The following is a 57,525-nucleotide window of genomic DNA, read 5'->3' as shown; positions in this document are numbered from 1 at the left end:
TGACGCAATCTACTGCGTTTCCGTCAACGATGCGTTCGTCATGAATGCGTGGGGCAAGGCGCTGGGGCTGCAGAAAGTCCAGCTCATTCCAGACGGCTCGGGCGAGTTCACCCGCAAGATGGGCATGCTGGTTGCGAAGGACAATCTCGGCTTCGGCATGCGCTCCTGGCGCTACGCTGCCGTGATCAACAATGGCGTAGTGGAGCAGTGCTTCGAGGAGAACGGTTTCTGCGACAACTGCGAGGCCGACCCCTATGGCGTATCGTCGCCGCAGAACGTCCTTGAAACGCTGAGAGCCGCCAAAGCCGTGACGGCTGCATGATCTAGACGAGTCAACGTCTCGAAAATCCCCTTGCACAAGGCGAAGGGTCGCTCGGTAGGAGTTTCACGCTAACCATGGAGTCCTCAGCAAGCCTGCTTCAGCGTCAGAAGCAATCGTTGGTTTTGACGCCGCAAATGATGGAATCCATTCGCCTGTTGCAACTGGCGCATCCCGAACTGCATCAGTTCGTCGAGCAGGAAATCGAGAAGAACCCCTTTCTGGAACGGGCATCAAACCGGGCGCCGAAGGACATTCCGTCGATTTCGGCCGGGAACCCGCGCATCGGGCCGACCACGGGCGGAATATCGGATCGGGCCTCGCAGTGGAAATCAATCCGCGGCAAAAACAATGTCCAACCGGGGGGAAACCATGCGTTCGAAGATACCTGGACGTCCATCGAAACATTGCACGACCATGTCGCTCGTCAGATCGCTCTCAGCGCATTCGCGCCGCTGGAGCGGCGAATAGCTGGCGAGCTTGCCGGTCATCTGGAAGACACCGGATACCTTCCGGTGAACCTTTCGGAATTGGCCCGCAGCTTGAATGTCCGGGAGGCTGTTGTGGAACGGGTTCTCGGAACCTTGCAGCAGTTCGATCCACCGGGTATTTTTGCGCGAACTCTCAGCGAATGCCTTGAGATACAATTGCGGCAGCTAGACAGGTTCGACCCGGCAATGGCAGCGCTGGTCGCCAATCTTGAAGCGCTGGCGCGACGCGATTTTCAAACATTGAAGCGCCATTGCGGTGTCGATGAAGACGACCTTCTCGACATGTTGCACGAAATCCGCGCGCTCGATCCCAAGCCTGGAAACCGATTCCAATCCGGAGGGCCTGAATCGATCATTCCCGACGTCTTGGTCCAGCCCTCTCCCGGAGGTGGGTGGCAAATCGAACTCAATCCAGACACGCTGCCCAGGCTGCTGATGAACCAAAACTATTTTGCCCAGGTCTCCCGCCTAAGCGCCCAAAATTCGAAAGACCAGTCATTTCTCAACGAATGCCTCCAAAACGCGAACTGGCTAATCCGCAGCCTTGATCAGCGCGCCAAGACGATCCTCAAGGTAGCGGCTGAAATCATCCGCCAGCAGGACGCCTTTTTTGAACATGGGGTCGCCCACCTGCGGCCTCTCAATCTCAGGACTGTCGCGGATGCGATCAACGTGCACCAGTCGACGGTAAGCCGGGTGACGTCGAACAAGTATATGCTGACCCCGCGCGGCGTGTTCGAACTGAAGTATTTTTTCACTGTCGCGATCGGCTCCTCGGAAGGCGGCGACGCGTACTCCGCCGAAGCTGTGCGCCATCAAATCAAGGCGATGGTTGCCGTGGAATCGCCCGACGAAGTGCTTTCCGACGACGACATCGCCACCCGGCTCAAGGAAACCGGGATCGACATTGCTCGCCGCACCGTTGCGAAATATCGTGAGGCGCTGAACATCCCGTCCTCCGCGCGACGTCGCCGGGAAAAGCGCGTGCGTCTTCGATGCCAATCAAGCCCGGGCGGCGGCGGCGACGAAAGCGGCTCTTAAGCGAGCCCGTTCTTGATCCGTGCCAAGTGGCTTTCGCCTTCCTCCGGGCCAAAACAGCTTTCGAAATCGCCGCATTCCTGACAACTGGGCGCGGTGCATAGCGAAAAGCCTTCAGCCTCGCAGAGCTTACGATAGAAATACTTCTTCCATTTCATGTTTTTGGTGTTGCCGGCCGCCAGCGCCGGGAAATGCCTGGCCATCAAGCGGCTGAGTTCGGCCCGATTGAAAAGGCCAAGGTCCTGCCACAGATGGTCATTGCGCAAACTGCGCCTGGCGATGATCTTGGCGAAGAGGGTGCTCGCCGGATCGCCTGGCCTGGCATGCCCAATAAGCAAGCCGCGCAGAAGCCCTTCCTCCATATCCGGCTCGGGATCGGTCAGTTTTTCCAGCGCGAAGGCGTTGACGGGAACAGCCGGGAAATAGCGTGTCATGACACCTCGCAGGTCGGCACGCGAAAGGCCGGTTGCTTCGGTCGCGGTCGCCTTGCCGGCCTCGACCTCCTCGAACGCGAGGTAGAAAACACAGGCAAGCACATGCCGGTCGAACGCCGCCGCCTGGTCTGTCGGCGGCCATTGGCTGGTGAGAAAACAGCCACGGTGATGGGCGAATGTGGCGCCGTTCTGCTGGTCTTGTCCCCAGCTCATGCAGCAAGCTTGTCGGCCGCAAGGTGGGTCTGGCAGTTCTTCGGGCAGACGCGGCCGCAGGCGCCGCAGCCGATGCAGCGGCCGGCATGGTCGACGATCATGACCATGCGGTTGAGCTCGCCGTCGAAGTCGTCGTCCTCGCCCGCGCAGATGCCGAGGATTTCGCCTGCGTCATCGACGCCATGAAGGTGCATGACCTCGCGCGAGCAGACCTTGAAGCAGCGGCCGCAGCCGATGCAGGTCGCGCCATCGATCGCCGTCAGATAGTGCGGCGTCCAGGGAGCGCCGTCGCGGGTGACGAAAGCGCCCGTCATTGTGAATTCTCCAACGCTGCGAGTTCTTGCTTTGCCGCATCCAACTCGGAAAAAACCTCGAAGGCTTTCCAGGCGACCGCCTTGATCTCGGTCCAGTTGACCGGAAGGTCCTCGGCAAGGTCGTGCAATTCCATCTTGGCGGCTCCCGCGCGCGACTGCAGCTTGCGGACCTTCTTCTGCAATAGCGCAAGGTCTGACATGATCCCCTTCCTCGCAAGCCGGTCGTTACGCCCGCGCCATGTCGGGACGCGCTTCGATGGCCACGACCGCATCGCCGGCGTGCCGGCCTCGGCGGGTTTCCGGAACGTCTCGAAGCCGAACCGGTCATGCCGATGGTAGGCGAGACGCTGCGGCCAGCTTATGCAATCCCGCGCGGCGAGACGCAGGTCCGTATCCTTCGAGCTCGGCATAAGAGCGGTTGAGCGCAGACGACAATCAGGATCTTGTTCCCGACGTCGACGCGGGCGGTGAGCGCATATTGTGAGGGTGTCGATTTTGGCGACGCCCCTATGCCAGAGAATGCGGATCTCGCGTCGATCCGGCGCGTTGCTTTCCTTGGCTCCATTGATCGCATCAACCAGGATCTAAATGATCGCGCGGCGGCTGCCGCCTCAGGAGGAAGCCTCAAGCGCCGTGCCGGGAACGCAGGACGCAGCTCATAAAAAATTGTCTTCATCGCATTGATGGGTTTGCTCAAGAGCGCGGCAGGAAGACAGGCCGGCACCAGGCGTGTCGTGGATTGGACAAGCCCGACGACAGGTTGCGGCCGCCTTTTCAGGAACGGCCCGACAGGATTGCTGGGGAGGCAAGCTGAATTCACGCCGCGTTCAACCGCGTTGCACATTGGTCTCATCCCACCCCCCCTTTGTCAGTTCCAAGGCCTGCCGCTCGAACAGGCGGCGGTAGATGCCGTCGCGACGGATCAGCGCGGCATGGTCGCCCTGCTCGGTGATGCAACCACGGTCGAAGACAAGCAGCCGGTCGAGTGCCCGCACCGTCGAGAGCCGGTGCGCAATGACGAGCGTGGTGCGCCCGACCATGAGCCGCTCCATCGCCTTCTGGATCAGCACCTCCGATTCCGAGTCGAGGCTTGATGTCGCCTCGTCCAGAATCAGGATCGGGGCATCGGCGAGGAAGGCGCGCGCTATCGCCACACGCTGGCGCTCGCCGCCTGAAAGCTTCACGCCGCGCTCGCCGACCAGCGTACCGTAGCCGTTCGGCAGGCGCGCAATAAAGTCATGCGCGCTGGCGAGCCGCGCCGCCTGCTCGACGTCGGACCGAGAAGCACCCGGCCGCCCATAGGCTATGTTCTCGGCCAGCGAGCGGTGGAACAGGAGGGGTTCCTGCTGTACGATCGCGATCTGGGAGCGCAGCGAGGCCTGCGTCACCCGCGAGATGTCCTGCCCATCGATCAAGATTCGTCCAGCATCCAGGTCGTAAAGCCGCTGGATGAGCTTGACGAAGGTGGTCTTGCCGGAGCCAGAGGGGCCGACCAGACCGACCCGTGCGCCGGCCTCAATCGAAATCGACAAGTCGCTGTAGAAGGGCGACCAATGATTGCCGTAGTGGAAATGGACGCTCTCAAAATCGATGTGACCCTTCGTGATCCGGATCGGCTTGGCGCCCGGAACATCGGCCACGTCGGGCGGCTGGCTGTAGGTTTGGACCAGTTCCTCCATCTCATTTACAGAGCGCTGGATGTTGCGCACGTGTATGGAAACATCACGCAAGTAGCCATACAGGACGGTGAAAGACCCGAGCACCAAGGCGATGTCACCTGGGGTAGTCTGGCCGCGCGACCACAAAAATAAGGCATAGCCGATCAAAGCCGCTCTCAGCGCAAGAAGCATGATCCCCTGGAATGCAGCACTGACCGTCCCGCGCACCCAGGTCCGGAGGGTCCGGTGCCGCCACTTGGAGATAACTTTCGCCAGGCGATGATCTTCCCGCACCTCGGCGCCGAAGCCTTTGACCACAGCGTTACAGCTGATCGCGTCCGCAAGCGAGCCGCCAAGCCTCGTATCCCAGTTGTTGGCGAGGTTTGCGGCTGGCGCCACATAGCCGAGCGACAGGACAATGATCAGCGCCACATAGCCAACCGAGCCGCAAGCGATGATCAGCCCCATCATCGGCCAATACCAGCCGAGCAGAACGCTCGACCCCACGAGCATGATGAGCGACGGGAACAAGGCAAGAAGGATCGTGTCGTTAAGGAGGCAGAACGCCCACATGCCGCGCGTGATCTTGCGCACCGTAGAGCCGGCGAAGGTTTTCGCATGCCAATCGGTCGAAAAGCGCTGGACGCGATGGAACGCGTCGCTGGCGATGTCCGACATCATCTTTAGAATGAAGTCATTGACGGCAATGAAGGCGATGTTGCGCATGACGACGGCGCCCAGTGCGAGCGCAATCAACATTGAAAAGGCCGCAAGAGCCGCATCCCACACGACGGCGTCGGCTGCCGCTCCTTGGGCGACCGCGTTTACGAGCCGTCCGGAATAGAGCGGCGTCAGAACGTCAAGGAGCGTTGCGACAAGCACCGCGAGCATGATGATCGGGAGCCGGACCGGTTGCCTGCTCCAGTGGCGCATGGTGAAGGCGAAAACGTCGCGAAAGGCGGCGCCGCGTAGATCGACGGGAAAACGCCGCGTGGCTTTGTACGAGCGCAGCAGGCCGCTCGGTCTCAAGAAACCCGAAATGGAAGGTCTGCGTGAGGACGAAAACATCGCACGGAATGCGGGTGGCTGATCTGGACCTGACATGTTGCTTTCTTTCCTTCGTTCCATCGATCGCGATGTCACCCGCGAGATGAATATCGGCCGCGGCCACGCGCTGCCCTACGAGGAGAGAACCGCAAAAGCCGCGCCAAAGGCTCAGAAAGAAGCTCAGAAGAATTTTCTGCATATTCTACAATGACAAACGAGATCTCAGCAGGGCAACGGGGGCGTAACAGTGCCGTGTCGCGCACTCGACAAACCCGACAGGACGCATCGGTCGCGCGGGCATCCTTGGCGAACGGCCCGACAGGATTGCTCCTCACGCGAAGCGGAATCTACGCCCGATTCAACGGCGTTCCGCGTTGAACAATTCCCGCCGGTGTCGGAAATGCGACGGAGCAGTGTTAGAGCCATCATGTTGTTTTGAAATGATTCCCTTCTTTGGCACGGTCCATGCGTAGCTGTTCACGAACGCGTCCGGCCTGAAGGAGAGACAGTCCATGATCCAGCGCACCGAAAACGCCCTGGCCTAAAGACCGCGCTTGCCGGGGGCCGAGCCGGCGCAACGCTGGCGCACCAAGGTCGAGGCGAGTTGCCGCGCCGGCGCCAAGAAGCGCGCAGGCCGAATGTGGCCGCGGCAACTCCTTCGGCTAACCATCATCATCATCATGACAGACCGGGCGTGCGCCTTGCGTGATTGCGCTCAGGAGAAGGATCACATCCATGAGACCTGTTTATCTGGACAACAACGCAACGACACGGGTCGATCCTGAAGTCGTTCAAGCAATGCTGCCGTTTTTTACCGACCAATTCGGCAACCCTTCGTCGAGCCACGATTTTGGCGCTTCCGCCCGGGCGGCGGTGAGAAAGACGCGCCTGCAGGTGCAAACGCTGATCGGAGCGGAGTTCGACGACGAGATCACCTTCACCTCGGGCGGGACGGAAGGCGACAACGCCGCGATCCTTTCGGCGCTCGAGGTGATGCCTGAGCGCACAGAGATCGTGACTTCCGCAGTCGAGCATTCGGCCGTGCTGACGCTTTGCGCCCACCTTGAGAAGACGCGCGGCATCAAGGTGCATAGGATCCCGGTGGATCGCCACGGCCGGCTCGACCTCGACACCTATAAGGCCGCCCTCACCCCGCGCGTGGCGATCGTCTCGATCATGTCGGCGAACAACGAGACCGGAACGATCTTCCCGGTGGCCGAGCTTGCTGAGTTGGCCAAGGAAGTCGGCGCCCTTTTCCATTCCGACGCGGTGCAAGCGGTCGGCAAGCTTGCGATCGACTTGAAATCGACGGCAATCGATATGCTGTCTCTCTCCGGTCACAAATTACACGGGCCTAAAGGGGTCGGCGCACTTTACGTAAAGCGCGGCGTGCGCTTCTGTCCGCTGATCAAGGGGGGAGGCCAGGAGGGCAACCGCCGCGCCGGCACGGAGAATACGCCAGGCATCGTCGGTCTCGGCTTGGCCGCCGATCTTGCCTTGAAATTCATGGACGACGCGAACACACGGGTCAAGGCGTTGCGCGACCGCCTGGAGAAGGAACTTCTCCAAAGCATCCCAGACGCCTTCGTGGTCGGCGCTTTACCAGCGCGGTTGCCGAACACCGCAAACATCGCCTTTGGAGATATCGAAGGTGAGGCCATACTGCATTTCCTTAATCGCGAGGGCATCGCCTGCTCCTCCGGCTCTGCTTGCGCCTGCGGCTCGCTGGAGCCGAGCCACGTCTTGGTGGCGATGAATATCCCCAATAGCGCGGCACACGGCGCAATCCGTTTCTCCTTTTCGCGCAACAACGGCGAGGAGGACGTCGACCGGGTGCTCGAGGTCATGCCCGGGATCGTTAAGAAGCTGCGTGAGCTTTCCCCATCTGCCAGCCAGGCGAGAGGACTTCAATCAGCTCCAGGCCTGGGCGACGACCCAAACCCGACCACCGTTTCCGGCCCAGGAGAATGCAATGCGCAGTTGTTTCGCTGAAAGCCGTGCCATCGATGTCACCGACATCCTCGCCCGGCTGAAGAGACTGTCGGCTGCGGAGGAGTTCTTCGCAGTCCTTGGCATCTCTTATGATCCGAAGGTACTCAATGTCTCACGGCTGCATATCCTGAAGCGCATGGGCCAATATCTCGCTGAAGAGGATTTCGCCGGTCTTCCCGATGGGGTGATCGCCGCGCGGGCGCGTGCGACGTTGGAACGCGCCTATGAGGATTTCGCGACATCCTCGCCACTCACCCACCGGGTCTTCAAGGTGCTCAAAGAGCACGATCCCGACAAACCGGCCACTCGGGACCACACCTTTGTACCGTTCGAGTCGATCCTGAGGCGGTTCGGGACAGAATAACGCGACACTAATGCGACGCGACAAGGTCGAAAAGCCGACAAACCCGGTCATCACGACGGCACCTTCGGAACAAACCAACCCCATGTCAAAGGGAACAGAGCAACGCAAAACGGTTGGCACGAATGATGCTGCGAAGGAGACGAACGCCAGGGCCGCTTGCGGATTGGAGCCAAGAAAGACGCAATGCACATTGTAATCTGTATCAAGCAAGTGCCGGACTCCGCGCAGATACGTGTCCACCCGGTGACGAACACGATCATGCGCCAGGGCGTGCCGACCATCATCAACCCTTACGACCTGTTCGCCCTCGAAGAGGCACTGAGATTGCGCGACGCCCATGGCGGCGAGGTCACCGTGCTTACGATGGGTCCGCCGATGGCAGAAGATGCGCTGCGCAAGGCGCTCACCTATGGCGCCGACCGCGCGGTACTCTTGACCGACCGCTGTTTTGCCGGCTCCGACACGCTGGCGACGTCCTTCGCGCTTTCTCGGGCAATCGTGAGAATTGGCGAGACCTTCGGCGCGCCGGACATCGTCTTCGCCGGCAAGCAGACGATTGATGGCGATACCGCCCAGGTCGGGCCCGGCATCGCCAAGCGCCTCGGCCTCCTGCAGTTCACCTATGTGGCGAAGATCGACTCTATCGATGTCGATGCGCGCGAGATCACCGTCAAGCGCCGTTCGGAAGGCGGTACGCAGATGCTGAAAAGCAGACTGCCTTGCCTCGTCACAATGCTGGAAGGCACCAACGAAATCCGCAGGGGCTCGCTCGACGACGCCATGCGCGCCGCGCGCAGCCAGATCGTGAAATGGAGCGCGGCCGAAGCTGGCATTGACGACCTCAACAAATGCGGCCTGCGCGGCTCGCCGACGGTCGTCAAGCGCGTTTTCGCCCCAACCACGCGGGCGGAAAAGGCGACGCAGATCGACATGACCGACAAGACGCAGCACCACCTCGCTGACGAACTGATCGCCGCAATCTTTACCCGCCAGCCAGCGCTGGAACACGAACTCGCCTTCGACGGCGGCCAGTGACGGGACGGCAAGGAGAGATGATGTCGAACGCGAACCGCGAAGCCCCTCCTTCCGCCGGCCGTGCCGGCATCAAGAGGGAATTGCCTGAGCACTTTAGGGACTATCGGCACGTCTGGGTTTTCATCGAACTGGAACGCGGCGAGGTCCATCCCGTGTCCTTCGAACTGCTTGGCGAAGGCCGCAAGCTCGCCGACAAGCTAGGCATCCAGCTTGCGGGGATCGTGCTCGGACCGCCGGGTGAGGCCACGCAGCATGCCATTGCCGAGGCCTTTGCTTACGGCGCCGACCTTGTCTATCTCGTCGAGGCACCGTTGCTTGCCGACTATCGCAACGAGCCTTTCACCAAGGCGATGACGGATCTGGTCAATACCCACAAACCGGAGATCCTGCTTCTTGGTGCCACCACGCTCGGAAGGGATCTCGCTGGCTCAGTAGCGACGACCTTGCTGACAGGGCTCACTGCCGACTGTACCGAACTCGATGTGGTCGACGGTTCGCTCGCTGCGACCCGTCCGACTTTCGGCGGTTCCTTGCTATGCACGATCTATACGCTCAACTACCGGCCGCAGATGGCCACCGTACGACCGAGGGTTATGGCCATGCCACCGCGGACGGATAAGCCGGTCGGGCGTGTCATCCGGCACAAGCTGTCAATGACCGAGGAAGAGATCATCACCAAAGTCCTTGGCTTCAACCTCGATCGCCAATCGGCAAAGGCAAATCTCGCCTACGCCGACATCGTGGTTGCCGGAGGCCTCGGTCTGGGCTCAGCGGAGAATTTGCAGCTTGTGAAGAATCTAGCGCGGGCAATCGGCGCCGAATATGGCTGTTCGCGCCCGCTGGTCCAGAAGGGCTGGATGCCGGCCGATCGGCAGGTTGGCCAAACGGGCAAGACCATCCGGCCAAAGCTCTACATAGCGGCCGGGATTTCCGGCGCAATTCAGCATCGGGTTGGCGTGGAGGGGGCTGATTTGATCGTAGCCATCAACACCGACCCGAACGCCCCGATCTTCGACTTTGCCCACCTCGGCGTCGTCACCGATGCAATCCGTTTCCTGCCGGCATTGACGGAAGCTTTCACCCGGCGGCTGTCGCCGCACAGCCACGACAAGCTTGCGAGCTAAGGGAGAGGGCCATGATCGAGGAAGAATTCGACGCCATCGTCGTCGGGGCCGGTATGTCCGGAAACGCGGCCGCCTACACCATGGCAAGCCAGGGCCTGACGGTGCTGCAGTTGGAGCGCGGCGAGTATCCGGGCTCCAAGAATGTCCAGGGCGCCATCATGTACGCCGACATGTTGGAGCAAATCATTCCGGATTTCCGGGATGATGCGCCTCTCGAGCGGCATCTGGTCGAGCAGCGATTCTGGGTGATGGACGACACCTCCCACACCGGGATGCAGTATCGATCGGACGATTTCAACGAGGCGAAGCCCAATCGCTACACGATCATCCGCGCCCAATTCGACAAGTGGTTTTCGCGCAAGGTGCGCCAGGCCGGCGCGACGGTGCTGTGCGAGACGACGGTGACCGAACTTGTCCGCAATGCCAGCGGCAAGGTGATCGGCGTGCGCACCGACCGGGCTGGCGGGCCGATCTACGCGGACGTCGTCGTGCTCGCAGAAGGTGTCAACGGACTGCTCGGTACACGGGCCGGCCTGCGCAAGATGCCGAAGCCAGAAAGCGTGGCGCTCGCTGTCAAGGAAATGCATTTCCTACCCGATGAGGTCATTGAGCAGCGGTTCGGCCTCCAGGGCGACGAAGGCTGCGTGATCGAAGCGGCGGGCACGATTTCCCGCAGCATGGCCGGACTGGCCTTCCTCTACACCAACAAGGAGTCGATCTCTCTCGGCATCGGCTGCCTCGTCTCCGATTTCGCCCAGACAATGGAGAGCCCTTACGTCCTCCTCGACAACTTCAAAAACCATGCTTCGATCCGGCCGCTGATCGCGGGCTCGGAAGTCAAGGAGTATTCCGCGCATCTCATTCCCGAAGGTGGCTACAAGGCAATTCCGCAGCTGTTCGGCGACGGTTGGGTGGCGGTCGGTGATGCCGCCCAACTGAACAACGCTATCCACCGCGAGGGTTCGAACCTCGCCATGACTTCCGGCCGCATCGCGGGCGAGGCAATCATTGAGATCAAGGGCCGCAATCAGCCGATGATCAGGAGGAACCTCGCCCTCTACAAGACCATGCTGGACAAGTCCTTCGTAGTCAAAGACCTGATGAAATATAAGGACATGCCGGCCCTGATACACACCAATTCCCGCAATTTCTTCATGACTTACCCGCAGTTGATGTCGCAGGCCGCGCAGAACTTCATGCGGGTCGACGGCACCCCGAAAATCGAGAAGGAAAAGGCGACCACTGCTGCCTTCATCAAGGCGCGTTCGCGCTGGGGGCTGATCAGCGATGTGGTCCGCCTGGCACTCGCGTGGCGCTGAAGGAGAAACAGGATGACGATGGCCGTGACGAAGTTACGTGTCGAGGAGAAGCTTTATCAGAACCGCTATCTGGTCGATCCGGGCCGCCCGCATATCAAAGTGCGACCGCACGAGAGGCCGAGCGCGAACCTGCTCGCGCTGACACACATCTGCCCGGCCAAGTGCTATGAGTTGAACGACAAGGGACAGGTGGAGACGACTTCCGACGGCTGCATGGAATGCGGCACCTGTCGCGTGCTGTGCGAGACCAGCGGTGAGATCGTATGGAATTACCCGCGCGGCGGCTTTGGCGTTCTCTTCAAGTTTGGATAACTGCCGCAAAGAGCGAGAAACGAGAGGCTCGCAATTGCGGACAAGACCGCCAATATTGTTCACAATTGCCCGAAAAGCTGAAAATACTATGTTTCTGGAACTCGAAATACAAAAAAGGGCTTGGGAGGAGCACCTTGGACAACCCTTGAGGTGTTTGCATGGCTCACATGCTTCCAGATCAGGTCGGTGAAATTGTATCTCGGAACACCCCGCCTGAACCTGCGGTCGAAGCGGCGCGCAATGCGGACAGCTTGCTCAGGGGAATCTACGAGATATCGAAGATTCTGACTGCCCCGACCCGGCTGAAGATCACGCTTGCCAATGTCGCGAATATCCTCTCCTCGTTTGTGCAAATGCGTCATGGCGCAATCGTCGTCCTGGACGCTGAAGGAGAGCCGCAGATTAGCGCAACTACCGGCGGCGCTGTACCTCAGTCAGCCATCGGCAGTGTCATACCCCAGGCCGTAATTGACAAAATCGTCGCTACTGGAGTGCCGATCGTCATACAAGACACAAGCACGTCGGAGCTGTTTCAGGCTGATCCTCAATCGACCAGCGGCACGATCGCAACTGCGTTTATCGGTGTCCCGCTAAAGGCTGAGGAAAAGATCTTCGGGACGCTGTCGATCGACCGGGTCAGGAACGGTACCACCGAGTTCCGTTACGAGGAGGACTTACGTTTCCTGGCCATGGTCGCCAATCTGGTCGGCCGGACCATTCGCCTGCATCGCACTTTGAGCACAGCTGGTCAGCGACTTATCGAGAAGCAATCGAGACCAGAGCAGTCGCTCGACGAGGACAGGACCCATCCGGCCCGACATCCGCATGTCAAGGTCGACGGAATCATCGGAGAAAGTCCCGCACTCAAGCAAGTGCTGGAGATCGTCTCGGTCGTGGCCAGGACCAATTCCACCGTGCTTCTGCGAGGCGAAAGCGGTACCGGCAAGGAGTTCTTTGCACAGGCCATCCATAGGCTTTCACATCGGAGGGAGAAATCCTTCGTCAAATTGAACTGCGCCGCACTGCCCGAAAGCGTCTTGGAATCGGAGCTCTTTGGCCACGAGAAGGGCGCCTTCACCGGAGCTATCCTGCAGCGCGCCGGCCGGTTCGAATTGGCGAATGGCGGAACCCTGCTGCTTGATGAAATCGGCGAGATTTCGCCTGCCTTTCAAGCCAAGCTATTGCGCGTCTTGCAGGAAGGAGAACTGGAGCGAGTGGGCGGCACCAGGACCCTAAAAGTTGACGTGCGGCTCATATGCGCCACCAACAAGGACCTCGAGACGGCTGTCCGGAATGGAGAGTTCAGGGCCGACCTTTATTACCGCATCAATGTGGTGCCAATAGTCCTGCCTCCCCTCAGAGAGCGGCCGGGCGATATTCCACGCCTTGCCAAAGCTCTCCTCGATAGATTCAACAAGGAGAACCATCGCGATCTTGCCTTCACGCCGTCGGCGCTTGACCTGATCTCGCAATGCTATTTCCCTGGCAACGTGCGTGAGTTGGAGAATTGTGTGCGACGGACGGCCACACTTGCGCGTTCAATGACAATAACTGCGTCGGATTTCGCCTGCCAGAACAGCCAGTGCCTGTCTTCGCTTCTGTGGAAAGGAGTCGGCCGTTCGCACGGCGCCTATGCCGTCGACGAGTTCGCACGTGGCAATATGATGCCGGTTGGATCGCCGCTGCCTGCCATGCGAGTCGGCCCCTCCCAGAATGAGGCATCGCCCGGCGAGACCTGCGACCCCAACCATCCAGCTTGCCCAGCAATGAACCAGCGTCTGACGGAACGCGACCGACTGATCGATGCGATGGAGAAAGCCGGCTGGGTTCAGGCCAAGGCGGCTCGTTTCCTCGGTCTCACGCCGCGGCAGGTCGGCTATGCTTTGCGCCGGCATCATATCGAAGTGAAGAAGTTCTAACGCCATTGATGACACCACATTTAGGAGCGCGGTTGCTCCCCGCACTGGGCGTAACTGAGACAAGACGGTACCTTTCGCGTTGGTTTTGACCGTTGTCGGCGACCTGACAAAACCGTGTCGCAGGAAACGGACACAATTAGACACAAAAGGCCGACGTAAAGCCAGCATGACGGATAAAGACCGCTTTTCGAGTTGGCATATCTCTTGCGCTCTGAAGTGCGATGTTCACACCACGCACGGAGCCGTTCGATGTCCGCACCGATGATTTCGCTACAGAGCCTTTCCGGCACGACAGTCTTCGATCAGTTGCCGGCGAGAGCGAAATCCGGTGCCTGCGCATCTTCATCCTGCGGCTCCTCCGCAAAGCCGCACGAGATGGACTCGGCTGTCTGGGAGAAGATCAAGGATCATCCCTGCTTTTCAGAGGAAGCACACCACTATTTCGCGCGCATGCATGTGGCGGTCGCCCCGGCCTGCAATATTCAATGCAACTACTGCAATCGCAAATATGACTGCGCCAACGAAAGCCGGCCTGGGGTCGTCTCGGAAAGGCTGACGCCCGACCAGGCGCTGCGCAAGGTGATCGGGGTTGCCAACGAAGTGCCGCAGCTTTCCGTGCTTGGCATCGCCGGACCGGGCGATGCCTGTTACGACTGGAAGAACACAAAGGCGACATTCCAACGGGTCGCCAAGGAAATCGCCGACATCAAGCTGTGCATCTCAACCAACGGGCTCGCGCTGCCAGACCGCGTCGCCGAGCTTGCCGAAATGAATGTCGATCACGTGACGATCACCATCAACATGGTCGACCCGCGGATCGGTGCCAAGATCTATCCGTGGATCTTCTACGACAACCGCCGTTATACCGGCGTTGAGGCAGCCACGATCCTGCACGAACGACAGATGTCGGGGCTGGAGATGCTGACGGCGCGCGGCATCCTCACCAAGATCAATTCGGTGATGATCCCCGGCGTAAACGATGAGCACCTGATCGAGGTGAATAAATGGGTCAAGGAGCGCGGCGCGTTCCTGCACAATGTCATGCCGCTGATTTCCGACCCGGGGCACGGTACGCATTACGGCCTGAGCGGGCAGCGCGGCCCCAAGGCAATGGAGCTGAAGGCCCTTCAGGATCGTCTCGAAGGCGGCGCCAAGCTCATGCGCCACTGCCGGCAGTGCCGGGCCGATGCTGTCGGCCTGCTCGGCGAGGATCGTGGCCAGGAATTCACGCTCGACCGGCTTCCCGACATGGTCACGTACGACGCCAGCAAGCGCGAGACATATCGGGCAGTGGTCGCGCGCGAGCGTGGCGACCGCATGGCGGCCAAGAGCGAGGCGCTCGGGATGGTCAAGACCGCGGGCTCCGGCAAATCGCTTCTGGTCGCGGTGGCGACCAAGGGTGGCGGCCGCATCAACGAACATTTCGGCCATGCGAAGGAATTCCAGGTTTATGAGGCCTCGCCGAAAGGGATCAGCTTCGTCGGTCATCGCAAGGTCGAGCAGTATTGCCTCGGCGGCCGGGCCGAGGACAAGAGCCTCGACGGCGTCATCTCTACGCTCGAAGGCGTAGACATCGTGCTGTGCGCGAGAATTGGAAATTGCCCCGAGGATCGTCTCAAGGAAGGTGGGATCCGAGCAACGGATGCTTACGGGTATGACTACATCGAGACCGCGATCGGCGCGCTTTACGCCGCCGAGTTTGGGAGTGAGCCACTGGCTGCGACGGCCTGAGCCGCCTCATTCTAACCGAACCGGAGTTGAAAATGGCCTTTAAGATCATCGCTTCCCAATGCACCCAGTGCGGTGCCTGTGAGTTTGAATGCCCTTCGGGCGCGATCAAGTTCAAGGGCGAGACCTACGTGATCGATCCGATAAAGTGCACCGAATGCGAGGGGACCTTCGAAACGCAGCAATGCGCCTCGGTATGTCCGGTGTCGAAGACTTGCGTCCCCGCCTGACCTCCATTTCGGCTACCGACACGGTCGAGGCGCCTCCGCAGGACCATTGACCTCCTGTTGGAAAGCTGCAGCCGAGAGAAAGGAAAGGCCATGAGCCTCGGACGCGAACAGGACATCGAAATCCGTACACCGCCGCGATTCATGCCGGGTGAGCGGGTCCGCGCCACACGCCACATAAAAAATGACGGCACCTATCCGGGCAAGGAGATCGGTGAAAATCTGGTGCGCAAAGGCGACGAGGGCTATGTGCGCGACATCGGCACCTTTCTCCAGCAGTTCTACATCTATGCGGTCGAATGGGTCGATCGCGGCACCGTCGTCGGCATGCGTGCGCGTGAACTCATGAGCCTTGAGACGGCTGGGATTCGTTCCAGTGCCGAAATCGGTGCTGGGTTTGACGAAGGAACGGCCCGATGAGGGTAATGATCCGCAGGACCGGTGCTGGCTTGTCGGCCTATATTCCCAAAAAGGATCTCGAAGAGCCGATCATCAAGGTCGACAACGAACACTTATGGGGTGGGGCCGTGACGCTGAAGAACGGCTGGCGGTTAGTCCTGCCCGACCTTCCGCGGGATACGCCTTTGCCGATTACCGTCGAAGCAAGGAAGATTTCCGACGAGGACTGACCTTCGGGTTTACACAAAGAGAGCGGCAAAGGGATACGAGCATGAACACAATGACCTCGGGTCATCTCGTCGTCATTCGGGACAGTTTTGCCGAAAGGCAGCTTGACCTTTTGAAGAAAGGGCTCGCGGCCGATCAGGTCATTCCCTATCTCGGCCCGGGTCTGCTTGAGATCCGCTCCGCGGGACCGCCCGTACCGCATACCCCCGAAGCCGTTGCCGCAGCGCTCAACAAGCGCGCGCCAGCCCCTTCGAAGATTCGCACCAACATGTGGTCGGTAGCGCAGTATATCGAACAGCGCCGGCACCGCCGGACGCTTCAAGTTTGGATGGCCGAAATATTCGCGGCCCCGGTGGTGCCGACCATCTTACATGCCTGGCTTGCAACTCTGCCGCTCTCCGTGATCGTCGACAGCTGGTACGACGGTGCCATGCGCGCGGCCCTAATACAGACCCGCCGAACGGACGTCGTCGAAATACAGGGCGTAACACGGGCGCACGAGATCGGTGACATTTGGACAAAAGCCTACGATTTGTCCGGGACGTTACTCGAATCCGCACCAGCGGCGAAGACGGTTCTCTACGCCCCTCACGGCGGTGCCAGGCCGGCCGCAAACTTCCTCGTCGCAGATTCCGACTACGTTGAAGTGCTGAGCGAAATCGACATCCAGACGCCGATCCCTGACCTGGTGAAGGAACGGCGAGCCAGCCGTGGTCTTTTCTTCCTCGGCTGCCGCTTCAATGATCAGATGCTGCGCACCTATGCCCGACAGATCATGAAGCGCTCCCATGGCCCACATTTTGCGGCAATCGATACAGCACAGCTGACCAAGAACGAGCGTCGCTTCCTTGCAGAAAGGGCAATCACGGTCATTGACATGCCGACGGGTCAAGCCGCGGCCCGTCTCGTCGGACTGGGCGAGACATTGCATTCCAAACGGGGAATCGTTTGAGCCATTCCCAGACGCCTCCACATTGCCGAAAAGGTAAAACGGGCAATTGACTTCCGGGTTTTTCAACAACTCCGAGAGGCGCTCTGAAAAGCTACGACGGTTATTGCATTCGAGGCTGCAGCGGATATGGCATTCGATGCTGCGGATGAACACAGCGGCGACGGGCTCGAACCAGCCGAGCAGACCATAGTCTGGCGCCATGGTTGTCGCGGCGACCGGTCGCAGCTGATCGGCTTCACTTGGCCGTAAAGCAGTGGCACGGCATGATGATCAGGGCCGGTTGGGGTCGATGCCAATCGAGCTAAGGCCAAGCGTGCTCACCGCATAGGCGGTCACCTGCCACTGCCATCCCAGAGCGTCAGGATGATCGCGTTGCGCGACAGCTTGGCGCGCTGCACACGCGAGCGATTGGTTCAGGGCAGCCCGCTTCGCCATCAACGAGACCCGCTGCTGCATGAGTTGTAAACGCCCGCACCACGGGCGCCGCGAATCCGCGCTTGTGGCGCCATGACCTTGAGGCGAGTGAGTCCGGCGCTAACAACGCAGACTGAACCAATCCGATCAGCCCGGCCCATGCCGGAGAGCACGGCGACCAATGCCGCCAGCTACACCACGCAGCGGGACAACGGCTAAGCGCTAGTTGAAAAGCATACGTCGACGTCCGCCATTTCCGCATGCACCGCCTTGGATAAGGCCTGCCCCGAGGCATGATGCGGGCCTGGTTGGCTTTCGTGTCGATGCCGGCTTCGTAGGCAGCGGCTCCCGCGAGGTCGAGCAGTTCCAACTGGCGGCTTGAGGACGGCGCTCACGCACAGCCGTTCCAGGTGCGGCCGGTTATGCGGCCTTCCCCCTTCCCATTGGCTTGGGCAAGCTTCTGGGTGATCCTCTGCGTCGCCGGTCGCAGAGAGGTCGGGTCTGCAACGTTAGCACAGGCCAATATTGCGGCCGCCTCGGTATGTATGCGTCCCTCTCTTCTGTTTGGCCTGACTGAACAAGCTTGCACCCGGTCGGACATGCAGTCCAACCAGGATGCGCCCATATCAAGCCCCATGAATGCGAAGAAAATCCTCATACGTCGCTTGCAACCCGGCACCAAGAGACGTTTTGGCTTTCCAGCCAAGGTTACGCAAGCGCGTTACGTCCAGTAACTTGCGCGGAGTACCGTCTGGCTTCGTCGTGTCGAATACCAATTTGCCCTCCCAGCAGACCGCCGCCTTGACGAGTTCCGCCACCTCGCGAATTGTGACGTCCTCGCCAACGCCAACATTAATCAGGGGCGCAGTGTCGGGGGCTGTCAAGGCGTCAAAATCCGAATCTGGCAGGCCAAGCAGGAACGCAATGGCATCGCCTAGATCCGACGAATACATAAACTCTCGTCGAGGCTTTCCGGATCCCCAAATCTCCACCGAGGTGTCGCCGTTTATTTTAGCTTGATGAAAACGGCGTATCAGGGCAGGCAGAACGTGGGAATTTTCGGGGTGATAATTATCGCCGGGACCATATAAGTTGGTCGGCATCAATGCGAGATAGCGTGTCTGGTACTGCCGGTTGAAAGACCAGCATGATTCGACTCCTGCGATTTTTGCCAAAGCGTAGGGACGATTCGTCGCTTCAAGCGGACCGGTTAGAAGGTATTCCTCCCGTATCGGCTGCGGACAGTCGCGTGGATAGATACACGAGGAGCCAAGAAAAATCATCCGTTCGACGCCGGACGCGTAAGCGGCATCAAAAACACTGAGTTGAATCGCTAAGTTGTTATGAAGGAAATCGACAGGGGAGCTAGCGTTCGCCAGTATACCACCAACCTTTGCGGCGCACATAACGACGTAATCAGGCCGCCGCGACATGAAGAACTTGCGCGTCTCGCTCCGGTCAAATAGATCCAGTTCGTCGTGAGTACGTGTTATTATCTCATAGGATCCTAATGCCTCGAGGGCTCTCATTGTGGCGGATCCGACAAGGCCGCGATGGCCTGCTACATAGACTTTCTTCATCTTTTTGTTTTCCATTGATAACGCTCCGGGCGCTCCTTAAGAAGGCCACCATAGCACTGACAATAAGCCAGCATGGCACCGCGGTTGTCAGCATAACTCTCGTGGACTGTGTGAATAATAACCCTGCTTCATCAGCACTGCGTCACGCTCTGCCATGCGCAAATCTTCCCGAACCATCTCCCTAACCAATTCGATGAAGGAGATTTTGGGCTCCCACCCAAGTTTTTCTTTCGCCTTGCGGGCATCGCCGAGAAGTGTCTCGACTTCTGCAGGACGAAAATAACGGGGATCTACTTTTACGATCAGAGCTCCCGTCTTTGCATCGTACCCCTCTTCGTCGACCCCTTCCCCCATCCAACGAACATCGATGCCGAGTTCAGCGGCCGCGACGGTGACGAATTCGCGCACCGAATGTTGCTCACCGCTAGCGATCACAAAGTCTTCAGGTTGCTCCTGCTGCAGCATCAACCACTGCATCTGGACGTAGTCTCGAGCGTGCCCCCAATCGCGACGCGCATTAAGATTTCCCAAGAATAGAGTGGGCTGCATTCCAAGCTTAATCCGAGTCAAGGCGCGCGTGATTTTGCGCGTTACAAATGTTTCTCCGCGCGCAGGTGACTCATGATTAAATAAAATGCCGTTACATGCATAAAAATTGTAAGATTCTCGATAGTTTACGGTGATCCAGTGAGCATACAATTTGGCAACAGCGTAGGGTGATCGGGGGTAGAACGGTGTCGTCTCGGTCTGTGGCGTTTCCCGCACCAGCCCGTAGAGCTCAGACGTCGAGGCTTGGTAGTAGCGCGTATGCTTGACGAGCCCCAGGATCCGAATTGCCTCGAGAATACGCAGCGCACCCAAGGCATCGGAGTTTGCGGTGTATTCTGGTTCTTCAAAGGAGACTGCAACGTGGCTCTGAGCTGCCAAATTGTAAATTTCGTCTGGCTGAACCAGTTGGATGACGCGCGTAAGGCTGGACGAGTCTGTCAAGTCCCCGTGGTGAAGTGTCAGATCAACGCCACCTTCATGAGGGTCATGATAGAGATGGTCTATACGGCCCGTATTAAAAAGAGACGATCGTCTCTTTATCCCATGCACAGAATAGCCCTTTTCTAAAAGCAATTCTGCGAGGTAGGAACCGTCTTGCCCGGTGACTCCGGTGATTAAAGCGACTTTTCTCTTTGACAAGCTTGAATCCTTTTGATTTTGACGCGCCCATGAAAATGCTCGCCTGCGGCGGGATTGCGTGGCGAGAAAGGGGCGCATTGAGCAGGGCGAACGGGGGCCTCTGCGCGAAGGCAAGGGAGAGTTCGAGCGGGATGCCAGCCTTTCATGGAGCCGGGGAACGTTCGAAAGAGTTGTCGATCAAGATCAAACGACGCGGGTCATTCAAATCGAATTCGACAATTCGTGGCACGAAGAGGCGGGCATAGCGGGTGAAGGCGCTAGTCGGAGGAAAGCGAATAACAGTGTCGCATCGACCGAGGAGATACATCTCAACGAGAGCGGAAAAACCCCCGTCGGTGCCCAGTGCTGCACTGTGCAAGGGGCCGGCCTGATCCGCCTGGAAGCGTTTTGGGACGGTGAAAAGTTCGGGAAATACGCCCGACAGGTGATCAACAACCTTGGCGCTGTCTGTACACAAGAACACTCTTACAGGTCTTGAATGCGGTTGCGCCTTGGCCATGCGAATGGCAGTGCATACCTGCTCTAAGGCAACCTTCGGATCAGCCCAGTAAGGTGCGTGATCCATAATATCTTCGCCGTTGCCGTGGCGGACATGGACTCCAATTATGCTGTGTCCGTCAAAATGTTCCTGGTAGAGCGCTTCAATGCGATCCTCAATTTCGACCCTCGGTGTGATGCTCCTAAATATGGTTCGCTCGGCCTTTTCATCGCAGCGCCACATCAAGCAAGCATCACACACTATCGTGTTGGCTTCACAATCATCTTGGGCCTGGAAAAGATCGTTAAGCTCGTCACGTTCTTGGAAAATCTGTTCATCCGGACGGTACACGCAGTCGATGGATGGCTTGTTCCACCACGACGGGAAGAAGGGACCAGGGAATGAGACGTGGTTGATCTGGTCATCGCAAATGACCCGTACACCACCGATATCCTCAATTGGCTTGAAGAAAGCTGGAAAGGCATTCGCAAACGGGTTGTCAAGGTAACAAGAGCCGCGCCAATCTATTGCTAAAGCTCGTCCCGTCCGATGTGCGTAGTCCCAAGCCGACGCGAGAGACCACAGGCAATCACCGAGACCCGTGCGCCGTCGAGAAACAACGAACCGATCGTTCCTTGAGCGATCAACAAGCATCTAAATTGCCTCTCTCCAGAACACCACAAGCCTCAGCTTTGCTGCTGCGTTTGAGGCAAGCGCCTGCGCAATTCGGGGAAGATTGTCGTGCTGTGCCAATGCGATGTAGCTTGCGTCTGTCGCGGAAGTGCCTGGCCGCGATGGACGCGCGCCTGGGCTGGTCTTCCGCGCAGACCAGAAAATGCTCTTCGGAGCCAACGCAAACATCAACCACTTTCCTTAAGGCTGCTACATTCTTGAATTCTTTCTATGCATCGTGCCGTAACATCGGTAAAATCGTCTGTTTCGATGAAACGCATCCACGCCATGGATGGCTAGTGACATGGGTTCCAGAGCGTTGGCTGTGAACCCTCTCGCTGTGCTCGACGCACCGCTAACCCCAGCGGAACGAGCCGGCCATGAGCGCGGGCCGCGGCCACGAAGTTTCGACTGGGCCAGGTTCTGCATGGGAGCGCCACAAAGAAAGAGGCGATGCGTCGAGCTGTAAGCGAGCCTGAGCTCGCTTTCGAAGCGCTATGCCATCAACCCCAAGACGGTCGCGAAGTGGAGGAGCGGAGTTCGACCGCCGATCTGCCCACCGGCCCCAGGGAGCCGAGATCGAAGGTTCTGTCTGCCGTAGAAGAGGACCGTTGTTGTGGCCTTCCGCCGCAACACACTGCTGCCGCTGGACGATTGCCTCTACGGCCTTGCAGCCGACGATCCCGCATCTGACGCGCTCTTCATTGCACCTATGTCTGCAGCGCAAGCATCGGCTTCTTCCACATTGATATTGCGGAGATCCCAACCGAACAGGGCAAGCTAAACATCAAGGCCTTTGTACCGGGGCACCGCCTGTCGCGAACCTTCGCGCCCCTCTGTCCCGCCGGCACCAAAGGAGACCGTCGCGGCGCCGTTGTTGCTAGATCACATTCAATTCCCTAAACGCCCTCCCTTCGGCGACACGGATGTACCCAAACGCGGAGCAATCGACCGTGCGGTAGCCGCCATGCACGAGAAGCTCGGCCAGCGCCTTGCCGACCGCCGGGGCCTGCTGCAGACCGTGGCCTGAAAATCCGTTGGCGAAGAGGAAATTTTTCACCTTGGGGTGCGGCCCGATCACCGCGTTCTGGTCGAGCGTGTTGTAATCGTAGTGCCCGGCCCAGGCGCGGGTAGGCTTGATGGCCTCGAAGGCCGGAATGCGGGTCGCCAGCACCGGCCAAATCACCTCTTCGAACAGCGGCCAGTCGACCTCGAAATCGGTGGGGTCGGCCGGGCCGTCGCCTTCTTCCGTTTCGGCGCCGCCGGTGAGATAGACCGAGCCTTCCGGCCGGACATAGATGCCGGAGGGATCGACCAGCAGCGGCATATCAGAATATTTGTCGCGCGCCTCGAAGACGAAGACGTTGCGCTTGCGCGGCTCCACAGGCAGCGCCAGCCCGGCCATGGCAGCGACCTTGCCGGCATTCGGCCCGGCGGCATTGATGACGGTGCCGGCTTCGATCGTCTCGCCATTGTCGAGCCTGACGCTGGTGACACGGTGGCCCTGTCGCTCGATGCCGATGACCGAGGCGGTCATAAAGTCCACGTTCTTGCTGCGCAACGCCTTGCGGAACAGCGTCAGCATGGCATGCGCGTCGAACCAGCCTTCGCCGCTGCGGCCATAGGCGCCGGCGGATATATCTTCGGTCGACAGCCAAGGGAAGCGGCGGGTAAGCTGGTCGGCGTCCTCCAGCACGATGTCAGCGCTCTCGGCCTTCTGCGCCTCGTGATTGGCTTTGAGGATCGGCAGACCGTTCTCGCTGGCGAGAATGAGAAAGCCGGCCTCGCGGAAACCGATATCGGCGTCAGCTCCAAAGGTTTCCTTCAGCCGTCGGAACAGTTTCAGCGTGAACTGCGACAGGCGGATGTTCTGCGGGATCGAGAATTGCTGGCGAATGGAGGCGCAGGACAACGTCGTTGCCGCGTGCGCGAACTGCGGATCGCGCTCGATCAGCGCGATCGAGCCGGAAAACCCTTCTTCACGCAGATAGTAGGCGATCGAAGAGCCGACGATGGCTCCTCCGATGATAACGATCTCGTAACGCACTTTTTTGTCGCCTTTCCGGTAACCGCCCGTGTCGATCACACAGCCGTCAGCATGATGTCGAAGCGCGTGCCGCGGCCGGGCCCGGGCCTAGCGAGTTGAAATGGGTTGCCGCATGCGCTTGATCCATCAGCCCTCACGCGGCTGCCGGTCCTGCTTCACGCAGCAAGTCGTCGGCTTTGTCCGTCTTCTCCCAGGTGAGCTCAGGCTCTTCACGGCCGAAGTGTCCGTATGTCCCCGTCTTGCGGTATATCGGGCGTAAGAGATCAAGCATCTTGATGATGCCTTTCGGTCGGAGATCGAAAACATGCGAATCCAAACATGAGGCCCTGATCCCGCCCTTGCTCGAGATCCTGCCATCGTCCTTCATCAACGCCCTGGCTTATGTCGGGCGACTGCCCAGTGAGAGCCTGAACGACGGCGCAACTTCGGTCATCAAAGCCGATGGCATCGTCGTCGTAGCCAATATCCGCAGGCGACTTGGGTGTAATCGATGTGCGCATGGCTGGTGCCTCCTCCTGCTGACTTTGTCATTTCGCGCTCTTCGTAAATGCTGTTTGGCGGCGGAACATAAAACGACACCAGATTTCTGCCGCCACTGATCTCGAAAGTTGTGATGAGCGTACCATTGACAGCGATTTGCGCTCGCAACGATTCCATGAATTTCTTTGAAGGATCTGTTGCAATGCAAAACAAGAACGCAACGAGATTGGCGGGGCCTGGTAAGGCAAGCTGGAACTGGTTGGCCAAGAGGGAGGCGATCGGCGCACCTTTCCCCAGGCGACGTGCTAACTTGCATCGTGCACCTCATCCGCCATTTGCTAAATGTTTAGTCCCGGCATTTGCTGGAGCGGATTGAAAGTGAACGCTCGGGCTGGGAAGCCCATGCCTTCCAGATGAACTCGCAGGGCGTGAGGCCCTTGAGGGTCTTCAGCTTGCGGCCGAAATTGTAGGCCGCGACGAAGTCGGCAAGATGCCGACGCAGTTGGTCGCGATCGTCGTAGTGGAAGCGCTTGACGGTTGCGTCTTGATGGTCCGGTTCATTCTCTCGACTCTTCTCGCCGGCCTGTCGCCGTCGACATCTGGCAATCGGCCGATGCTTGCCTGCAGCCAGCGGTGCAATGAAGAGCGCGTCAGATGCGGGACGTCGGCTGCAACTCGTAGAGGCAATCGTCGAGCGGCAGCAGCCTGTTGGGGCGGAAGGCCACAACAACGGTCCTCTTCCTCGGCAGACAGAACTGTCGACTCCCTGGGGCCGCTGACAGATCGGGTCGAATTCCGCTTCTCCACTTCGCGACCGTCTTGGGGTTGATGCCATAGCGCTTCGAAAGCGACCTCAGGCTCGCTTCACTATGTTGTATCGCTCGACGGATCGCCTCTGTCGTTGTGGCGCTCCATGCAGAACCTGGCCCATAGTGCATCCTTTGAGTCGGACGAGAATGGCGAAATTTCTTTTCCGCGACATGCGAGCAAGAAGGCTTCAGCCAATGGCGGTTTTTCGATAATCGGCCGCGTCTATCCCATGTCGTTTCAGCTTGTCGTAGAAGGTCTTGCGGGGAACTCCCAGGACTTCGATCGTGCGCCTCACGTCGCCGCCGCATTCCTGCAAGGCATCGCGGATGACAGTCGCCTCATAAAGGCTGACCTTCTCGGACAAGGGGAGGCTTGATACCGCTTGTTCCTTTCGACCTGATGCAATGGGCGTGCCTAGCCCTTCAAGTCCCAATGCAACGCGATCGGCGAAATGCACGAGTTCACGGACATTGCCGGGCCAATTGTGGCTCACGAGGCGATCGCGCACGCCAGCGCTTATGTCCGGAACTGGCCTGCTGAAGCGTTTGGAGGCGCGTTCCAGGAAATGCCCAAAGAGCATCGGGATGTCTTCGCGCCTTTCGCGAAGCGGCGGGATGCGGAGCGTCACCACATTCAGCCGGAAATAAAGGTCTTCCCGGAAATCTCCGCGGGCGGCCGGATCGCCGAGATCGGCCTTGGTAGCCGACACGACACGAAGGTCGATGCTGCGGGTTTCGTTCGTGCCAAGCGGCGTGATCTGCCGGGTCTCAAGCACCCTCAGAAGCTTCACCTGGAGTCCTGGCGGCATCGACTCGATTTCGTCGAGGAAGAGCGTCCCTCCGTTCGAATGCTCGATGCGACCGGTCCTGCGCCTCTGCGCGCCAGTAAAGGCGCCTGCCTCGTGCCCGAAAAGTTCGCTATCGATGACGCTTTCGGGCAGCGCTCCACAATTCAGGGCAACGAAGGGCTTCGTGCGTCGTCTGCTCCAGCGGTGAAGCAGATCCGCGACCACCTCCTTGCCCGTGCCCGTCTCGCCTTCCACAAGGACATCCACATCGGTATCGGCGATCTGGCGGAGAGTTTCGCGCAATCGAATCATGGTCGGTGCCTCCCCGATCAGCGGGATATCGCCCGCAGATCGGACAACCGCATCCCTAAGACGTCTGTTTTCCAGGATCAGGCGCCGTTTTTCCGAAGCGCGATGCAGCGTCACGAGAAGCCGGTCGTTCGCATATGGCTTCGAGATGAAATCGTAGGCGCCATCCTTGATGGCGGCAACGGCCAGCTCGACGTCGGCATGCCCGGTGATCAGGACAACCGGAATTTCCGGGTCGATCGCCTTCACTCGCTCGAAGAGCTGAAGTCCGTTCAGCCCGGGCATACGGATGTCACTCACGACAGGGCCATCGAAGTTCCCGTCGATTCTGGCGAGTGCGGCCTCGGCCGAACCGAACACGCTCGGTGAGAACGAGGCAAGCTTCAGCATCTGCGTGGCTGCGCGAAGCACATCCTCGTCATCGTCGATAAAAATGACCGGTCCTGATTCAGCACTCATGCCGCTCGCCTCAGCTCGACCGTGAAGGAAGTCCCTCTCCCGTGGCCGGCATCATCATGCCGCAACGAGCCGCCGAGCTCACGTGCGATCTCTTGCGAAATGACCAGGCCAAGACCGAGACCCTTTTCCTTGTTGGTAACGAACGGCATGAAGAGGCTCCCGCGAATGTCGGGGGCAAGGCCGGGGCCGTTGTCCCGAAGGGAAATAGCGACCATTTCCCCGTTTTCGGCGAGCGCTATCTCGACGCGGGGCTCCGGTTGATCCTTCAGAGCGTCAAGCGCGTTCTGGAGAAGGTTGACGAGTATCTGCTCCAGTCGCATGCGGCTTGCCATGACAATTGGAGACGGATCGATCCGCTTCCGTTCAATCGTCACCCCGGAATCGCGAATTCGGCCTGAAAGAAGCGACAGAGCGCCGTCGATCGCGTCGTCCGCCAGTATCGGTCCCATCGATCCGCTGGCGCGGCGGGAAAAGGACCTTAGCGTTTCAGTGATCGTGCCGATCCTGCCGGTCATGGCGACGATCGAGGTCAGATTCTCGGCGGTTTCTTGCGACCGGCCGATCCCTAGAAGACGCGCGGCATTTTCAGCATAGGTGCGGATTGCGGCGACCGGCTGGTTGATCTCGTGGGCGACCCCGGCCGTTATCTGTCCCAGGATTGACAAGCGGTTCGCCTGGGCGAGTTCGTCGCGCAGGCGACGCACTCTCGCTTCAGCGTTCTCTCGCTCGGCGATCTCACCGGCGAGCGCTGCGTTCGAGCTCTGGAGCTCCGCCGTGCGCAGTTCGACGCGATGCTCCAGTTCCGCATTCAGCAACACAAGCACTTCTTGCCGCTGCCGGGCCGCGCGCCGCCGTCGAACAATGATGAAAATGACGAATCCAACGAGAACGAGGGCAAGCAGCGTTGTCACGCGGGCTGTCATGACCGCCGAGGAGATCTCGGTGTCGGCGGGGATGAGCAACGACATGCGCCAGCCCGGAACTGCTTTGCCGAGATCCTGCGAAACCGCAACGAAACCGGCTGATCGACTCTCAGGAGTTGCGGTGACCAGGTTGTCGCCGCGGCGGGAAAGCGGCACCGGCTCGAAAGTCACGCCCGGTAGCTGTAGACGATCGCGAGCGGTTTGCTTCTCCTTTGCGGAAAGCGGTGAGAGAGCGCCAAAACGCCATTGGGGCACGCTCGTGGTAAGAACCACGCCTCGCTCATCGGTCGTGAAGACCACGAAGCCGCTCTCCAGCCAACGCGACTCGACGCGGTCGAGCTCCACCTTCACCACAACCACACCGAGCGGCCCCTCCGGCCCATCGACCCGGCTCGACAGATAGAGACCAGGGCGCGCGCTAACCGTGCCGAGCGCATATTGCATAGCCGCGCCATCCGCCATCGCCTCGATGAAGTAGTGGCGGAAGCGGTAATCGCTGCCGACGAAACTGGTCGGCTCGCCGGCGTTGCTCGCAGCAACCGCTACGCCCTCAGAATTAATGATGTAGAGTATAGAAGAGCCGGCGTCGCGCGCGATGGCGCGAAGCTTCTCATCAAGCGCGGCTTCGTTGGCAGTGCTCGGACTGCGAAGCATCTCCTGAACGGCACCGTCGCGTGCCAGAACCAGCGGAATCATTCGCTGCTTCTCGATCTCTCCTTTCAAACTGTCGGCTGCAAGCGGGAACGCGGCAAGAGCACGGTCGCGTAGGGCATACTCTGCTCTGGTGCCGGCGATGCGTCCCGTTGCAAAGACGACGAAACAGAGCGCCGCACCAAGAATTGCAAGCAAAACCACAAGCCAGAGAGATCGACCGCCGGATCTACCAGGGAAGACCAATGGGGCGCGCTGGAAGGCGCCATTACCCATGTCTTCTTCTTCTGCCATCGTATTCTTAAAACCGATCATCGACGAACCATAGTGCGGGGTTCTGCCAGAAGGGAAGGCGATCCGTGCGGAAAACCGCACAATCTTGCTGCGCGATTTGTTGAAGATACCTGAGGCTCCGGCGATTTCCGCGCTCTCTTGGCTTGGCACGGCTCTTGCGGTCAACAACGCAGCAGCGTTCGACCGGGGCGCCGCGATGGGAGAAGCCGCGGGGAGGAACAGCCCGCCCCAAACCGGTCAGGGAGAGAAAACTTACATGTTGACCCCACTGGCTCCAAGCGTAAAGCGCGCACCCCGCAAGACCCTTTTTGCCAAGCCTTACGTGCAGGTGCTTGTCGCAATCCTCCTCGGAGTTGCGGTTGGCCATTTTTATCCGCAAATCGGAGAAAACCTGAAGCCGCTCGGCGATGCCTTCATCAAGCTCGTCAAGATGATCATCGCGCCCGTTATCTTTCTGACCGTGTCGACTGGAATTGCCGGCATGAGCGATCTTCAGAAGGTCGGCCGTGTTGCCGGCAAGGCGATGGTCTATTTCTTCACCTTCTCGACGCTCGCGCTTATCGTCGGCCTCATCGTCGGCAATGTCATTCGGCCTGGCGCCGGCCTCAACATCGATCTGACCTCGCTCGACGTCCAAGCCGTCAATGGCTATGCCTCAAAGGCCCATGAGCAGTCCGTGACCGGCTTCCTCATGAACATGATCCCGACCACGATTGTCGGCGCCTTTGTGGAAGGCGACATTCTACAGGTGTTGTTCTTCTCCGTCCTCTTCGGCATCGCGCTGGCGATGGTCGGAGAATCGGGCAAATCGGTTCTTTCCTTCCTTCAGGACCTCACTGCACCCGTTTTCAAATTGGTCGGCATCCTGATGAAAGCCGCGCCGATCGGTGCTTTCGGAGCAATGGCCTTCACGATTGGCAAATATGGCATCGGTTCGGTAGCCAACCTTGCGATGCTGGTCGGGACCTTCTATCTCACGGCCTTCCTCTTCGTATTCGGGGTTCTCGGTGCAGTCTGTCGCTACAACGGCTTCTCGATCTTTTCTCTTATCCGCTACATAAAGGAAGAGCTGCTGCTGGTCCTCGGAACGTCCTCCTCCGAGGCTGCGCTGCCCTCTCTCATGGAGAAAATGGAAAAGGCCGGCGCCAAGCGCTCGGTCGTGGGCCTGGTTATCCCGACCGGATATTCCTTCAATCTGGATGGCACCAATATCTACATGACCCTCGCGGCCCTTTTCATCGCGCAGGCGACGAATACGGATTTGTCAGTTGGCGATCAGGTCCTGCTGCTGCTCGTCGCGATGCTTTCCTCCAAGGGTGCAGCAGGTGTCACAGGTGCCGGCTTCGTCACGTTGGCCGCTACGCTCTCCGTAGTGCCGGCAGTTCCCGTTGCTGGAATGGCGCTGATCCTTGGCGTCGATCGCTTCATGTCGGAATGCAGGGCACTGACGAATTTGGTCGGTAACGCGGTGGCATCGCTCGTCGTCGCCCGCTGGGAAGGCGAACTGGATCAGGCGCAATTGAAAGCTGCATTCTGCGGCCACCAGCCTGCCGAGACATCAACCGGCCAGCCACTGATAACGCCCGCGCCGAGCAACTCGGCAGCATCGCTGCCGGTTGAATCGCCTGGCTGGTCCCAAACGCCGGACGATCGGGCCGCGGGTTCCAAACAAACTCTCGCGGGCCGATGAAATCAAGAAACCCGAAATGCAGTGGGTGCAAAATCATCTGCGCCTTGCGAAGGTCTTGCACCGGTCACGACACACAAGCCATCGATGATGCGCTTAATGCCTCCGAAGTTTGCGACGGTTCGTGGAACCGGGCGCGGAGCTCGATCGGAGCCGTCGGCACGGCTGAACAATTCGCCCACGCTCTACGTTTCGGCTTCTACCTCGCACCACGCCACGACAAGAATTCGGTAGCGAACAGGATCAATGCAGGAATGACAGATTTTACTGAACCGACCTTTGCCGGATTTCTTCTTGATGTCGTTTAATCAGACTCGAACAATGGCGAAGCGACCTATAATTGCTGATATCGCCCGGGAAGCAGGGGTAAGTGTTGCCACCGTTGACCGAGTTCTGAATGCCCGTCATCCGGTGCGGAAGGAGACTGCGCAGCGGGTCTTAGCGGCCGCACAGGCCATCGGATATCACGCCGCAGGTCTTATCAAGCAGCGCCTGCAGCCGGACCTGCCGCAATATCGGCTTGGCTTCATCTTGAGAAAACCGACTCACCACTTCTACCAGGGCTTCGCGCGTGAGGCCGAAGTGGCGGTCAACGCGGCGAAGTGCTTCCATGGCACTTCGCTCATCGAATTCGCGCCGTCGCACATGCCGTGCGACCTTGTTCCACTGCTCAAGGAATTCGGCGCGCGCTGCCACGCGATCGCCATGGTGGCGCCGGACCATCCGGCGATCACGGCAGCCGTCCAAGAACTCAAGGCAAAAGGCATCCCCGTTTTCTCGCTGCTTTCCGATTTCGCCGAAGGTGTTCGTGAGGGTTATATCGGCCTCGACAACCGCAAGGTCGGGCGGACGACAGCGTGGATGCTTTCAAAGGTCGCAAGACGGCCGGGCAAGGTGGCGGTTTTTGTCGGCAGCCACCGTTTTCAGGGGCAGGAGCTGCGGGAGGTCGGCTTTCGCTCCTATTTCCGTGAGAATGCACCGGCATTCGAGCTGCTCGATCCGCTCGTGAACCTTGAGGCACGGCAGATCACCTACGAGGCCACGCTGGATCTCATGCAACGGGAACCCGAACTCACCGGCTTCTATGTGGCCGGCGGAGGTATGGAGGGAGCGATCTCCGCGCTCCGTGAAGAAGGCGAAAGCCGGGGTCTCGTCGCGATCGTTAACGAGATCACGCCGGAGTCACGGGCAGCACTCGCAGATGGCATGATCACGATGTCGGTCGCCACGCCCCAGCGCCTGCTTTGCCAGGAACTGATGACGCTGATGGCCCAGGCCATCAAGGTCGGCACTTCGGAGACGCTTGGGCAGACTTTTCTGCCGTTTGAGATCTATCTGCCGGAAAACATCTGAAAAACTGATAAAATACTATCATGAGAGCCTAATTTCCTTTCATTCATGAAAGAAAAGCAGCGGGAGTTTGATTGACTCACCTGCCTCATTCCGGTCTCGTTTAACAACGAATGATTGCTGCGCGGCGGAAGCCAGTCAGCCGAGAACGACGACCCGCACTTCATGGAAGAGAAAGGAAAGCCATGCGTCAAGCATCGCTCCGCTTTGCGATCGACCGCATGACGCCGCCCCAACTTGCCAGGACCGCACTTGCCCGCGGCCCGGGCCTGACTGGCATCGACATTAGCTATCATCTCGATGGCAATTTCATTGCTCGCGAAAAGCCGGCTGCAGACGTCCGTCTTGCTGACGGATCAATCGTCACGACTATCTTCATCAACGCCTTTTCGTGCTTCAATGAGTCCCCGCGTGCCAGGTCGAGGCGAGCAAACTCGTCGATTGTGCAGTGGCCTGCGGAGCGAAGACGCCCACGAATGCGATCCGCCAAGGACATCCACGCGCTGGAGGATAGGCGCACTTGCCTCGAGCATCGATTTCATGGCGCGAGATGGATGATCACATGCAACACGCTGCTCGCAACTCCGAGTAAAGTGCCAGGCAGATCTCGTCACGCTGCATATCGCTTCCAAAAATGAAAAGGCCCAATTCAAAGTCCGAGACGAATAACGGGGTCCCTATTGTGCCGTTGCACGAGAGGGCGCTGGACATCTTTGAAACGTCGAAAGCGCTCACCGCTCCGTCTGGGCTGGAAGCCACGTTGGCCAACGTCGTCGATCTCCTGCCATCGTTGGTGCAGGTGCGGCACGGCATCATCTCGCTCTGGGACGGTACCGGCATACCGGACATGACCGTCGGCGCCGGCTGGAGCGAAGACAACGATGAGCGCTACCGGAAGCATCTGCCACGGACGGCGATCGACCAAATCATAACGACGGGCATGGCGCTGGTCGCCGAGAACATAGCGCTGGATCCGGCCTTCAACGCCGCCGACAAGGACGTGCTCGGGGCGTCCGACAACATGAAAGTGTCGTTCATCGGCGTACCCATTCACGTCGATGCGAACGTCGTGGGCACGCTGACCATCGACCGCATCCTGGACAACAAATCAGGTTCCCTTCTCGATCATGACCTCCGCCTCCTTACCATAATCGCCAATCTGGTTGGGCAGACAGTGAAGCTGCATCGCATGTTCGCGTCCGACCGCGAGCGACTGATGGCCGAGAAAATCGGGATGCAAAAGCAATTCGGCGAACTCAAGCAGCCTGGGCATGAGGGCAAGAGGGCTAATGTCAAGGGGATCGTTGGCGACAGCCCGGCGCTGCGCGGGCTGCTCGAGAAGGTCGCGTTAGTAGCCAGGTCCAACAGCACCGTTTTGCTGCGCGGGGAATCCGGGACCGGCAAGGAGCTGGTCGCCAAGGCCGTTCACGAGCTGTCGGGGCGCGCCAAGCGGCCGTTCATCAAGCTCAATTGCGCAGCGCTCCCTGAGACAGTCCTGGAATCCGAACTGTTCGGTCACGAAAAGGGTGCCTTCACCAGTGCATTCAACTCGCGCAAGGGGCGCTTTGAGCTCGCCGACAAGGGAACGTTGTTTCTGGACGAGATCGGTGAGATTTCGGCCTCGTTCCAGGCAAAGCTGCTGCGCGTGCTGCAAGAGCAGGAGTTCGAGCGCGTCGGCAGCAACCAGACGATTAAGGTCGACGTTCGCGTGATTGCTGCCACGAACAGGAACCTGGAAGACGCGGTTGCAAGGAACGAGTTTCGCGCCGACCTTTATTACCGCATCAGCGTTGTTCCCTTGCTGGTGCCGCCATTGCGCGAAAGGCGCGGTGATATTCCGCTTCTTGCCGCTGAGTTTCTCAAGAATTTCAACAGCGAGAACGGCCGTACGATGGTCTTCGATGCGAGTGCGACTGAAGTGCTGATGAACTGTGCTTTTCCCGGAAATGTCCGCGAGCTTGAAAATTGCGTGCAGAGGACAGCGACCCTGGCAGCGGGAGCGTCAATCGGCAGAAACGACTTTGACTGCTGCCACGGCCGATGCCTTTCCGCGATGCTATGGAAGCACGCATCGAAGGAGACTGCGCCGAAATCGGAGCCGATCGCACCATCGCCACTGAACCCGGCCATGCGTTCGTCTGGTGATTTTGCTTCGGCCGCCTTTGCGGCCCCGCCCGTTGACAGCCAGCAGGCACTGCCAGCGCCTGTTCGGGTAGCCCTCGTAAGCGACGCGCAGATGACCGATCGCGAGCGTCTCATCGGGGCCATGGAAAGATCCGGCTGGGTACAGGCAAAGGCAGCGCGCCTGCTTGGACTGACGCCGCGCCAGATTGGCTACGCGCTGAGGAAATACGGTATCGAGATCAAGAATCTCTGAACCGGCTGTCGAACTTCAGTATGTCGGGCCGCGACATAGCGAACGAGGCGAAGAGCTGGGACAAATCAAGCGTGCGTTGGTTCGGCTCGGTGAGGCGGTGCAGCCTCCTCTCGGCGCCGGCCCGTAATTCGAGATATTCAACGACTCTGTAGCCGGCGGCAAGGATCGCGTCGCCGCGGCGAATACAGCTTCGCGTGGCGGTGCCAACCTCTCGGCCGCTTCAAGAGAATTTCGCTTTGGCGCCGCCACGCTCTGTGCTGTGCGGCCGACAGCCTGAGAGTTGCGCGACGACATCGCCAAGCCATCGGCTTCGCGCCTTGTCGGAAAGGCGATGATCCCGATCGGTATGTCGAGGTCGCGGGCAAGCCGGGGCACTTGCAACGCTGAAAATCCTTCTCCCCGAAGAAGGCGGACGGCGCCGGTCTGGAAAAAGAGCTTCGTCACCAATCTCCCCCACGCCGTCGAAATGGCTTGGGCCGCGCCGCACAGGCCGCCGCTCACCCCTCTCACCGAGACCACGGTGGCAACCACTCTCGTCTGCGTCGTTCAATTGCGACGAGGGTAAGGATCACCCGGTCGGCGCGCTGAAGTGCGGCGCGCACCAAGCTGAGATGGCCTTCATGCAAGGGCGCCCATGGTTGACACGACCGCGACCTTCATGCCCTGCCTGCGCCATGCCGCCACGGATTTGCGCGACTCGGCGGTCCGGACGATCGGTGTGCTCATGTCGCTTCTCGTCCTTTGATGGCTTTCGGTTCATCGCCGAAGACATGTTCGGCCGCCGGAAACCGGCGCTCCTTCACGTCGCACGCGTAGGCCTCGATCGCTGCCGAAGCGGCCTCTCCCAGTTCGACATAGCGCTTGACGAATTTCGGGCGGAAGTCGCCGAACAGGCCCAGCATGTCGTCGACGACCAGGATCTGCCCGTCGCAGGCCGCCGAGGCGCCGATGCCGATCGTCGGGATTGGGATTTTCTCGGTGATGCGGCGGGCGAGCGGTTCGGGCACTTTTTCCAGTACGACGGAAAAGGCGCCAGCCTCGCTGACCGCAAGAGCATCGCGCCAAATGCGCTCGGCATCCTCGCCCCTGCCCTGCACGCGATATCCGCCAAACACGTTGACCGCCTGCGGCGTCAGGCCGACATGCGCCATGACCGGGATTCCGCGCGCTGTGAGGAAGCGAATCGTCTCGGCGATCGTCGCGCCGCCCTCGAGCTTGACCGCAGCGCATCCGGTCTCCGCCATAAGGCGCGCGGAATTGCGGAAGGCCTGCTCTAGGCTTTCCTCGTACGAGCCGAACGGCATGTCGACGACCAGGAGCGCCCGCTCCATTCCCCGCCGAACCGCCTTGGCGTGCATGATCATCATATCGAGCGTGACACTGAGCGTGGAGGGAAGGCCGTGGAGAACCATGCCGACGCTGTCGCCGACAAGAACGATGTCGCAGTGGCCGTCAACCAACCTTGCGACCGGCGTGGTGTAGGCCGTCAGGCAGACCAGCGGCGTGCTGCCCTTTCGCGCACGGATGTTCGGCGGCGTGATCGCCTTGACGACACCTGCGGCGCTCAATCCACGTCTCTCCTCACCCAGCGTCACCCACGGCCAGTGTCGCGTTTGGCATATTTTTGTCGAGGTGCGAAGAGGTAAAATCGCCAGAGCGCGTGGTGTTGACGCGACGAGTGGTATGATAAAGAACAGAACTAAATCGGTTTAGACAGGCGGAGCTCTGCCAAGTAGGTCAGGAACTATGGATCAGGCAAAGGGACCAAGGAAAGGCAGAGCCATAGGCAAGACCAACGACGTCAACGCGGACCTCATCGCAGTCGTCGTTGCCGTGAACGACGCTGGACCTTGTGTTCTGACCATCGAAGAGGGCGGCGCCCTTCCCTCGGGCCCGTTTGAGCTCGCTCATCGTTCGCTCCAGTCGGGCCTCAGGGCATGGGTGGAACTGCAGACCGGTCAGCCTCTCGGTTATATCGAGCAGCTCTACACCTTTGCCGATCGCGATCGGGTCGGCGCCAACCAGCGCGTGATCTCGATCAGCTATCTCGCACTCACCCGCGAAGAAGATACGGGCGCCTCGGGCAGGCGCAGTTGGGCCAGCTGGTACGACTATTTCCCCTGGGAGGATCATCGCTCCGGCAGGCCCCCGATAGTGCTGGAAGAATTGCGGCCGCGCCTTATCGAATGGGCGGACGGCGCGGACGACGGCGCGACGCGCTTCGATCGCCGACGGCGAGCGGCGGTTGCCTTTGCCTTGGACGGCCGGGCATGGAACGAAGAGCTCGCGCTGCAGCGCTACGAGCTGCTCTACGAAGCCACCCTGGTGGAGGAGGCGAAGCGCGGCGGAGTTTCGGCCATCCTCGCTTCGGTGCCGGGCAGATCGATGATCGCCGATCATCGCCGCATTCTGGCAACGGCTATTGCGCGACTGCGCTCCAAAATCAAATACCGGCCTGTTGTGTTCGAACTGATGCCGCCGCTCTTCACGCTTTTGCAGCTACAGCGAACTGTGGAGGCGCTCTCCGGCAGGCTCATCAACAAGCCGAACTTTCGCCGGCTCATAGAGCAGCAGGAACTGGTTGAGAAGACCGGGGCGACGACCGCCGAGACCGGCGGCCGGCCTGCGCAGCTCTACCGCTTCCACCATACTATTCTCGACGAGAGGCCTGTGGCCGGCACAAAATTACCGCTCGCACGGGCTTGACACCCCTTATAGTCACAACGATTATAAACGTCTTATAATCAGGTGGACTATAACTGGAGGCTCGATGAGCGCCGTCCTGCCTTCGAGCGCCTCACTGTACGACCGCGTTCGGCGCGTTATCCCACGGATCGAGTGGTCGGTCTTCGTCGAGGATATCGACGCAATCCTGAATCTGAAGCGACAGCGGAATGCGGTCATCCTGGCGCATAACTACCAGACGCCGGAGATTTTTCACTGCGTGGCTGACATCGTCGGCGACAGCCTGGCGCTGGCCCGCAAGGCGATGACAGTCGACGCCGATGTGATCGTGATCGCCGGCGTGCATTTCATGGCAGAAACAGCCAAGCTGCTCAATCCCGACAAGACAGTGCTCATCCCGGACCTCAACGCCGGCTGCTCGCTGGCGGACTCGATCACCGCCGAAGACGTACGCCTGATGCGGCAGCGCTATCCGTCCGTTCCGGTCGTCACTTACGTCAACACCTCCGCCGCGGTGAAAGCCGAGTCAGACATCTGCTGCACCTCGGGCAACGCGCTCGCAGTGGTGAAGTCGCTCCGGGTGCCGCGCGTGATCATGCTGCCCGACGAATATCTGGCAAAGAACATCGCGGCGCAAACCAAAGTCGAGATCATCGCCTGGAAGGGGCGCTGCGAGGTGCATGAACGCTTCACGGCGGCCGACATCCGCGAGCTGCGTGAGGCCCATCCCGGCATCAGCATACTTGCCCATCCCGAATGTCCGCCTGAAGTGGTCGCGGAAGCCGACTTCGCCGGCTCGACGGCGGCGATGTCCGACTATGTCGCGCGGCATAGGCCGGCGCGTGTGGTGCTGATGACGGAATGTTCCATGAGCGACAACGTCGCGGTCGAGCATCCGGAAGTAGATTTCGTGCGCCCATGCAATCTGTGCCCGCATATGAAGCGCATCACGCTCGCCAACATCCGGACCGCGCTCGAGGAGAACCGCCACGTCGTCACGATCGATCCTCATGTCGCTGAACGGGCCCGCTGGGCCGTGGAACGCATGCTCTTTGTATGACGGCGGACATCCATCACATTGGCGGAGCGCCGGTCATCATCGGCGCTGGTATCGCCGGGCTCATGACGGCGCTACACTTGGCGCCGCAAACAGTCGTCCTTCTGTCCGGGACCCCGCTCGGAACCGAAGCCTCGAGCACGCTCGCCCAAGGCGGGCTCGCAGCGAGTCTGGGGGAGGACGACAGCCCCGACCTGCACCTCGCCGATACGCTTGCTGCCGGCGATGGGCTTTGCGACGAACAAATGGCCAGGCGGGTGGTAGAGGCCGTACCTCAAGCCGTCGAGAACCTCATTCGTCTTGGTGCTCCTTTCGACCGGTCGCTAGACGGGAGGCTACGGCTGGGCCTGGAAGCGGCGCATTCGCGTCGCCGCATCGTGCACGCCGCCGGCGACGCAACTGGCCGCGAGTTGTTTCGGGCGCTGCTCGGCGTGGCGCGGCGAACCCGTTCGATCACGATCATGGAAGGCATGACAGCGCTTCGCTTGGTTGTCGCGGAAGGCAGCATTGTGGGCTTGCTGACTGTCCTGCATGGCGCCGTGTTCGCATTGCCCACACGCCGCGTGGTGCTGGCCACCGGTGGTATAGGCGGCCTGTTTTGCGATACAACCAACCCGCTCTCCTCATTCGGGCACGGCCTGGCGCTTGCAGCCTGTGCTGGCGCGGAACTAGCCGATCTCGAATTCGTGCAATTCCACCCGACGGCCCTCGACATTGCGCGCCGGCCAATGCCGCTTGTCAGCGAAGCAGTGCGTGGCGAAGGCGCGGTGCTGATCGATGAGCACGGCCATCGCTTCCTGGCAGACACGCCTGGGGCAGAACTCGCATCGCGCGATGTGGTTGCGCGGGCGATCTCGGATCAGCTCGCCGCCGGGCATGGCGTCTATCTCGATGCCCGACATTGTCTCGGGCAGAAATTCGCAAGGCGCTTTCCGGCAATCGACGCTATTTGCAAGCATGCCGGCATCGATCCGGCGGTGGAACCCATTCCCGTGCGTCCCGCTGCTCACTATCACATGGGCGGCGTGGCCGTTGACGCCGAGGGGCGAACTTCCGTTAGCGGCCTGTGGGCCTGTGGCGAAGTCGCATGCACAGGACTGCATGGCGCCAACCGGCTTGCCAGCAACTCGCTGACCGAAGCGGTTGCAACCGCCGCCTGGGTGGCTGAAAGCGTCGCGGCTACCTCTGCGGGTTGGCAGTGGCCTAGGCTTCCGGCAACTGTTCCCATCCGGCCCGACCCTTCACCTATTCGCCCGATTGTGTCCAATGCGCTTGGCATTGTTCGGAATGGGAAATCATTGCGCGACACGGTCGCGACACTGCTGCCGATCTCTGTCGGCGAGACGGCCGCGGCCGATCCGGCCCTGGTGGCACTGTTGATGGCGATCGCAGCTTTTCGACGCGAAGAGAGCCGCGGTTCGCATTATCGGTCTGATTTCCCCGGGCGCGATGCCGCCGCCCTCCCTTCGCGACTGACGCTCTGCACAGCTTTTGAGAATGCCGTCACGCTCAGATGGCAAGCATCCGAACGGAGCCGTTGACATGACTTCACTTGCACCGCTTCCACAGATCATCATGGAGCCCATCGTGCGCTACGCCCTGCTGGAAGATTTGGGCAGAGCCGGCGACATCACGAGCGATGCGATAATCCCCGCCGATTGCAAAGCGACGCTGGCGTTGAATGCCCGGCAGGCCGGCGTTGTTGCCGGGCTCGATTTGGTCATGTTTGCCTTCCTGCTGGTTGATCCCGGGATCAGCATGCAGCTGCGGTGTCCTGAAGGCGGTAAGGTTTCGGCCGGAGAGACGATTGCGATCGTAAGCGGGCCGGCCCGCAGCTTGCTGACCGCAGAGCGCACGGCGCTCAATTTCTTGTGCAAGCTCAGCGGCATCGCGACGGCAACGGCTACGCTCGTAAACGCGGTGCGCGGCTATAACGCAAAGATCGTGTGCACGCGAAAGACAACGCCCGGCCTGCGTGTCCTGGAAAAATATGCGGTGCGAGCGGGCGGCGGCGCCAATCACCGCTTCGCGCTCGATGACGCCGTACTGATCAAGGACAACCATATCGCCATTGCCGGCGATATCCGCACCGCAATCGAGCGGGCGCGTAGCGCCATAGGTCACATGGTCAAGATCGAGGTCGAGGTCGACAGGCTGGACCAGTTGGAGATCGCGCTTACAGCGGGCGTCGACGCCGTGCTCCTCGACAACATGTCGGTCGAGGACCTTGCGCAGGCTGTGGCTATGGTCGGTGGCCGCGCGATCACCGAGGCTTCGGGCCGGGTAACGCGGGCGAGCGCCACGGCAATTGCGGCGACCGGCGTCGACCTCATATCGGTCGGCTGGCTTACCCACAGCGCGCCCATTCTCGACATCGGTCTCGACATGCCGGCCGACCGAAATTGCAACAGGCATCTGAACTGATGGAGAGGACATGAACCGGGATCGCAGGAACTCCTTTGGTGGCAGGCTAACCTGCGTCAGCACGTCCCCGGTTCCACCAACAGCCGACGCAAGCCTTCTCGGCGCCAAGCGACACGCTTCAACAACGGAGGCGGGAGGGACGGACCAGCAAGGCACAGAAAGCCGCGTCGCAGCCCTTGGCGTCATCATCTGCCGACTCGACGAGATGCGCCAGTTGGCGGCCTCTCACGGGCTGGAACTTCTGGGTTATCTGCTGGACGTCGCCTTCACCGAATCCTGCGACGCGATCAGAAAGGAGCATTCCTGTGCTCAGAGTAAAATAACGGAAACCGTAATCCCCACGGATGACGTGAGTTGAGCCTGCGGGCAGCAGTTGGAGAGTCCGCTCACGCGTTTCGATAGAAGACTTCCCGCTGGCATGCGCCTTGTCTTCAGCATCCACTGCAACGCTCCAGGCCAAGGACGGAAGATTATGGAGAACAAGACCTTATGAACGAACTCAGCCCAGACCTGACCTCGGATCCAATCGGTTGGGCGCTTCCCCCCTGGACGCGAGCGGAAGCCCAGGCGCTCCACGACGCGCCCTTCAACGACCTGCTGTTTCAAGCGCAGACCGTGCATCGCCAGAATTTCGATCCCAACAAGGTCCAGCTCAGCCGGCTGCTCAGCATCAAGACCGGCGGATGCCCCGAGGATTGCGGTTATTGCAGCCAGTCTGCGCATCACGAAAGCGGTTTGAAGGCGTCGAAGCTGATGGAGGTCAGGCGCGTCATCGCCGAGGCGACCAAGGCGCGTGACGCCGGCGCCACCCGCTATTGCATGGGTGCTGCCTGGCGAAACCCCAAGGCGCGCGACATGGATGCGGTGGTGGCGATGGTCGAAGGCGTCAAGGCGCTGGGCATGGAGACCTGCATGACGCTCGGCATGCTCGATCTCGAGCAGGCCGCTCGACTGAAACAGGCGGGCCTCGACTACTATAACCACAACATTGACACGTCGGAGCGCTACTACAGCGAGATCATTTCGACCCGCACGTTTGCCGACCGGCTGGATACGTTGGCCAATGTCCGCGACAGCGGCATCAAGGTCTGCTGCGGCGGCATCGTCGGCATGGGCGAGGAGCCAATCGACCGAATCGACATGCTGGTGACGCTGGCCAATCTGCCGGAGCATCCCGAAAGCGTTCCGATCAACATGCTGATCCCGATCGACGGCACCCCGCTGGCCGAAGCTAAACCCATCGAGCCGATCGAATTCGTGCGCGTGATCGCGCTGGCGCGCATCATGATGCCGAAATCGCATGTCCGGCTTTCGGCCGGCCGCACCGCCATGACCGACGAGATGCAGGCACTGTGCTTCTTTGCCGGCGCCAACTCGATCTTCGTCGGCGACACGCTGCTGACGGCGAACAATCCGGGCGAGGACAAGGATAGCCTTCTGTTCCGCCGTCTCGGCATCGAGCCGATGGAACTCGGGGCGCAATGAACGGGGCACAACTTGCCCGCTATGACGCGACCTTGCAGGGACTGGCGCGCAAGGACCGGCTGCGCACACTTGTGCCGCGCGCCGGGCTCGACTTCTCGTCGAACGACTATCTCGGACTTGCCGCCTCCAAAAGACTTGGCGAGGCGGTTGCGGCGGCGATTGCGCGGGGCACGCCGGTGGGCGCGACCGGATCGCGGCTGTTGCGCGGCAATGCACCGGAGCATGAGCAATTGGAGGCGGACGCGGCGGCGTTCTTCGGAGCCGAGCGCGCGCTGTTCTTCGGCAGCGGCTACATCGCCAACTTCGCTCTGCTGACGACGCTGCCGCAAAAGGGCGACCTCTTGATCCTCGACGAGCTTGCTCATGCCAGCATGCATGAGGGGGCCCGCGGTGGCCGCGCCGAGTTCAAGCTCACCGCGCACAACGACGTCGATGCCGTCGAGGATGCGATCACCCGCTGGCGCGCCGACGGCGGCATGGGCAGCGTCTGGATCGCCGTCGAAAGCCTCTACAGCATGGATGGCGACCGCGCGCCGATGGAGAGCCTCGTCGCGCTTGCCGATCGGCATGAAGCATTCATCGTGGTCGACGAGGCGCACGCCACGGGTGTATGGGGGCCGGACGGCCGGGGGCTGGCCGCCGCGTTCGAGGGCCGTGACAACATCATCGCGCTCCATACATGCGGCAAGGCGCTTGGCGCCTCCGGCGCGCTTGTCACCGCACCACGAACGCTGTGCGACTATCTCGTCAATCGCTGCCGGCCATTCATCTACGCCACCGCGCCATCGCCACTGATGGCAGTGGCAGTGCGCGAAGCGCTCGCCATGCTGTCCGACGAGCCCGTGCGCCGCGTTCAGTTGCAGGAACGCGTTGCCTTCGCGGGCCGCCAACTGGCCGAGCGTTGCGGCGTGGTACCCAGCGGCTCGCAGATCCAGCCATTCGTCATCGGCGACAACAGGCGCGCCATGGCGGTGGCGGCGGCATTGCAGGCTCGCGGTTTCGACATACGTGGCATTCGTCCGCCGACCGTTCCCGAGGGCACGTCGCGGCTGCGCATTTCGCTGACGCTCAACGTCGGCGCAGCCGACATTTCCGCCATGGTCGAGGCGCTCGTTGAGGTGTTGGCCCAAACATGACCGGAGCCGACATGACCAAGCGCATCGTCGTCACCGGAACAGATACCGGAATTGGCAAGACAGTGTTTTCGGCAGGACTCGCCGGCCTGCTCGACGGTTTCTACTGGAAGCCGGTGCAATCGGGCCTCGACGGCGAAACCGACAGCGAGGTTGTGGAACGGCTCGCCGGCCTGCCGATGGGGCGCGTCCTGCCCGAAGTGTATCGCCTGAAGGAGCCGCTGTCGCCGCATCGTTCAGCCGAACTCGACGGCGTCGCGATAGACGTGGCAAAGCTCTCGCTTCCGGACTTGCCGGGTCCGATCGTCATCGAAGGTGCCGGGGGACTGATGGTGCCGCTCAACCGGCGCACCAAGTTCGTCGACATATTCGCACAGTGGCGGATGCCGGTCATTCTGTGCGCCCGCACCACACTCGGCACGATCAATCACACCTTGCTGTCGATCGAAGCGCTCAGGGCCCGTTCCATCCCGCTCATCGGCATCGCCTTCATCGGCGATGAGGTGGCCGATACGCAGAGGACGATCGTGGAATTCAGCGGCGTGCGCCAGCTTGGCAGACTGCCGCTTCTCGATCCGCTGACAAGTGAGACGCTGAGGGAAGCGATGGTTGCCGGCTTCGACCTCACAGCGATCGCAGGAGGCGAATGATGACGCAGTCTCGAGTCTGGCATCCCTTCACCCAGCACGCGCTCGAGCCGGCAATCCCCGAGATTGTCCGGACGGAAGGCGCCTATCTTCACAAGGCCGACGGCTCCCGCATCCTGGACGCGATTTCCTCCTGGTGGGTCGTCACCCATGGCCACCGCCATCCCCGCATCATGAAGGCCATCGAGACGACCGCGTCGAGCCTCGACCAGATCATCTTCGCCGGCTTCACCCACGAGCCGGCCGAGCAGCTGGCAGAGGCGCTTGTCGGCCTCGCCCCGCCCGGCCTCGACCGGGTGTTCTATTCCGACAGCGGCTCGACCTCCGTCGAAGTCGCGTTGAAAATGGCGCTCGGCTATTTCCGCAACCTCGGCGCGCCGCGCTCGCGCATTGCCGTCATGGAGCACAGCTACCATGGCGACACCATCGGCACGATGAGCGTCGGCGCCCGCGGCGTGTTCAACGCCGCCTACGAGCCTTTGCTCTTTGAGGTCGACACCATCCCCTTCCCGGCCGCCGGCCGCGAGCAGGAAACGCTGGATCGTTTCGAGGCTGTCAGCCGTGACCGGCGCGTCGCCGCGCTGATCGTCGAGCCGCTCGTGCTCGGCGCTGGCGGCATGCTGATGTATCCGGCTTCGGTTCTGGCTGAATTGAAGAAGATCACTGAGGCCTCCGGCACGCTCTTGATCGCAGACGAGGTTATGACCGGCTGGGGACGCACCGGAACCATGTTTGCCTGCGAGCAGGCGTCCATATCTCCTGATATCCTGTGCACCTCGAAGGGCTTGACCGGCGGTGCCATCCCGCTGGCCGCCACACTTGCCACTGACGCCATCTTCCAGGCTCACTATTCCGAGGACCGCAAGAAGACCTTTTTCCACTCGAGCTCCTACACCGCCAATCCGATCGCCTGCGCGGCAGCACTTGCCAATATCGAGATCTGGCAGGACGAGCCGGTGGCCGAGCGGATCGCGGCCCTGAGCGCGAAGCAGGCCGCCGGGCTTCAACGCTTCCGGGACAATCCATATTTCTCCGACAGCCGGGCGACCGGCACGATCGCCGCCCTCGATCTGCGTACCGACTCTGCCGGCTATCTGGCCGAAATCGGGCCAAAACTGCGCGCATTCTTCCTTGAGCGCGGCCTGCTTGTGCGCCCGCTCGGCAATGTCCTCTATCTTCTGCCACCCTATTGCATCACCGGAGACGAGTTGGACGGGCTCTATGACGCCATCGAGGAGGCCGGCGAACGCTTCGGCTCAAAGCCATGAGCCGGTCGTCGCGCATTCTCGGGTTTGGTCATCATGCGCCGGCGCGCAAGGTGGAGAACCCGGAAATCGAAGATCGTCTCGGGCTTGAACCCGGCTGGATCGAGCGGCGCACCGGGATTCGGTCGCGCTTCTGGGCAACGGACGAAGACACGCTGTCGGGCCTTGCCGCGCATGCCGGCGACATGGCGCTGGCAAATGCGGGCATCAACCGGAGCGACATCGGCCTGCTGTTGCTCGCCACCTCGACACCCGATCACCTCCTGCCGCCGAGCGCGCCACTGGTCGCACATCGGCTGGGACTGGGTCGTGCTGGAGCGATCGATCTGACCGGTGCCTGCGCCGGCTTCATCTATGCGCTGATGTTTGCCGAAGGCTTTACCCGCCTCCACGGCAAAGCGAGCCTTGTCATTGCTGCTAACATCCTCAGCCGCCGCATCAATCCGGCCGAGCGCGCCAGCGCCGTGCTGTTTGCCGATGCCGCCGGCGCCGTGGTGATTGGTCCGTGCGATGACCCGGATCGAGGCATTCTCGGCGCTTCGGTGGATTCCGACGGCTCGCGCTACGGGCTGATCCAGATTCCGGCGGGAGGAAGCAACAGACCGTTCCATGGCGACCTCGATCTCGAGCAGATCCGCATGACGATCACCGACGGCCGTGAAGTGTTCGGCAAGGCGGTCGAGATGATGACTGCCTGCTCGGAGGACGCGCTCGCTACAGCCCAAATGCGGCCGCAGGATATCGATCGGTTCGTGCCGCATCAGGCCAACGCCCGCATTTTCGACGCGGTCGGGAGGAACCTAGGCATAGCCGATCACGCGATCGTCAAGACGATCGCCGACTATGGCAATTCTTCCGCCGCAACGATCCCGCTCTCGCTGTCGCTGGCCCATCGGATGCAGCCGTTTCGGCCGGGCGAGAAAATTCTTCTGGCGGCGGCGGGCGCGGGCCTCAGCGGCGGTGCCCTCGTCGTCGGAATTTAGCCGAGCGAACCAGCTGCCAAGATTCACCTTGTATGATGATGAGGACAACAGAACCAATGCGAAAAATAGTGGCCGGCAAGCTGCACGGCATTCACGTCACCGAAGCGAACCTCAACTACCATGGTTCGATAACGCTCGACCCCGACCACTGCGAGGCAGCCGGGATCCTGCCGATGGAATTCGTGGAGATATGGAATAAGAATTCCGGTGCGCGGATTTCGACCTATGTCATCCTCGGCGAGCGCGGTTCACGGTGCTGCATCCTCAACGGAGCGGCGGCTCGCACCTGTCAGCCCGACGACCCGATTATCGTCTGCAGCTCCATCTACCTGGACGAAGCGCATATCACTTCGCTGAAGCCGCGGATCGTCACGTTCGACCAGGATAACCACATACTCGACCGCCTGAGCTACTCCGTCGATATTGACACAGACGGCCGTTACAGTTTCGCGATTCTTGACGAGGCGGATGAGCCTTTGGTCATTCCTGCCCTGGTCTCCGGGGCGTGAGCCGCGCTCCAAATGTGCGAGCCTCTTCGCCCCGTTGCAACGTGCTCGGCACTGAAGAGCGTCTAGTCTAAGACTCGACGAAGTTGCTGACGCTCAGCTTCGAAAGGCTGATGCCCACTGCGCCTTGGGCACCGTGGGCCTTCGTGGGATGGCGCAATGTCTCGCATCTGCTGATCGGCGAACAGCGGTTTGCATGTCTGACCCTTGTCTCAGGTTACTTGCGGTGGCGGCTTGCAAATTCTTGCTGCCTTCTCAAGCGCCGCGGCTGGGTCCTTGACGACCTGGCTTTTCATGATCTTTGCCGCCGTGTCGATCAAGCAGGCCATCGTCTTCCGCATCGGCAGCGGTGCCAACCATCATCGCGAATATGGCTAGCCGAACGGTCGCAAGCAGCACTGAGGTGGGCCTTCGGCAAAGTGTTTCCCGCCGGCACCATGGGCTCACCAGCCATCTAACGCCTGATCCGGTTGCATATCAGCGTTCGTCGATCGGCGGCTTGGCAGCAAGGCCGAGCCTGGCTCGTTGGCCATCGGCGAAATTTTCGGCGGGAGACTGTGTCTTGAACCGAAGAACTGTCAGTTTGCCGTCCTCGACAGTATGAACGACCCATCCCCCACCGCAACGCTTGACGCGCACGTCATTAGGTTCGCCAGCCACCATTACTGCCCCTCATTTTCGTCGCCCTTAGGATGAGACTGGAAGCCGTTCCCGCACATCGGAAAACATGGGACCTTACGTAACGTCAAGCCCCAATTTTGGGATAGCCGATGCCTCGTCGATTTCAGGGTGACGGCGATTGAGGTCCGCAAAGTCCGTGCGCGCGCAACCTCGTGCTCGGATCGACTTAGATGCGCAGATTTTGCATGTTAATTCAGCCTTGTTATCCACAGCTAACGTGAATGGGAACGCGTATTCAGTCCGAGTAGCTCAGCAGAAAATCCGCCGCTCTGGTGCCTCAGCGCCATCACCCGGCACCTTCAAGATGTTTCATAGCTCCGGACCGTTCCGAACGATCAGGGTGCCGGATGGCCACTCGCTCATCGAGCGTCCAATCGGCACAACCACGACGAGCACGTCCTCGACGCGCGTGGGCGGCAGGTCGAGATACACATCTGCGAGAGTGGACCGCACACGAACGCCCGACACAATCGCCGCCAGGCCGTCTCTGCAGAACCTCTCCATATGGTTCCGCATCGCGTGCCGAACGGTGCCGAAAGCGAATGGAACCCCAAGCTGCTGCAACACTGGATATACAAGGCGCATTGAATGACTGATCCCTTGTCCCTCAAGATCCGGTCGCACCCCGTACAACCCCAGGTCGGCCACCAGGAGCTCGACCTCGTCAACTTTGATGAAGCGGCGTAGTATGCCGATATGAGCCGCTACGCCGTGCGCGTCGTAGCTGATTGCGCGGAGCTCCGGTCTCGCACCGGCCCAGCTACGGCCGCCTTCGAATGGCTCTGCGTTGAAGGCCCCAGTCGGTCCGTAGGTCTTTCGGAAAAACTCGGACAGTTCGACATGGTCGGCCTGTTGCAACTCATTTTCCCAGCACAACTTCCACCGCACGTCAGAGCACATCGAAAGACCTCATCTTTGTTGCTGTTTTGTTGGGGAAGCGCCTAGCAGGGGGACGCTTGTCGCATCGAGCCGGCTCGATGTAGCTTGCGCAGGTCACCGAAGAAACTAGCCGCAATGAACATGCGACTCCGTTGTGTTCCGAGCACGCTGGAAGGCGTACACCAGAAAAATACGGCTCGGAGCCAATACAAACATCGATAATTACCTTTGGCTTACATTTTTTGAAATCTTACTATGCGACGTTCTGCAGAATTGGCAAAATCCTTTGTTTCGATGAATGCATCCACGCTATGGATAGGAAAGCATGCGCTTCAAGAGCTTGATCTAGTCTCGGCCCAAGGCGGCCTTTAACACGAGGCTTCGACCCGGCCAGTTGCCCGACCGACCCGCTCGTCAGTTGCCAGACAACCGACTGCTATCTGGGTGGGAACCTTCCTCCACCGTTGATACACGTCATTGGGGCGCACTGAACTTTTCAGGCTAAATCATTGCTATGCCGCCGTTCACATGAATGGTCTGGCCGGTGATGTAGGCGGCCTCGTTCGCGAGGCAACTTCCACCCCGGTGCCCATGCGCCTGGCCGGAATGGCGGCCATGATCGCTTGTTTCTGCTTGTCGTTCAGCTTGTCGGTCATGGCCGATTCGATGAAGCCCGGCGCCACGCAGTTCACCGTCACGCCGCGTGTCGCGATCTCCTGTGCCAGCGATTTCGACATGCCGATCATGCCAGCCTTTGACGCGCAATAGTTCGCCTGGCCGGGATTGCCGGTTACGCCGGACACGGAGGTGATGTTGATGATGCGGCCGTTGCGGCGGCGCATCATCGAATGGGTCAGTTCGCGGGTGAGCCGGACCGCGGCGGTCAGGTTGACCTCGAGTACCGCGTCCCAGTCCGCGTCCGACATGCGGATAAAAAGCCCGTCCTTGGTGATGCCGGCATTGTTGACCAGTATGTCGACGCCTTCGAGTTCGGCTTCCGCGTTTGCGCCCAGCGCCTTGACCTCATCGCGGTTCGAGAGGTTCGCCGGAAACAGTCTTGTCCGCCCGCCAAGCTCGGCAGCCAACACCTCGAGCCTCTCGACACGCGTGCCGTGCAGGCCGACGGTTGCGCCCTGCGCGTGCAGCGCCCGCGCCACGGCCTCGCCGATTCCACCGCTTGCTCCGGTGACGAGCGCGTTGCGGCCGGTCAGATCGAACATTTATCGATTCCCTTTCTAAGGACCGGCTTCGCACGGAAGCGGTCACTGGCGGCCATGCGCCTTCCAGACATTATCGGGTACAGCTTTGGACAGGCCCTCGAGCCGAACTCGAAGGGCCTCGCTCAACCTTCGGGGTAGCGGTACGTCCACGTCGCTTCAACAGTTGAGAATTTTGCAAAAAATGGGACCCCGGCTTGTCCAGCTTCCGCTGCCACTTGGCGCATTCACCGAGGCGGTCCGAGGGGCAGGTCCTTCACAATCGTGATCCGGCAAGCATTTGGATCCGAGAGATAGAGTCACTGGAGGCATCTCGCATCGCTTTTACACCTGCTTGAACGCCAGAACTGCGTTCATGCCGCCCATGGCGAAGGCGTTGCTCAGTGCCACGCGCACTTTGCGCTCGCGCGCCGCATTGGGCGTGACGTCGAGATCGCAATCGGGATCTGGCTCGCGATAATTAGCGGTCGGCGGCACGACGCCCTCCCGGATCGCCATCACGGAGGCGATCATTTCAAGTGCGCTCGCTGCGCCCAGGCAATGCGCGTGCATGGACTTGGTGGACGAGACCGACATCGAATAGGCATAGTCTCCGAAGACGCGTTTGATCGCCGCCGTCTCGGTCTGATCGTTGGCCTTGGTGCCGGTGCCGTGGGCGTTGAGGTAGTCCACGTCCTCGGCATTCAGCCCGGCGTCGGCAAGGCAAGCGCGCATCGCGGCCTCCGGCCCCTCGATAGACGGCGCGACGATGTGGAAGGCGTCGCCGGAAAGGCCGATGCCTGCGATCTCGGCAAGCATTGTGGCACCGCGTACGGCGCATGCTCATAGCTTTCCAGCACGGACATGCCCGCACCCTCGCCTATCACCACTCCCTTCCTGTCGGCGGAGAAGGGCCGGCAAGTATCCGGAGCGAGCGCGCGCATTGCTTCCCATGCCTTCATCTGAAGGCATACGAGCGGCGCTTCGGCGCCTCCGGCAAGCATCACGTCGGCCCGGCCGAGCCTGATCTGATCCGCGGCCGAAGCGATCGCATGGTTGGCTGATGCGCATGCGGAGGCGATGGCAAAGACCGGGCCGCGCAGGCCGAGACTCATGCTGACCTGGCTGGCAGCGGCGCTCGGCAACCCCCTTGGTGCAGTGTAAATGCCAGCACGCTTCGCCCCGCCCAAAAGGAGGTCGCGGTAGGTTTCTTCGACCGTTCCCCAGCCCCAGCCGCAGACGCCCACTGTCGCGCCGAAGCGATACGGATTTCCCTCATCGCAGGAAAGTCCGGCGTGTTGCATGGCTTCGCGCGCTGCACGCACAGCGAGCAAGCTGTGGCGGTCCATGGAGACGAGCTGGTTGCGGCCGATGTCGTGCTTGGGGCAGCTCCTTGATCTCGGTACCGACAGTGCCCTTCATCTCATGAAGCGCAGAAGTGACCATCGGGCGGATGGCGGAGCGACCTTCGCGCATCTCTTTCCAGATAGAGGCGGCGTTGTTGCCTAGGCCGCAAAGCCCGCCCATCCCAGTAATGACGACTCGCCTGTCCAATCAGACCCCCTTCGCGAGCAAACCGCGGACAGCTTCCACCATGTCGCCGACATTCTTGAGATTCGACCAGGCATCCGCCGCGTTCATGTCGATCTTGATGTCGTAGGCCTGCTCCACATCCCAGAGGAGATCCGCCAGACCCAGCGAATCGACTCCGAGCGAGGTCAGTTCCGTGGCAGTCGTTATTTCGCCGATGGTGGACACACTCTCGCCGCTCTCCGATTCGACGCGGTTCTTGATCGTGGCAATGATTTCCGTTGCGAGTTGATCAGCCATTCTGTTCCTTTCCATAACAATGCCTTTTGACGCGGGCGCGGCGCCATACCTCTGTCAGTCACGTCGCGAAAATCGGCCCTAACCAGGCTTGTGCCACTCACCAACAGCAATCGGACTATAGAGATCGGATGAGTTCCGGTTGGTCTGAGGCGTTGCGATCCAACCGCAACTCATTTTCCCGGGGCAACTTCCATCGCACGTCTGAGCTCATGGAAAAGTTTTCTCCTTTCGGCTCCTTTTCGCAGTCGTCACACGATAAGGGGGCGGGCGATCAGGGCGTGTGAGGTGCTGACGTCAAATGCGAGATTCCGGAAGATTGAGAAAATCGTTTGTTTCGATGAGATGCATCCACCCTGTGGATAGAAATACAGTCCGATGAACGGGCAAGCCTCTGGTGCGGGAAATGATGCTAAAGGAGACATCCCGCATGGCCACTCCACGCAAAAGCTCGGCACGTCTCGGCGCTGCCAAATGCTCAGCGCCTCACCTCGCTCTCTACGGTGCGACGAAGCGCGCTGGCGGATCGCGGAAGACACAATGGTTACCGATCCGCAGGGTGGATTCATCCTGTGGGTCGAGCTTCCGAACACCATCGATTGGCTCGACTCTTTCAGGGCTGCATCGCCTGGAAAATCGTGATCGCCCACCCTCTTGTCTTGACTAGCCCCAGCCTAGGGCTTATCTCGTCGCATTGTTAGCGCTCGCCCTTGGTGAGTGCTAACCGCAGGCCGGCATAGCCGAGCTTTGTAAGTTATCCGGCGTCGCCGGACGCTTTTCTCACCGTTCTCATCGAGGAAGAAAAAATGGCAAAGTCGAAGTTCCGCCCGCTTCATGACCGCGTGGTCGTACGCCGGGTCGAATCCGAATCCAAGACCGCCGGCGGGATCATCATCCCGGACACGGCAAAGGAAAAGCCGCAGGAAGGCGAGATCATCGCCGTCGGCTCCGGTGCTCGTGACGAAGCTGGCAAGCTCGTTCCCCTGGACGTCAAGGCTGGCGACCGTATCCTGTTCGGCAAGTGGTCGGGCACCGAAGTCAAGCTCAATGGCGAAGACCTTTTGATCATGAAGGAAGCCGACATCATGGGCATCATCGGCTAACACGCCGCCGCCTTTCATCCGTACCATCCAATCTGAATTTCGGGCGAAATGCCCAGGAGTACAAAATGGCTGCCAAAGACGTAAAATTCTCCCGTGATGCCCGCGAGCGCATGCTGCGCGGTGTCAACATCCTCGCTGACGCGGTGAAGGTCACGCTGGGTCCGAAGGGCCGCAACGTCGTCATCGACAAGTCGTTCGGCGCCCCGCGCATCACCAAGGACGGCGTCACCGTCGCCAAGGAAATCGAGCTCGAAGACAAGTTCGAAAACATGGGCGCACAGATGGTCCGCGAAGTTGCTTCGAAGACCAACGACATTGCCGGCGACGGCACCACGACCGCGACCGTTCTGGCGCAGTCGATCGTCCAGGAAGGCCACAAGGCGGTTGCCGCCGGCATGAACCCGATGGACCTGAAGCGCGGCATCGACCTCGCCGTAACCGACGTCGTCGCGACGCTGATCAAGAACGCCAAGAAGATCAAGACCTCGGAAGAGGTTGCCCAGGTCGGCACGATCGCCGGCAACGGCGACGAGTCGGTCGGCGCCATGATCGCGGAAGCGATGCAGAAGGTCGGCAACGAAGGCGTCATCACGGTCGAGGAAGCCAAGACCGCCGAGACCGAACTCGAAGTCGTCGAAGGCATGCAGTTCGATCGCGGCTATCTCTCGCCCTACTTCGTCACCAACGCCGACAAGATGGTTGCCGATCTCGAGGACGCCTACATCCTGCTCCACGAGAAGAAGCTCTCCAACCTCCAGGCCATGCTGCCGGTTCTCGAAGCCGTCGTGCAGACCTCGAAGCCGCTGCTCATCATCTCGGAAGACGTCGAAGGCGAGGCCCTGGCCACGCTGGTCGTCAACAAGCTGCGTGGCGGCCTGAAGATCGCCGCCGTCAAGGCGCCGGGCTTCGGTGATCGCCGCAAGGCCATGCTGGAAGACATCGCCATCCTCACTGGTGGCCAGGTCATCTCGGAAGACCTCGGCATCAAGCTCGAGAACGTCGGCCTCAACATGCTCGGCCGCGCCAAGAAGGTGTCGATCTCCAAGGAAAACACCACCATCGTCGACGGTGCCGGCAAGAAGGAAGAGATCCAGGGCCGCGTCGCCCAGATCAAGCAGCAGATCGAGGAGACCACCTCGGACTACGACAAGGAGAAGCTGCAGGAGCGTCTCGCCAAGCTCGCGGGCGGCGTTGCCGTCATCCGCGTCGGCGGCGCGACGGAAGTCGAAGTCAAGGAAAAGAAGGACCGCGTCGATGACGCCCTCAACGCGACCCGCGCGGCCGTGGAAGAAGGCATCGTTGCCGGCGGCGGCGTTGCCCTGCTGCGCGCGTCGCTGACCATCAACGCTGTCGGCGTCAACTCCGACCAGGCCGCCGGCATCAACATCGTGCGTCGTGCGCTGCAGGCTCCGGCCCGCCAGATCGCGGCCAACGCCGGTGCAGAAGCCTCGATCGTTGCCGGCAAGATCCTCGAGAACAAGGGCGCGACCTTCGGTTTCAACGCCCAGACCGGCGAATATGGCGACATGATCGCCATGGGCATCATCGATCCGGTCAAGGTCGTGCGCACGGCTCTCCAGGACGCGGCCTCGGTCGCCGGCCTGCTGGTCACCACCGAAGCCATGATCGCCGAGGCTCCGAAGAAGGAGTCGGCTGGCGGCGGCATGCCTGGCGGCATGGGCGGCGGCGGCATGGGCGGCATGGGCGGCATGGATTTCTAAGGTCCGCGCCTCTCACCAATCTCGAAGGGCGGCAGCAATGCCGCCCCCTTTTTTTTGGAATGGAGCCGGTCGGAAAAGGTTTGGGGCTCGCGCTTCAGCTTTGCGTTCTCGTCTTCCAAGGCTTTCAGCCGTTTGGCATCGGAGACGTCCATCCCGCCATACTTCGCCTTCCAGTTATACAGCGTCTCGGAGATCCCATGCTTGCGCGCCAGGTCGCCCGCCTTTGCTCCCGCCTCATGCTCACGCAGAACCGCGATGATCTGCTCTCTTCCGTAAACCGCTTTCTCTTCATCAGTCCGTCCTTCAATCGAGGCCGGACTCCTCAGGTGGGGGAAATTACCCGTGGCAGGCCAGTCGTCCGCGCATTGCCCACCTGTGGTAGTTCCAGATCCTACGTATCCGAAGGCCAGCGCCAAGGATCCGTCCCCTTCTAGGTCCAGTTGACGGGTTCCGACCTCGACAATCGAATTAGAAGCGTAGCGCTGCGTTCGTTTAATTCCCAGCCTTTACACCACTTCCGACTTTAGCTTTACGCCAGCGACGTCGATCAAATGGAAACATAACGAAATCGCGCACGGTGAGCGGCTCCGATTGGTCTCGGAGGCCAACTTCCGGCCACTCGTTCTTTTTTGGCCAGTATGCCGTTGCAAAAATCGTGTCCCAGATAGTTGTAAAGAACCCGTAGTTTCGGCGCTGGTGATGGGGTTCCAACGAGTGGTGAATGCGGTGGAACTTGTTGTCGCCAATGATATATCGAAGCGGCCCAAGATTGATGCGGGTGCTAGAGTGTGAAAGATGGACCTGAAAAGTAATCAGCGTCATGGCAACAAAAGGCACTACGCCAGATTCGAAGTGGAACAGCGTGAGTGGTAGTGACACCAACCCTGCGGCAACGAGTGGCTCGGAAATGTGATGATGGCAATTCCATGCCGTCAATTCGCGGATCGAGTGGTGAGTAGCGTGCATGCGCCAGAGGAATGGAACAGCATGCTGAGCGCGGTGCATCCAGTAGTAGAAGAAGTCGCCGGCAATCGCGACCAAAACGCCTGAAAGGACGGCCAATCCATTATTAATGATTGCGTTGTCAGAGTGAAGCAACGTACCGAAATTGATCGTTACAAGCGGCTTTATCCCTAACCAGCCCACGCTCACAGCGTAGAAGTGCCACATAAAGGCACCACATCCGAGGCGAATAATATAATTTCGCACGCCGCGAGCGTATGAAGCAAAACTGTATCGATAAGCCGGAAAGGTTAGCTCCAGCGCGGCGCATAACGTTGCGAAGATTACAACCATCTCAAGCGAATACACGAAGATCTGGGTCATTTGGTTAATATCGAGAATGTGCATTTCTTTGCTCCTGCGAATCCTTCAAAATGAGGGGCTCTCATCAACGCAGTGCCTTCGTCACGAGGGCGAGACCAATGTTATGCGTCTCCGGCGCAGCCCTAAACTCGAGTCGGCATCCGGACCGATATCCGCGCAGAAATCACGGCGCACGGCAGGGATGTGCTATGCAGTTTTCACAGAGAGTTAAAATTAGTTTTTTGGATAGACCCATCCATCTCCCAAATGGTTGGAGGAGCCCCAGTAGACGAAGTGGTTTGCGCAAAACGACCAGCTATGCGCCAGTGATGAGGCGTGCAGCAGAGGTTGCATAGCCAGCAGCGTTGCGAACGGAGATCGTGTCTCAGGAAGTTCTCTAATCGCCTTCGTCAATAGGCTCCTTCTCTCCTCGTTGGTGCAGCGCCTGCCGGGCTCAGGGTTCTCTCCGAGGTCGATTGCAAGGATCGCCGCATGTTTGCGTTGGAACGGGTGGGGTCGAACTGGTGTTCGCGGTTCCGTAGGACCGCATGCATGGGAGCGACCTCATCCGCGCAGCGTCCCGGCAAGGATGCAACTCGGGAACTGGAGTTGATGATGGAAATCGAAAACTCCTTATTAGAGCATGGACCCAACTATGCGCGTCGTTTACGTCGGAAGGCGCCGGCGAAGGACGATATATGGCATCTCGATGAAGTCGTGGTGCGGCATCAACGGTCAGAAATGCTGGCTGTGGCGAGCAGTCGATCAAGAGGGCTATGTGCTCGACGAGATCGTCCAGACGCGCCGCAACACCAAGGCTGCCAGGCGCTTGCTGATGCGGCTTCTGAAGAACCAGGGCATCGCGCCAAAGCGGATCACCGACAAATTGCGCTCCTACGGGGCGGCAAGACGCCAGGTCATGCCGAACGTGGAACACCGATCGCACAAAGGATTGAACAACCGAGCAGAGAATTCCCACCTTCCGTACCGAAAACGAGAGCGGACGCGACAGGGCCGTTGCTTATCGGCTTGCCTGAAAAGCCACAGCGGGAACTTGCGCGCCCGTACCTCAAATAACGTGACAGCACCGCAAAAGGGGTTCGCGATGCTCTTCACGAGCCCGTCCCGCGTGTGCCTGTCATGAAGTGAAAGCTTTCCGAAGCGCGAATCGAGATTGAGGCTGTCATTGCTCTCGGCTAATCAGGAAGTGCTTTTGCAAAGACGGAGGGCCGGTCGATCTCGTCCGATCGTCCGGCACAAGGTGTGCTTATTAGTACACTAGCGCAGCTAGTAACTTAGCCATGAAGGGGGACCACGGTTTGACCGTGACACAGTCGCTGACGAGACGTCTCAAAAATCCCGAGCTATTTGACGATCTGGCCGGTGTGCCTGGTCGGAATGCGGAGCAAGCCACGAGGCGCTTTTCGGTGTTCAATCCCTCAACAGGCGAGCTGTTGGCTGAGCTTCCAGATATGGATGTCCGGGACGTTTCCTTGGCAATCGACAAGGCCGAAGCTGCGCAGGAACATTGGGCGGCGCTCACCGCGCGCGAGCGCTCCGACATCTTATGGGAATGGCACCAACTGATCCTCGACCACAGCGAGGATCTTGCAGCCATTTTGACGGCCGAAATGGGTAAGCCGCTTGCAGAGGCGAAGTCTGAAATCGCCCATGCTGCAGCCTACCTCCAATGGTATGCCGAGGAGGCCAATCGCATCTATGGCGAGACGATTTCGCCGCCTTCTAACGACAGGCGTATGCTGGTAATCAAACAGCCGATCGGTGTTGTCGGTGCCATTACTCCTTGGAATTTTCCCGCCTCGATGGTGGCTCGCAAGATTTCGCCGGCGCTTGCCGCCGGCTGCGCGATTGTTCTGAAACCCGCGGAGCAAACACCGCTTGTCGCGGGTGCTATGTTCACGCTTGCCCGGATGGCAGGTTTTCCCGATGGCGTTCTAAACTTGATCTACGCATCGGAAGGCGATGCGGTTGGGCGTGAACTTTGCTCGAACCCGAAGGTCCGCAAGATTAGCTTCACGGGGTCGACCGCGGTAGGGCGGCTGCTCATGAGGGCGTGTTCGGACCAGATCAAAAGAACCAGCTTCGAACTTGGTGGTAACGCTCCTTTCATTGTTTTTGATGATGCAGACGTAGACGCTGCCGTCGATGGTGCGGTACAGGCAAAGTTTCGGAATGCCGGCCAGACCTGCGTTTCAGCCAATCGGCTTTACGTACAGTCCAGCGTGTATGATGAATTCTGCGACAAATTCACCAAGCGCGTCAGTGCATTGCGCGTCGGTGACGGTTTCGAGCCAGAAGTTTCGATCGGTCCCCTGATCGATAAGTGCGCGCTTGCAAAGATTGAAGATCATATTCGCGATGCTGTGCGGCAGGGTGGGAAGATCCGTTGCGGTGGCAACCGTATCGGCGAATCGGGAACCTTCTTTGAGCCCACGGTGATCACCGACGTCGAAAGGACAATGCGGGTTGCTCAGGAAGAAACCTTCGGACCGCTGGCTCCCATAATCCGCTTCAACAATCCCGACCAGGTGGTGCGCGAGGCGAATGACACGATTTACGGTCTTGCAGCCTACTTCTACGCTTCCAATCTAAAGCGTGTGTGGCGCGTGGCTGAAGCCCTCGAATACGGAATGGTCGGCATCAATACGGGACGCATGTCCTCCGAGGCCGCACCCTTTGGCGGAATGAAGCAATCAGGGATTGGTCGTGAAGGGTCGCGCCACGGCCTCGAGGATTATCTCGAAATGAAGTACCTGTGCATGGGTGGGTTATAATCCCGCAGCATCCGCGTCCCATTGACATCGCGCTGACAATCCGCCGCGGCCATCATGGAATGGTGGCCTTCGCTCAAGGCCCAGCGTAAACCTTGATGCCGTCATCGCCGCCGCCATCCGTAAGCGCCTTGCCGATCGCCTATGGATTTGGGCTTGACGTTTTCCGGAATCGCCAGGGCATGAGTTCCTCGATCTGGCTCTGCGGATGGCCGTT

General features: G+C 60.1%; 49 protein-coding genes and 6 pseudogenes (1 of these 55 only partly in view). 33 read left to right on the top strand and 22 right to left on the bottom strand.

What is annotated here, in order from left to right; genetic code table 11:
- Positions 1-322, top strand: partial view of a peroxiredoxin gene (locus C8D77_RS31375; protein WP_109671408.1) — the 3' portion only. 227 nt of this gene lie to the left of the window's left edge; only the last 322 of its 549 coding nucleotides appear in the window; the start codon falls outside the window, past its left edge; its stop codon occupies positions 320-322.
- A gap of 74 nt (positions 323-396) precedes the next feature.
- Positions 397-1,851 carry an RNA polymerase factor sigma-54 gene (gene rpoN, locus C8D77_RS31370; protein ID WP_109671364.1) on the top strand — a complete coding sequence of 485 codons (1,455 nt, stop codon included), beginning with the start codon at positions 397-399 and terminating at the stop codon, positions 1,849-1,851.
- Here the strand turns inward: rpoN and C8D77_RS31365 are convergent.
- The 4 genes from C8D77_RS31365 to C8D77_RS31350 form a co-directional block, all read right to left on the bottom strand.
- Positions 1,848-2,495 (bottom strand): nitrogen fixation protein NifQ, encoded by a 648-nt coding sequence (locus C8D77_RS31365; RefSeq protein WP_109671363.1) that lies wholly within the window; start codon positions 2,493-2,495, stop codon positions 1,848-1,850. The genes rpoN and C8D77_RS31365 overlap by 4 nt on opposite strands.
- Positions 2,492-2,809 (bottom strand): ferredoxin III, nif-specific, encoded by a 318-nt coding sequence (gene fdxB, locus C8D77_RS31360; RefSeq protein ID WP_109671362.1) that lies wholly within the window; start codon positions 2,807-2,809, stop codon positions 2,492-2,494. The genes C8D77_RS31365 and fdxB overlap by 4 nt, the downstream gene beginning before the upstream one ends.
- The gene (locus C8D77_RS31355) at positions 2,806-3,009 is read right to left on the bottom strand and encodes a CCE_0567 family metalloprotein (RefSeq protein ID WP_109671407.1); all 204 of its coding nucleotides are present in this window, start codon (positions 3,007-3,009) and stop codon (positions 2,806-2,808) included. Before C8D77_RS31355 ends, fdxB begins: the two co-directional genes overlap by 4 nt.
- A 627-nt stretch (positions 3,010-3,636) precedes the next feature.
- Positions 3,637-5,535: an ABC transporter ATP-binding protein gene (locus tag C8D77_RS31350; RefSeq protein WP_245951932.1), complete on the bottom strand. Its 1,899-nt coding sequence runs from the start codon at positions 5,533-5,535 to the stop codon at positions 3,637-3,639.
- A gap of 34 nt (positions 5,536-5,569) precedes the next feature.
- Here C8D77_RS31350 and C8D77_RS37825 point away from each other — a divergent pair, with 34 nt between their 5' ends.
- The 13 genes from C8D77_RS37825 to C8D77_RS31290 all read left to right on the top strand — a co-directional run bounded on the left by C8D77_RS37825 (position 5,570) and on the right by C8D77_RS31290 (position 17,113).
- Positions 5,570-5,725, top strand: a complete 156-nt coding sequence (locus tag C8D77_RS37825; protein WP_154674715.1) for a hypothetical protein — start codon at positions 5,570-5,572, stop codon at positions 5,723-5,725.
- A 524-nt stretch (positions 5,726-6,249) separates the two neighbouring features.
- Positions 6,250-7,506 carry a cysteine desulfurase NifS gene (nifS, locus tag C8D77_RS31345; protein WP_109671361.1) on the top strand — a complete coding sequence of 419 codons (1,257 nt, stop codon included), beginning with the start codon at positions 6,250-6,252 and terminating at the stop codon, positions 7,504-7,506.
- Positions 7,487-7,870 carry a nitrogenase stabilizing/protective protein NifW gene (nifW, locus tag C8D77_RS31340; RefSeq protein WP_109671360.1) on the top strand — a complete coding sequence of 128 codons (384 nt, stop codon included), beginning with the start codon at positions 7,487-7,489 and terminating at the stop codon, positions 7,868-7,870. The genes nifS and nifW overlap by 20 nt, the downstream gene beginning before the upstream one ends.
- A 183-nt stretch (positions 7,871-8,053) precedes the next feature.
- Positions 8,054-8,905, top strand: a complete 852-nt coding sequence (locus C8D77_RS31335; protein WP_109671359.1) for an electron transfer flavoprotein subunit beta/FixA family protein — start codon at positions 8,054-8,056, stop codon at positions 8,903-8,905.
- 20 nt (positions 8,906-8,925) lie between these two features.
- On the top strand, positions 8,926-10,029 hold the full coding sequence (locus C8D77_RS31330) for an electron transfer flavoprotein subunit alpha/FixB family protein (RefSeq protein WP_109671405.1): 1,104 nt from the start codon (positions 8,926-8,928) through the stop codon (positions 10,027-10,029).
- Positions 10,030-10,040: 11 nt separating this feature from the next.
- Positions 10,041-11,348: an FAD-dependent oxidoreductase gene (locus tag C8D77_RS31325; RefSeq protein WP_109671358.1), complete on the top strand. Its 1,308-nt coding sequence runs from the start codon at positions 10,041-10,043 to the stop codon at positions 11,346-11,348.
- Positions 11,349-11,360: 12 nt separating this feature from the next.
- On the top strand, positions 11,361-11,660 hold the full coding sequence (locus tag C8D77_RS31320) for a ferredoxin family protein (RefSeq protein WP_109671357.1): 300 nt from the start codon (positions 11,361-11,363) through the stop codon (positions 11,658-11,660).
- 158 nt (positions 11,661-11,818) lie between these two features.
- On the top strand, positions 11,819-13,579 hold the full coding sequence (nifA, locus tag C8D77_RS31315) for a nif-specific transcriptional activator NifA (protein WP_109671356.1): 1,761 nt from the start codon (positions 11,819-11,821) through the stop codon (positions 13,577-13,579).
- A gap of 249 nt (positions 13,580-13,828) precedes the next feature.
- On the top strand, positions 13,829-15,310 hold the full coding sequence (nifB, locus tag C8D77_RS31310; RefSeq protein WP_109671355.1) for a nitrogenase cofactor biosynthesis protein NifB: 1,482 nt from the start codon (positions 13,829-13,831) through the stop codon (positions 15,308-15,310).
- 32 nt (positions 15,311-15,342) lie between these two features.
- Entirely contained in the window at positions 15,343-15,537 is a 195-nt protein-coding gene (locus C8D77_RS31305) for a 4Fe-4S dicluster domain-containing protein (protein ID WP_027056561.1), read from the top strand.
- Between the two features lie 90 nt (positions 15,538-15,627).
- Complete coding sequence (locus tag C8D77_RS31300) at positions 15,628-15,954, top strand: nitrogen fixation protein NifZ (RefSeq protein ID WP_109671354.1); 327 nt, start codon at positions 15,628-15,630, stop codon at positions 15,952-15,954.
- On the top strand, positions 15,951-16,163 hold the full coding sequence (gene nifT, locus C8D77_RS31295; protein WP_097574884.1) for a putative nitrogen fixation protein NifT: 213 nt from the start codon (positions 15,951-15,953) through the stop codon (positions 16,161-16,163). The genes C8D77_RS31300 and nifT overlap by 4 nt, the downstream gene beginning before the upstream one ends.
- A gap of 41 nt (positions 16,164-16,204) precedes the next feature.
- Positions 16,205-17,113 carry an SIR2 family NAD-dependent protein deacylase gene (locus C8D77_RS31290; protein ID WP_109671353.1) on the top strand — a complete coding sequence of 303 codons (909 nt, stop codon included), beginning with the start codon at positions 16,205-16,207 and terminating at the stop codon, positions 17,111-17,113.
- A 1,040-nt stretch (positions 17,114-18,153) separates the two neighbouring features.
- Here the strand turns inward: C8D77_RS31290 and C8D77_RS31280 are convergent.
- The 3 genes from C8D77_RS31280 to C8D77_RS31270 form a co-directional block, all read right to left on the bottom strand.
- Positions 18,154-19,122, bottom strand: a complete 969-nt coding sequence (locus C8D77_RS31280) for a GDP-L-fucose synthase family protein (protein ID WP_109671351.1) — start codon at positions 19,120-19,122, stop codon at positions 18,154-18,156.
- 72 nt (positions 19,123-19,194) lie between these two features.
- Complete coding sequence (gmd, locus tag C8D77_RS31275) at positions 19,195-20,295, bottom strand: GDP-mannose 4,6-dehydratase (protein WP_109671350.1); 1,101 nt, start codon at positions 20,293-20,295, stop codon at positions 19,195-19,197.
- A gap of 142 nt (positions 20,296-20,437) precedes the next feature.
- The gene (locus C8D77_RS31270; RefSeq protein ID WP_109671349.1) at positions 20,438-21,427 is read right to left on the bottom strand and encodes a nodulation protein NodZ; all 990 of its coding nucleotides are present in this window, start codon (positions 21,425-21,427) and stop codon (positions 20,438-20,440) included.
- Between the two features lie 429 nt (positions 21,428-21,856).
- Between C8D77_RS31270 and C8D77_RS31265 the strand changes: the two are divergent.
- A pseudogene (locus C8D77_RS31265) lies at positions 21,857-22,267 on the top strand (IS481 family transposase); the annotation flags it as partial.
- 58 nt (positions 22,268-22,325) lie between these two features.
- On the opposite strand, the gene C8D77_RS31260 reads toward C8D77_RS31265, so the two are convergent.
- The 6 genes and pseudogenes from C8D77_RS31260 to C8D77_RS31240 form a co-directional block, all read right to left on the bottom strand.
- Positions 22,326-23,492 (bottom strand): NAD(P)/FAD-dependent oxidoreductase, encoded by a 1,167-nt coding sequence (locus C8D77_RS31260; RefSeq protein ID WP_109671404.1) that lies wholly within the window; start codon positions 23,490-23,492, stop codon positions 22,326-22,328.
- 133 nt (positions 23,493-23,625) lie between these two features.
- Entirely contained in the window at positions 23,626-23,763 is a 138-nt protein-coding gene (locus C8D77_RS38520) for a hypothetical protein (protein WP_425453777.1), read from the bottom strand.
- Positions 23,764-23,924: 161 nt separating this feature from the next.
- Positions 23,925-24,239 (bottom strand): hypothetical protein, encoded by a 315-nt coding sequence (locus tag C8D77_RS38515; RefSeq protein WP_170136872.1) that lies wholly within the window; start codon positions 24,237-24,239, stop codon positions 23,925-23,927.
- Between the two features lie 71 nt (positions 24,240-24,310).
- Positions 24,311-24,903, bottom strand: a pseudogene (locus C8D77_RS31250) (IS3 family transposase).
- Positions 24,904-24,969: 66 nt separating this feature from the next.
- Positions 24,970-26,337 carry a sigma-54-dependent transcriptional regulator gene (locus C8D77_RS31245; protein WP_109671348.1) on the bottom strand — a complete coding sequence of 456 codons (1,368 nt, stop codon included), beginning with the start codon at positions 26,335-26,337 and terminating at the stop codon, positions 24,970-24,972.
- Positions 26,334-28,205 carry a sensor histidine kinase gene (locus C8D77_RS31240; RefSeq protein ID WP_032918588.1) on the bottom strand — a complete coding sequence of 624 codons (1,872 nt, stop codon included), beginning with the start codon at positions 28,203-28,205 and terminating at the stop codon, positions 26,334-26,336. Before C8D77_RS31240 ends, C8D77_RS31245 begins: the two co-directional genes overlap by 4 nt.
- A 256-nt stretch (positions 28,206-28,461) precedes the next feature.
- Here C8D77_RS31240 and C8D77_RS31235 point away from each other — a divergent pair, with 256 nt between their 5' ends.
- The 3 genes from C8D77_RS31235 to nifA (C8D77_RS31220) all read left to right on the top strand — a co-directional run bounded on the left by C8D77_RS31235 (position 28,462) and on the right by nifA (C8D77_RS31220) (position 33,619).
- A complete protein-coding gene (locus C8D77_RS31235) occupies positions 28,462-29,895 on the top strand; it encodes a dicarboxylate/amino acid:cation symporter (protein WP_027056571.1) in 1,434 nt (477 codons plus the stop codon).
- A 318-nt stretch (positions 29,896-30,213) separates the two neighbouring features.
- Positions 30,214-31,245: a LacI family DNA-binding transcriptional regulator gene (locus C8D77_RS31225; RefSeq protein ID WP_027056572.1), complete on the top strand. Its 1,032-nt coding sequence runs from the start codon at positions 30,214-30,216 to the stop codon at positions 31,243-31,245.
- Between the two features lie 631 nt (positions 31,246-31,876).
- A complete protein-coding gene (gene nifA / locus C8D77_RS31220) occupies positions 31,877-33,619 on the top strand; it encodes a nif-specific transcriptional activator NifA (RefSeq protein WP_170136871.1) in 1,743 nt (580 codons plus the stop codon).
- Positions 33,620-33,634: 15 nt separating this feature from the next.
- Here the strand turns inward: nifA (C8D77_RS31220) and C8D77_RS31215 are convergent, their stop codons facing one another.
- Together C8D77_RS31215 and panB are read right to left on the bottom strand one after the other, a co-directional pair.
- Positions 33,635-34,120 (bottom strand): pantoate--beta-alanine ligase, encoded by a 486-nt coding sequence (locus C8D77_RS31215; RefSeq protein WP_245235632.1) that lies wholly within the window; start codon positions 34,118-34,120, stop codon positions 33,635-33,637.
- Between the two features lie 221 nt (positions 34,121-34,341).
- Positions 34,342-35,187 carry a 3-methyl-2-oxobutanoate hydroxymethyltransferase gene (gene panB / locus C8D77_RS31210; RefSeq protein ID WP_109671347.1) on the bottom strand — a complete coding sequence of 282 codons (846 nt, stop codon included), beginning with the start codon at positions 35,185-35,187 and terminating at the stop codon, positions 34,342-34,344.
- A gap of 178 nt (positions 35,188-35,365) precedes the next feature.
- Between panB and C8D77_RS31205 the strand changes: the two genes are divergently transcribed.
- The 4 genes from C8D77_RS31205 to nadC all read left to right on the top strand — a co-directional run bounded on the left by C8D77_RS31205 (position 35,366) and on the right by nadC (position 39,785).
- Positions 35,366-36,325, top strand: coding sequence for an NUDIX hydrolase (locus C8D77_RS31205; RefSeq protein ID WP_027056575.1), 960 nt, complete (start codon positions 35,366-35,368; stop codon positions 36,323-36,325).
- A 64-nt stretch (positions 36,326-36,389) separates the two neighbouring features.
- Complete coding sequence (gene nadA, locus C8D77_RS31200; protein ID WP_027056576.1) at positions 36,390-37,364, top strand: quinolinate synthase NadA; 975 nt, start codon at positions 36,390-36,392, stop codon at positions 37,362-37,364.
- Entirely contained in the window at positions 37,361-38,902 is a 1,542-nt protein-coding gene (locus tag C8D77_RS31195; RefSeq protein ID WP_109671346.1) for an L-aspartate oxidase, read from the top strand. The genes nadA and C8D77_RS31195 overlap by 4 nt, the downstream gene beginning before the upstream one ends.
- A gap of 1 nt (position 38,903) precedes the next feature.
- A complete protein-coding gene (nadC, locus tag C8D77_RS31190) occupies positions 38,904-39,785 on the top strand; it encodes a carboxylating nicotinate-nucleotide diphosphorylase (protein WP_109671345.1) in 882 nt (293 codons plus the stop codon).
- Positions 39,786-39,903: 118 nt separating this feature from the next.
- Here the strand turns inward: nadC and C8D77_RS38130 are convergent, their stop codons facing one another.
- Positions 39,904-40,227 (bottom strand): hypothetical protein, encoded by a 324-nt coding sequence (locus C8D77_RS38130; RefSeq protein ID WP_208866582.1) that lies wholly within the window; start codon positions 40,225-40,227, stop codon positions 39,904-39,906.
- Positions 40,228-40,274: 47 nt separating this feature from the next.
- Here C8D77_RS38130 and bioB point away from each other — a divergent pair, with 47 nt between their 5' ends.
- From bioB to panD, 6 genes are read left to right on the top strand one after another with little or no spacing between them, the layout of a single operon-like run.
- Positions 40,275-41,270, top strand: coding sequence for a biotin synthase BioB (gene bioB, locus C8D77_RS31180; RefSeq protein ID WP_097576702.1), 996 nt, complete (start codon positions 40,275-40,277; stop codon positions 41,268-41,270).
- Entirely contained in the window at positions 41,267-42,406 is a 1,140-nt protein-coding gene (locus C8D77_RS31175) for an 8-amino-7-oxononanoate synthase (protein WP_109671344.1), read from the top strand. The genes bioB and C8D77_RS31175 overlap by 4 nt, the downstream gene beginning before the upstream one ends.
- A gap of 11 nt (positions 42,407-42,417) precedes the next feature.
- Positions 42,418-43,053 (top strand): dethiobiotin synthase, encoded by a 636-nt coding sequence (gene bioD / locus C8D77_RS31170; protein WP_027056582.1) that lies wholly within the window; start codon positions 42,418-42,420, stop codon positions 43,051-43,053.
- Positions 43,053-44,318: an adenosylmethionine--8-amino-7-oxononanoate transaminase gene (locus tag C8D77_RS31165; protein WP_109671403.1), complete on the top strand. Its 1,266-nt coding sequence runs from the start codon at positions 43,053-43,055 to the stop codon at positions 44,316-44,318. Before bioD ends, C8D77_RS31165 begins: the two co-directional genes overlap by 1 nt.
- Positions 44,315-45,298 carry a beta-ketoacyl-ACP synthase III gene (locus C8D77_RS31160; protein ID WP_027056584.1) on the top strand — a complete coding sequence of 328 codons (984 nt, stop codon included), beginning with the start codon at positions 44,315-44,317 and terminating at the stop codon, positions 45,296-45,298. Before C8D77_RS31165 ends, C8D77_RS31160 begins: the two co-directional genes overlap by 4 nt.
- A gap of 56 nt (positions 45,299-45,354) precedes the next feature.
- A complete protein-coding gene (gene panD / locus C8D77_RS31155; RefSeq protein WP_097576706.1) occupies positions 45,355-45,807 on the top strand; it encodes an aspartate 1-decarboxylase in 453 nt (150 codons plus the stop codon).
- Positions 45,808-46,794: 987 nt separating this feature from the next.
- Here panD and C8D77_RS31145 read toward each other — a convergent pair.
- The 4 genes and pseudogenes from C8D77_RS31145 to C8D77_RS31130 all read right to left on the bottom strand — a co-directional run bounded on the left by C8D77_RS31145 (position 46,795) and on the right by C8D77_RS31130 (position 50,390).
- Positions 46,795-47,385: a NodA family N-acyltransferase gene (locus tag C8D77_RS31145; RefSeq protein ID WP_109671343.1), complete on the bottom strand. Its 591-nt coding sequence runs from the start codon at positions 47,383-47,385 to the stop codon at positions 46,795-46,797.
- Between the two features lie 480 nt (positions 47,386-47,865).
- Positions 47,866-48,584: pseudogene (gene fabG, locus C8D77_RS31140) on the bottom strand (3-oxoacyl-ACP reductase FabG).
- Positions 48,585-48,905: 321 nt separating this feature from the next.
- Positions 48,906-50,114: pseudogene (locus tag C8D77_RS31135) on the bottom strand (beta-ketoacyl-[acyl-carrier-protein] synthase family protein).
- Positions 50,115-50,390, bottom strand: a complete 276-nt coding sequence (locus C8D77_RS31130) for an acyl carrier protein (protein WP_109671342.1) — start codon at positions 50,388-50,390, stop codon at positions 50,115-50,117.
- A gap of 803 nt (positions 50,391-51,193) precedes the next feature.
- On the opposite strand from C8D77_RS31130, the gene groES reads away from it, so the two are divergent.
- Entirely contained in the window at positions 51,194-51,490 is a 297-nt protein-coding gene (gene groES / locus C8D77_RS31125; RefSeq protein ID WP_006333965.1) for a co-chaperone GroES, read from the top strand.
- Between the two features lie 65 nt (positions 51,491-51,555).
- Complete coding sequence (gene groL / locus C8D77_RS31120) at positions 51,556-53,211, top strand: chaperonin GroEL (protein ID WP_109671341.1); 1,656 nt, start codon at positions 51,556-51,558, stop codon at positions 53,209-53,211.
- Between the two features lie 89 nt (positions 53,212-53,300).
- Here the strand turns inward: groL and C8D77_RS31115 are convergent.
- Positions 53,301-53,503, bottom strand: a pseudogene (locus tag C8D77_RS31115) (transposase); the annotation flags it as partial.
- A 200-nt stretch (positions 53,504-53,703) separates the two neighbouring features.
- The gene (locus tag C8D77_RS31110) at positions 53,704-54,561 is read right to left on the bottom strand and encodes a sterol desaturase family protein (protein ID WP_027055676.1); all 858 of its coding nucleotides are present in this window, start codon (positions 54,559-54,561) and stop codon (positions 53,704-53,706) included.
- A 600-nt stretch (positions 54,562-55,161) separates the two neighbouring features.
- On the opposite strand from C8D77_RS31110, the pseudogene C8D77_RS31105 reads away from it, so the two are divergent.
- Positions 55,162-55,528, top strand: a pseudogene (locus C8D77_RS31105) (IS6 family transposase); the annotation flags it as partial.
- Positions 55,529-55,817: 289 nt separating this feature from the next.
- Complete coding sequence (locus C8D77_RS31100) at positions 55,818-57,311, top strand: NAD-dependent succinate-semialdehyde dehydrogenase (protein WP_051355484.1); 1,494 nt, start codon at positions 55,818-55,820, stop codon at positions 57,309-57,311.
- The last annotated feature ends 214 nt before the right edge of the window (positions 57,312-57,525 follow it).

Source organism: Mesorhizobium loti (assembly GCF_003148495.1).
Classification (GTDB): Bacteria; Pseudomonadota; Alphaproteobacteria; order Rhizobiales; family Rhizobiaceae; genus Mesorhizobium; species Mesorhizobium loti.
The sequence above is the reverse complement of the archived record's forward strand: the minus strand, read 5'-3'. Positions and strand labels throughout refer to the sequence as shown.

Excerpts from the sequence above, each read along its gene's own strand:
- nifA (WP_109671356.1), top strand. The coding sequence starts at position 11,819 with ATGGCTCACATGCTTCCAGATCAGGTCGGTGAAATTGTATCTCGGAAC.
- C8D77_RS31330 (WP_109671405.1), top strand. The coding sequence starts at position 8,926 with ATGTCGAACGCGAACCGCGAAGCCCCTCCTTCCGCCGGCCGTGCCGGC.
- C8D77_RS31270 (WP_109671349.1), bottom strand. The coding sequence starts at position 21,427 with ATGCTTGTTGATCGCTCAAGGAACGATCGGTTCGTTGTTTCTCGACGG.
- fdxB (WP_109671362.1), bottom strand. The coding sequence starts at position 2,809 with ATGACGGGCGCTTTCGTCACCCGCGACGGCGCTCCCTGGACGCCGCAC.
- C8D77_RS31165 (WP_109671403.1), top strand. The coding sequence starts at position 43,053 with ATGACGCAGTCTCGAGTCTGGCATCCCTTCACCCAGCACGCGCTCGAG.
- C8D77_RS31350 (WP_245951932.1), bottom strand. The coding sequence starts at position 5,535 with ATGTTTTCGTCCTCACGCAGACCTTCCATTTCGGGTTTCTTGAGACCG.
- C8D77_RS31300 (WP_109671354.1), top strand. The coding sequence starts at position 15,628 with ATGAGCCTCGGACGCGAACAGGACATCGAAATCCGTACACCGCCGCGA.
- bioD (WP_027056582.1), top strand. The coding sequence starts at position 42,418 with ATGACCAAGCGCATCGTCGTCACCGGAACAGATACCGGAATTGGCAAG.
- C8D77_RS31290 (WP_109671353.1), top strand. The coding sequence starts at position 16,205 with ATGAACACAATGACCTCGGGTCATCTCGTCGTCATTCGGGACAGTTTT.
- C8D77_RS31205 (WP_027056575.1), top strand. The coding sequence starts at position 35,366 with ATGGATCAGGCAAAGGGACCAAGGAAAGGCAGAGCCATAGGCAAGACC.
- nifB (WP_109671355.1), top strand. The coding sequence starts at position 13,829 with ATGTCCGCACCGATGATTTCGCTACAGAGCCTTTCCGGCACGACAGTC.
- bioB (WP_097576702.1), top strand. The coding sequence starts at position 40,275 with ATGAACGAACTCAGCCCAGACCTGACCTCGGATCCAATCGGTTGGGCG.
- C8D77_RS37825 (WP_154674715.1), top strand. The coding sequence starts at position 5,570 with ATGTTGCTTTCTTTCCTTCGTTCCATCGATCGCGATGTCACCCGCGAG.
- C8D77_RS31130 (WP_109671342.1), bottom strand. The coding sequence starts at position 50,390 with ATGGCTGATCAACTCGCAACGGAAATCATTGCCACGATCAAGAACCGC.
- C8D77_RS31280 (WP_109671351.1), bottom strand. The coding sequence starts at position 19,122 with ATGGAAAACAAAAAGATGAAGAAAGTCTATGTAGCAGGCCATCGCGGC.
- C8D77_RS31335 (WP_109671359.1), top strand. The coding sequence starts at position 8,054 with ATGCACATTGTAATCTGTATCAAGCAAGTGCCGGACTCCGCGCAGATA.
- C8D77_RS31195 (WP_109671346.1), top strand. The coding sequence starts at position 37,361 with ATGACGGCGGACATCCATCACATTGGCGGAGCGCCGGTCATCATCGGC.
- C8D77_RS31175 (WP_109671344.1), top strand. The coding sequence starts at position 41,267 with ATGAACGGGGCACAACTTGCCCGCTATGACGCGACCTTGCAGGGACTG.
- nifS (WP_109671361.1), top strand. The coding sequence starts at position 6,250 with ATGAGACCTGTTTATCTGGACAACAACGCAACGACACGGGTCGATCCT.
- C8D77_RS31240 (WP_032918588.1), bottom strand. The coding sequence starts at position 28,205 with ATGGCAGAAGAAGAAGACATGGGTAATGGCGCCTTCCAGCGCGCCCCA.
- C8D77_RS31100 (WP_051355484.1), top strand. The coding sequence starts at position 55,818 with ATGAAGGGGGACCACGGTTTGACCGTGACACAGTCGCTGACGAGACGT.
- C8D77_RS31145 (WP_109671343.1), bottom strand. The coding sequence starts at position 47,385 with ATGTGCTCTGACGTGCGGTGGAAGTTGTGCTGGGAAAATGAGTTGCAA.
- C8D77_RS31305 (WP_027056561.1), top strand. The coding sequence starts at position 15,343 with ATGGCCTTTAAGATCATCGCTTCCCAATGCACCCAGTGCGGTGCCTGT.
- panD (WP_097576706.1), top strand. The coding sequence starts at position 45,355 with ATGCGAAAAATAGTGGCCGGCAAGCTGCACGGCATTCACGTCACCGAA.
- nifT (WP_097574884.1), top strand. The coding sequence starts at position 15,951 with ATGAGGGTAATGATCCGCAGGACCGGTGCTGGCTTGTCGGCCTATATT.
- C8D77_RS31225 (WP_027056572.1), top strand. The coding sequence starts at position 30,214 with ATGGCGAAGCGACCTATAATTGCTGATATCGCCCGGGAAGCAGGGGTA.
- C8D77_RS31160 (WP_027056584.1), top strand. The coding sequence starts at position 44,315 with ATGAGCCGGTCGTCGCGCATTCTCGGGTTTGGTCATCATGCGCCGGCG.
- C8D77_RS31235 (WP_027056571.1), top strand. The coding sequence starts at position 28,462 with ATGTTGACCCCACTGGCTCCAAGCGTAAAGCGCGCACCCCGCAAGACC.
- C8D77_RS31325 (WP_109671358.1), top strand. The coding sequence starts at position 10,041 with ATGATCGAGGAAGAATTCGACGCCATCGTCGTCGGGGCCGGTATGTCC.
- nadC (WP_109671345.1), top strand. The coding sequence starts at position 38,904 with ATGACTTCACTTGCACCGCTTCCACAGATCATCATGGAGCCCATCGTG.
- C8D77_RS31110 (WP_027055676.1), bottom strand. The coding sequence starts at position 54,561 with ATGCACATTCTCGATATTAACCAAATGACCCAGATCTTCGTGTATTCG.
- C8D77_RS31365 (WP_109671363.1), bottom strand. The coding sequence starts at position 2,495 with ATGAGCTGGGGACAAGACCAGCAGAACGGCGCCACATTCGCCCATCAC.
- nadA (WP_027056576.1), top strand. The coding sequence starts at position 36,390 with ATGAGCGCCGTCCTGCCTTCGAGCGCCTCACTGTACGACCGCGTTCGG.
- groES (WP_006333965.1), top strand. The coding sequence starts at position 51,194 with ATGGCAAAGTCGAAGTTCCGCCCGCTTCATGACCGCGTGGTCGTACGC.
- C8D77_RS31245 (WP_109671348.1), bottom strand. The coding sequence starts at position 26,337 with ATGAGTGCTGAATCAGGACCGGTCATTTTTATCGACGATGACGAGGAT.
- groL (WP_109671341.1), top strand. The coding sequence starts at position 51,556 with ATGGCTGCCAAAGACGTAAAATTCTCCCGTGATGCCCGCGAGCGCATG.
- C8D77_RS38520 (WP_425453777.1), bottom strand. The coding sequence starts at position 23,763 with ATGCTTGATCTCTTACGCCCGATATACCGCAAGACGGGGACATACGGA.
- C8D77_RS31355 (WP_109671407.1), bottom strand. The coding sequence starts at position 3,009 with ATGTCAGACCTTGCGCTATTGCAGAAGAAGGTCCGCAAGCTGCAGTCG.
- nifA (WP_170136871.1), top strand. The coding sequence starts at position 31,877 with ATGAAAAGGCCCAATTCAAAGTCCGAGACGAATAACGGGGTCCCTATT.
- C8D77_RS31320 (WP_109671357.1), top strand. The coding sequence starts at position 11,361 with ATGACGATGGCCGTGACGAAGTTACGTGTCGAGGAGAAGCTTTATCAG.
- rpoN (WP_109671364.1), top strand. The coding sequence starts at position 397 with ATGGAGTCCTCAGCAAGCCTGCTTCAGCGTCAGAAGCAATCGTTGGTT.
- nifW (WP_109671360.1), top strand. The coding sequence starts at position 7,487 with ATGCGCAGTTGTTTCGCTGAAAGCCGTGCCATCGATGTCACCGACATC.